Origin of the sequence: Peribacillus muralis (genome assembly GCF_001439925.1) — a bacterium.
GTDB classification, from domain to species: domain Bacteria; phylum Bacillota; class Bacilli; order Bacillales; family DSM-1321; genus Peribacillus; species Peribacillus muralis.
The window spans coordinates 1-57,671 of sequence record NZ_LMBV01000019.1 but is presented as its reverse complement, the minus strand read 5'-3'; the positions used below and the strand labels follow the sequence as shown (position 1 = coordinate 57,671).

The following is a 57,671-nucleotide window of genomic DNA, read 5'->3' as shown; positions in this document are numbered from 1 at the left end:
TGAATCAACGTAAAATAAAGGGAGGGGGGCGAAAATAAATCGATAGTAAATCATGTATTGGAGATATTTTAGAAAACAGCTTAAAGGAGTAAATTAATTATTGAAGGAGGTTTTTTATTACATATTATAGGATGAGCCAAATAGCAATTCGGACATGTCCGGAAAATTAATCCTAAGTTTGTGGATTGGAAAAGGTTGCTGACTTATTTGAATTCATGTAGATGGATGATCGGTCACAGTCAACTAATGGAAACTCATTCGATAGTGCGATAAAAGGTAATAAGAACAGGGAAGGGGTGCTATTAAAGCAAATAGCACCTCATGAAACAAAAGCTTCTGTTCGTAAAGCAACCTTTTCATAATATAAATGTTTTAATTGAAGAGTTTACCTAATAGATAACTGGTATTCTTACGATTGTTAATCTTCCTTTCCATAAAATAGTTTTGCTCTCGTAAAGTTGAAATCAATCGCTTCTTTTACCATTTTAATATTCCGGTCTTTTATGGCATGGATAAATCTTGTCCGCCATTCAATGCTGTTTTCCCAAGCGCCGGGCACATTAAGAATCTTCAACATTGAATCATGGCGAAGGTGAATGATTGTTTGCATAAGTTTACTGTATATTTTATTGTTGCTGCACAGTCCTACATGCAAATCAAATTCATCTATAAGCTCTTGGAATGCATAATTATTTTTTTCTATAACTGATAAATTATATAATTTTTGTAAAATCCCTTCGAGGTTATTTATATCATTATCTGATAAATGTTTAGAAGCCTCGAGTAATACTTCGGATTCAATTAATTTACGTGCTGCAAAGATATCGTCAAAGTTATCTATTTCTTTGTAATACATCCATACAATTGTTTCAGCTGGAATGGGTGCTTCGTGTTCACTTACATAACTTCCTTCTCCAGGCTTGATTGTGATGAGGCCAATTAATGCAAGCGCTCGTAATGACTCTCTTACCCTTCCTCTATTTACTCCAAATTCTTCAGCTAAAAGCCGCTCGTTTGGCAATTTATCTCCTGGTTTTAGCTCATTTGAAGTGATCCATGAGGCTATCTGTTCCATTACTTGTTCCGTAACTGTGATTTTTTTTATAGGAGTAATCTTTACCATAAATACCACCTTAAAGAGAATTCTTTTATATTTGATTGAAGAACTACCAATATACCATTAATATTTTGAAAATTAAATAATATGAGAGACGTTGTCTGAACAATAAAGTATACAGAAAATTAAAAATATATTGAATTTAAATCATCCTCGTGGTAGTATTTCAATTGTACCTGGTACCACCACGATATTTTTATCATATTTAAAATGAAAGCGTTTTATTTGGTTGGGAACATTGATTTTTAAGATGTTATGGGGAAAGGAGGTTTTGTGATTCTTTATTTATTTTTCCGGTACCACCACGCTACAAATGATTCAATAAATTAATGAGTCTATATGGATTTATAAAATATGAAATAAGAAAGGAAATATCATTTTGAGTGAACAAACGTTTCGAACTATAATGATGAAATCTATTGATAACGTTGCGGTTACTCTGCAGGATGTTCCTCCTAAAACGGTGGTGATCGTGAATTTTCCCAAAGATATTCCATTAAGAATTACAATAAAAGAGCAAATATCATTTGGGCATAAATTTGCGGTACGTCCCATTAAAAAAGGCGATGAGATACTAAAGTACGGAGAAATAATCGGTAAGGCAACGAGGGATATCGAAGAAGGAGAGCATGTTCATGTTCACAATCTTGAAGGAATAAGAGGAAGAGGTGACAAAGTTGAAAAATAATGAAGGTGAATTTTTAGGTTATCGTCGTCCTGATGGTAAAGTAGGTGTCCGTAATCATGTATTAATCTTGCCAACGATTACTTGTGCAACCCAAACAGCCCAGCGTATAACAGAACTTGTCCAGGGAACGGTTACTTTCATTCATCAGCATGGCTGTGCACAGGTTGGTGTGGATTATGAGCAAACCTTTCGAACTTATGTAGGATTAGGAAAAAATCCGAATGTCTTTGGTGTAATAGTTTTAGGGCTAGGATGTGAAGCTCACCAAGCTAGAAGCGTAGCTGCGGAGATTGCTAAGTGTGGGAAACCTGTACAGAGTATTTCGATCCAGGATCATGGAGGAACATTGTCAACCATTGCTGAAGGTGCTAAAGCTGCAGCAAAATTGGTTCAAGAAGCATCTACCCAAATGAAAGAGTGGTGCAATTTTAGTGAGTTAATAATTGGTACAGAATGCGGTGGTTCTGATGCTTGCTCGGGCTTATCAGCTAATCCTGCTGTTGGCTCAGTTAGCGATATGATCGTGGAATTAGGTGGAACTTCGATTTTAGCTGAAACAACAGAATTGATTGGAGCGGAACATTTACTTGCAAAAAGAGCGGCAAATGATCAAGTTGCCAAACGTGTATATGAAGTCATTCATGCTATGGAAAATCGTTCGATTCAAATGGGGGTCGACATTAGAACAGGTAACCCGAGTCCCGGCAATATTGCCGGTGGATTAAGTTCATTAGAAGAAAAGTCCTTGGGAGCAGCAAATAAATCGGGGAAGAGCATTTTAAATGAATTGATAAATTACGCAGAAGAACCGAAAGAGAAAGGCTTGGTGTGGATGGATACGCCAGGTCATGATATAGAGCAGCTAACGGGAATGGTTGCAGGAGGCGCCCAAGTCGTATTGTTTACGACGGGGAGGGGCACCCCAACAGGGTCGCCGATAGCCCCAGTTATAAAGATCTCTACAAATACCTCTATGTTCGAGAAGATGGGCGATAATATGGACTTGAATGCGGGGACGATAATAGAAGGAAAAGAGACGGTTGAAGAGGTCGGGAAAAGAATTTTACGTGAGATTGGTTTAGTAAGCTCAGGCAAGTTGACGAAGGCTGAAATACTAAAGCAACATGACTTTGGGATATGGAGGATAGGTCCCACTTTTTAATTCCACTGGTGTAATAAATTTGAAGGAAGTGGGGGCTTGAATGAAGCTAATGACAAAGTTGATGTTAGCTACTGTTTCAATATTCTTAGTTGCTGCTATGGCTGCATGTTCATCAACTACATCAGTTGAATCTGAAGAGAAGATGGTGATCAATGTTGCACATGGAAATCAACCTGGTGAACCTATCGATAAACTCGCGGAAAAATGGAAGGAGTTAGTAGAGGAACGAAGCGATGGGACAATTGAAATTAGACTTTTCCCGAGTTCGCAATTGGGCTCTGAAAAGGATGTGCTGGAACAGGCAACAATGGGGAGCAATGTAATTACAATGGTTGGTTATGACTTTTTGATGGACTATGTTCCGGATGCGGGGATTTTGAATGCGCCATATTTAGTTGAGAGTTTTGATGAATTATTATACTTAACTACTACAGACTGGTTTGATGAAATAAAAAGTGATTTAAATGAGAAAGAAATTAGTATCGTATCAACAAACACAGTATATGGTGAAAGGCATCTTATGAGTAATGAAAAGGTATCCTTACCAGAAGATTTAAAAGGCAGGAAGATTAGAGTACCTAATAACCCAATGTCCATTACGACATTTAAGGCATTAGGTGCTGCAGCAACTCCTACCCCATTAGGCGATTTATATACCTCATTGCAACAAGGATTAATTGATGGTGCAGAAAACCCGCTTCCTGTACTAGAAGGTGTAAAGGCGCATGAAGTATCAAAGCATCTTTCTTTAACAGGGCATCAAAAATTTATTTCTGCTTGGATAACCGGGACAAACTTCATTGACTCACTTCCAGACGAAGTTGTTCAAATGCTGAAGGAAACAGGTGATGAGGCAGGGGAATACGCATGGGGCGTTTTGGAGGAAGAGGATAAAAGAGTGTTGGCGGAATTTGAAAAACAGGGTGTAGAAGTACATGAAGTTGACCTTGCTCCTTTTAAAGAGAAAGTACAGGTTGTGTATGATAAGTTTCCTTCTTCTTTGCTCCTTTATCAAAAAATGAATACTTTCAGCTTAAAGAACATAGTAAGTTTTTATTTTCATGATGGCCGATTTGCCAGCAGCTCTTGTATTCTTTCATAGAGGCCCGGGGTCCAAGTATTGATGAACTACACAGGTATAACTTCAAGGATGCTTAAATTTGCAGAAGTCATTACTCGACCTTTGCCCGGTTCTTTGGCGCAAGTGAATGTAGTGCTCAGTACATTGATGGGCGGGCTTTCGGGATCAAATATTGCTGATGCTGCGATGCAATCTAAAATATTGGTTCCTGAGATGGTTAAAAAAGGATACGACAAATCTTATGCAACCGTTTTAACAGCTGCAACTTCTTTAATAACACCTATTATTCCTCCAGGAATAGCGTTAATTATGTATGGATATGTTGGAAATGTTTCTATCGGGAAACTTTTTCTGGCAGGGGTTTTGCCCGGGTTTGTTCTATGTTTAATATTTATGATATACGTACATTTTCATGCAAAAAAGTACAATCTTGAAACGGAAAACAAGAAGAAATTTTCGGCAAAAGAATTTTTCTTCTCTTTTAAGGATGCGTTACTTGCATTGCTCTTACCAATTATTATTATTGGAGGCATTCGTTTCGGTGCTTTCAGTGCAACGGAAGCGGGAGCTATTGCAGTCTTTTATGCATTATTTCTTGGTTTAGTTGTTTATCGTGAGATGAAATTGAAACAACTTATAAGTGCACTGGTGGAGACAGTACATACGGCTGCGTCTATATTAATTATCATTGCAGCCGGTTCAGCATTTGCCTGGGTTCTTACTTTAGAGCAAGTACCTCAGCAAATGACAGTATTTATGGCTGATTATATTTCTTCGCCAATGATGTTCTTCATTATCGTTCTTATTTTCCTATTAATAGTAGGAATGTTTGTTGAAGGAAATGTCTCTATCATTATCTTAACCCCGCTATTTATGCCAATGCTCCAGCAATATGGTATAGACCCCGTTCATTTTGGGATATTCTTTATTGTGTGTATAAGCATAGGGACTCTCACACCGCCGTTAGGGACAATCATGTTTGCTACTTGTTCCATAACTGGTACAAAAGTAGAAGACTTTATTAAACACAGCATCCCTTTCTTAATGATATTAATTATTGCTGCCATGCTAATTGCCTTTGTTCCTGGAATTTCATTATGGATCCCTACAATTTTTTCATAGATAAATAGACTAAACTCTTTTTATGAGGATCATTTAATTTTTTCTATTAATAAGATAGGAGGGGAATCAATGCGATTGAAAGATAAAATCGCCCTTATTACCGGGGCAGGATCAGGTATTGGAAAAGAAACTGCTTTATTATTTGCGAAAGAAGGCGCAAAGGTTATTGTTGCAGATATCAATGAATCTTGGGGTGAGCAAACGGTTAAAGAAATAGAACAAATTCATGGGGATTCCATTTTTATTAAAGTTGATGTAACGGATGAAAACAGTGTAAATCAAATGGTGAAAGAGATAAAAAATAAATATCAGACACTCGATATTCTTTTTAATAATGCAGGGATAAGCGGTGTAGGGAAATTGCATGAAATAGATTTAAAGTTATGGAAGCGAGTGTTCGAGGTTAATGTTACAGGCGTCTTCTTGGTTTCTCGGGCTGTCCTTCCTTTTATGATGGAAAATAAAGGAGGGTCTATCATCAATATGTCTTCCTGCATAGCAGAAATAGGTTTATCAAACAGAGCTTCCTATGCTGCAAGTAAAGGAGCCATACTATCATTAACCAAATCAATACAAGTAGATTATGCGCCATATAACATAAGAGTAAATGCTTTAATGCCTGGAACGATTTATACGCCATTTGTTGAAGATTATTTGTCAAAGGAATCCGATCCTGAAGCGGCAATAGCTAAAATTAAGGAAAGACAACTAAGCCGTGATTTAGGTAAACCTATTGATGTTGCTTATGGTGCCTTGTATTTGGCAAGTGATGAATCAAAATTTATGATGGGGACGCCATTTATGATTGATGGCGGAGTAGTGAATGGGAAAAATAATTAGCTGGTTTTTCAATCAGTTATTTTCATGGTTTACAAAATCTTATAAAGTGGGGGAACGTAATGAAATTATTAACATTTAAAGAAAATGGTCAATTAAAGGTAGGGATAAAAATAAATTATGGTGTGTTACATATTGAAAAAACAGCTGTTTTATTCAATGTAGAAATTCCAAATACAATAGAAGATATTATAATTGATAATGTAAGATTGATACCACTATTAGAATCTCTAATTAAACAAGCAATTGAAAATAATAAAGAGGGTTTATTTTTGGAAGAAAATGATTTAATTTACGGACCGGCTGTTCCAAGACCAGGGAAAATTATTTGTGTAGGGCTAAACTATAAAAAGCATGCAGAGGAATCCAATATGCCTTTGCCTGATTACCCTATCCTATTTAATAAGTATAATAATACGATTGCAGCTGATAATGAAGTTATTAACCTGCCATTGAACTCAAAAGAAAATGATTATGAAGCTGAACTTGCTATAGTAATCGGAAAGCAAGCAAAGAACGTTGGGCAAGACAAAGCATTAGACCATGTATTTGGATACTGTAATTGTAACGATTTATCCTCTCGAGATTTGCAATTTCGTACACACCAATGGCTGTTAGGGAAAAACTGTGATGGCTTTTGCCCTGTCGGCCCATATTTAGTAACGAGTACTGAAGTTGGAAATCCAAATCAGCTAAATATCAAGGCAACAGTAAATGGAGAAGTTCGCCAAAATTCAAATACATCAGATATGATATTTAAATGTGATGAAATTGTAAGTTATATATCAGAACATATGACACTAAATCCAGGGGATATTATTTTAACAGGAACACCTGAAGGAGTAATATTTGGTTATCTTGAAGATCAAAGAATTTATTTAAAAGATGGAGATCAAGTAACAATTGAAATTGAAAAGCTTGGTGCATTAACAAATAAATTCAAAAAAGAAGCACCCACAAAAAATGAGCGTGCACTAGACGGAAACGTTATAAACAACTAAAGTTATTATAATTCGAATTCTCCTAATTATAGAGCTGTTAAATAAAGTTTGCTACGTAGGGGTTTTAATATTATTCCTTTTGACTTATACAAAGGGTATTATCAAAGGTATGTATACTCTATAGAAAAACACACAAGTGTTTGAGGGAAAATGATAATGCTGAATAATTATTATAAATTTAACGGCCAAATATGTTAAGCCAATCTAATGTACAAGAAGTGTTAGCTGCCGTTTTATCTTTTGGTTGTGATTTTGCAGAAATATTTGTAGAGGATCGTTTTGTTATTAATAAGGTGCTGCAAAGCGGGCAATTTTTGTCATCTTAGAAACTTGAAATAACATTAAGATCATTAGTCGAAGGGGGGGTGCCTTTTTTTCTCCCTTTTCCTTAATGAAATTTTTCTATGTTAAATCCACCAATCTTGGCGATTTATTCCTAACTCTCGCAATTGAGCCTCATAAACAGGTGAATTTTTAGAGTTTGGTACTTGAATACTAGCTGTAAAGCTAATATATCATGTATTTACTTTAGAAGTGTTTTAAAGCACGTAAAGCGGTGTCTTAGCGGATTTGGCATAATGCATGGTCTATAAGACTTGAATTAACCGGAATAGCGGAAACTGGACTATGTGAGTTCGTCTAAGTATCATGATAGGCTTGTGATAAAAAAATTCAGAAAAAAAATAATCATTTATCTTATTAAACCCGTATGAACCATTCATTAAGAGAACTTGAAATCGGAAGAACCTAAAGATTCATCGGATTCAGCATTGAATAGTGATGCTGGCAATACAAGTCAAATTAGGCGCCAATTATATAAATCGAAGGGAAGTAGGAAGTTGTTAATTAGCTGATGTATATTTTTCTATTCTAGTTTACATAATATATATTATAGGAAGTTATAATAAATTCATTAAATTTGTCTCATATCATAAGTATACTTAAGTTATTGAGATGGAATTTGAATTTTTGATACTTCGGACAAGTATTTAATTCAATCTTCAAATTACATAAAATTTCATTGGATTTATTCATGTTCGTTCCAACTGAGCATTATACAAATTATTTTTTTTAATACATCTTTTATTGGTTAATTACCTTAACTGCCGTTAGCGCATAATTTTGAATTACAAAATCAATAAAATAAGTTCAAAAATGCTGATTCAATGTTTTCTTAAGTTCACTTTAAATTATCAGTTAATTCCACATATAAATTTCTTTTATGTTCAGATTTTCATTACACTACCTGGATTTTCAAATTCTTGGTTGTAGAAATTACATCGATCTTATGTATTCCCTTAGTATAAAAAAGGATACCCCCTTCTCTTCTTATCCCACTCTTTCTCGATAACGGTTCAATCATAGCCATTTGTATGACGTTGTCTTCGGAGGCTCTTAAACAATCAAATTTTCCCTTGGATCAGTTTCCTTTGCGAGCTCCGAATTGATTTATATAGTGATAAAGGATTCGCTTGCTACCTTTCAATCTATATTAAATTAGCACTATAAAGATCCCTTTTGCTGCAGAATTCATCACCCAAGGAATTATTGTTATATTAGAATATAATAATAATGCTGAAATGAGAAAAATCACGGGTTAACACTTCGATAAAATTATATAAATATAATAAAAATACCGTATGAATCATTTTTACCGATTAAAATTTCCGCTTTCCTGTTGAAAACATATACGATTATAAAAGGTGTTCCCAACAGTTTTTTGCCTACCTTTTCTGAAATTCCCTCTAACTGTTCGTGTATAATGCAATGTAAATGTAGCTTATCTTCTGTAGCATTGGGAGTTCTAAAAACTTGTCCATCAGAATTAGTAACGTATATTTGGGTATGATGATAAGATTCACCCTCGATTAGATTGGCGATTTTTCTTATTATCATTCATATATTCCTTAATCCGCTTTACGATTCAATTTTATGACGTACCAATGTTAGTATTAAACCTTGATTGAGATTACTTCCACATTCTACATATCGTTTCTTACAACAAAGATCATATTACACTTACTTTTTGCTATCGATTTCTTACATTTTTCTTAAAAAACATTATTAAAAATATTAGACACCAATTATTAGATTTAATTATCTCCACGCTGATAGAAAAGTAAATCTGAAGTGTTAAAAGATACATAGCTAAATCTATCTAAAAACAATCCATATAGTCAGTTTTTAACTACAGTCATGGCTGGTGGGAATCAATTAGAGCGAGATTTCATTTGAATGCGGCAGCGTCAAGGTATTGATTGGCGAAAAAAGAAGGTATATTCAAAGGGAGATTAAAGAAATATCTTAATAATCATGCAAGAATGAACTACGCAGTGAAGTTATTATAAAAAAGGGACTATGACTGTAAATCAGAATTGTGCAATCACCAACGTATCCAAGCTTCTTAATATATAGAAAGCTGTCTGAAGACAATGTTTAACTCTTCAAAATACAAACAGCCTAAATTCTTAGTATCAAACACTTAGAATTTAGGCTGTTTTATATAAATAATTGCTTAACGTTGTAATTCCACTTAAATATGACGCTACCCCTAAAAGAAATTCAATGGTTGCAGTAACTATGCTTTCTGTATTGTCTTTTGCAGAAACGAATATCGTTACCCATATACTTCCTTACCGGCTTTACCAATTGGTTGATTTTCCATTTCTGAAGAACCCTCCATTAGGTCCTTCAGGTCCAATGGTAGCTAACCATAGAATAGATTCAGCTGCTTGTTTTGGTGAAACTGAAGCGTACGGACCTCCCATATCTGAACTTACCCATCCAGGATCGACCGAATTAATTTTAATATCTCCTTTAATTTCTGTAGCCATCAATTGCGTCATTCCATTCAAGGCTAGCTTGGATAATTTATAGGCACCTGTTCCTTGAACGGACATATCACTCATTGCCCCAAGTTCCGAAGATATATTGATGATTCTCCCATAGCCGCGCTTTTCCATGAGTGGAATAAAGGAATGGATGACAAAGTAAGGACCGAAGAAATTAGTTCTCATCGTTTTCTCTAGAATGGAAGGGTCCATAGTTATTAACTTTTCATCCCCATCTACATAAATGCCGGCATTATTGATCAATACATCTAATCTTCCATATTTCTCATTAACTGTATGCGCAGATTGTCGGATACTGTCTTGTTCGTCTACATCCATCATCATATATGATATATCCAGATTTGGATCCTTCAGTTTTTCCAGAGCTTCGTATCCCTTTTTGGGATCGCGACTAGACAGTATGACCTTAAAACCCTTCACAGCCAATTGTTTAACCAGCTCAAATCCAATTCCACGATTCCCACCTGTGACGAAAGCAATTGGTTTATCCATTGACATCCCACATCTCCTTTCATTTCTCGCCCTCATAATTATCATACTCCATATCAGGTACCCGTACGATATGACTTGTAAATTTACAATGTGTTAATCAAATGCCACATTATACAACCTTTATGAAATTGTGGGGGTTCTACAAACAAAAAGCGTCCAAAAAAATTGTTGAAGTTCTTATTGATCAGCCTCGGTTAGTACAAATAAGTTTTTAAGAAATCAATTTTTTTTAAATCTTTATTATTATTTTTATCTGCTCTATAGCTATCTCTAGATGAAGACTCGTAAACACATAAATATTGTTCGGGATTAAGTAGATAAAACGTTTGTAACATAAGAGCTGCTGATTTGTCGTAAGTTAATAGTTCAATTAGCAATTCGGTTTTGTATCGCCTACAATGACTTATCTATTACTCTTGAGTCATTGATTCTCTGTAATGTACGGCGGAAAGCAAATTCAACCCTCTTAAGTGTTTTATCTGTTCATCCAACATCTCTATCGCCACATTTTTGTTTCCTTCAAGAACTAATTCCTCTGCCTTAAGCCAGGAGACGTATACGGGATCCTTAATCTGTTCTTTATAAAACTTATATGAGTCTTGGTTACCCTCGAGAAGGGAAATAACAGCACCTTAATAACATTTGAATTTGTTATCCTTCATTTCGGATAAGAGTACCTTTGCCTCTTTGTACCTTTTTTGCTTAGTAAAAAGCATGACGCTTGCTTGATTTTTAGCTGTTTTCTGTTTGATGCGCTTTAGTGTTTTTTCCGCCTCTGCTTCATTACTGTATAGTAGCTGGTAGGTGAATCGATAAAACGGTATTTTTGATTTTCTTAAGTAATTCTTAATTTTATCTACATTTTTTCCATAAAGAACTTGATAGTAATAAAACATAAAAAGGTAAACTAAAAAAAGGAAAATTAAGATAGAAAGCCCCCATGGTGGCGCACCAATGGCTCCGATTGCAACTGCCGCTAAAAATAATATGATAAAAGCCCAAATCATATGATCCCCCCCTAAAGGTATTCCATTAATGAACGCCTAGTTGTTAGATTCTAACCAATACGCTTAAAATCTCAAATTGATCATTTCATAACGAAACCCGATTTTAAAACTGATCGCAGGCATTGGAAAATAATCAGGTGTATGGTGTTTATAAGAATTATACATCAAAAAAAGGAACATGAAATCGTTTCTGATCTCATGTTCCATACCAATAGCACTATTTTTCAGGCACGGATCGATTCAAGCCTGATTTGAATGAATTCGAGCGAGTTTTTTGCTTCATGGGCGATTTGCTTTATCAGTTGATCGACCGTGCATACTTCCTTGATCAGACCTACTGATTGGCCACACGACCAGATACCTCCGTCCAAATCTCCCTCAACGTATACTTTTTTGCTTCTTTGCCCCGTAATGAGCGGAAGTAAGTCTTCTATCGTGGCTCCTTCATTTTCAAGCTTGTCCACTTCCTTACTGACAGCGTTCAAAGCTACGCGCGACGGACTTCCTATATTTCTTTGGATGACAACGGTATCCATTTCATCTGCTGCTACCATCCAGTCCTTTACGTTATTATGAATGGGCGCCTCTTTAGTGGCCATAAAGCGAGTTCCCATGACGATACCCTCAGCTCCCATGGACAATGCGCTAACGAGGCCTCTGCCATCTGAGAATCCTCCGCCAGCGATAACGGGTATCGAAACGGAGTCAACGACCCTAGGAAGCATGACAAGCGTTCCTACATCTCCCATGCCAGGATGGCCGCCTGTTTCATTTCCAACGATAATGACGGCATCGACTCCTACTTTTTCTGCCGATATTGCGTTTTTGACACTTGCTGCCTTATGTATCACGGTAAACCCATGCTCTTTAAGCTTTGACATTAACCCTTCTGGACTTCTGCCACTCGTTTCGACGATTTTTACATCTTCGTCCACTAAAATATCAATGAAATCAGCATTTGGTGTGGCCGTCTGACTGGGGAATAAATTTAGGTTCACGGCGAAGGGCTTCTTCGTCAAAGCTTTCACTTTACGTATTTCATCACGAAGCCGTTCAGGAGTCCCCTGTGTTTTCGAAGTAATGATGCCAAGCCCACCTGCTTCAGATACGGCAGCAGCAAGCGGGGCTCGGCCAACTTGAAACATACCTCCGCAGATAATCGGATATTGGATTCCTAACATTTCTGTCATTCGCGTTTTCAATTGACATTCCCCTCTCAATCAGAAAATTTTCTTCTCATTTAACTCACGAGCTAAATTCTTGAAAAATTGGAGCGATTCAGGGTTGCCCATGGAGTCTGCATTCACTACTTTATCAATCTCGAAACCTAACAACACTTTCCGGATCGGGACTTCCATTTTCTTTCCATTCAACGTTTTAGGGATTTGTTCAACAGCATGGATTTGGTCTGGGATGAAGCGCGGTGACAGCTGCCCCCTGATTTGTTGCTTGATTTTGGCTGTCAAGGTTAAATCAAGCTCGCTGCCAGGCTTAAGGACGACGAACAGCAGCAAAGAAGAATCACGGCCAAGCACCTCCCGATCGATAACGAGGCTTTCCATGACCTCGTCTATCGCTTCCACAACACGGTAAATATCACTGGTGCCCATACGGACTCCGGAGCGGTTAATGGTTGAATCGGATCGACCATATATGATGCAGCTGCCCTTGCCGTCGATTTTTATCCAATCACCATGTTTCCAGATGCCAGGATACGTATCGAAATAACTCTCGTAATATCTTGTGCCCTTATGATCATTCCAGAAATATAACGGCATGGATGGCATCGGCTTCGTAATCACCAATTCACCGACTTCATTCATCAAGGAATGACCTTTTTCATCAAAGGCTTCGACGCGTACACCTAATGCCCTGCCCTGTATCTCCCCGATTCTTACTGGTAATGTCGGAACGCCACCAACAAATCCGGCACAGACATCGGTCCCTCCACTGGATGAACTGAGCCAGATATCCTTTTTGACATGCTCATATACCCATTTGTATCCGTCACCTGACAAAGGTGCTCCAGTGGAAAAAAGAGCCTTCAATTTCGATAAATCATATTTTTCCATCGGCTTGACGCCTAATTTCATGGAATTAGTAAGGAAAGGAGCACTTGTTCCAAAGAAGGTCATGCCGGAATCTTCTGCCAGCTCCCAAAGAACCTCCGAATTCGGAAAGGAAGGACTGCCGTCATAAAGGACGATTGTGGCTTCATTAAGCAAACCACCCATCAGGAGATTCCACATCATCCAGCCTGTCGTCGTAAACCAAAATGCTGTATCCTCTGAATTCATGTTTTGATGCAGCTTTGTTGATTTTACATGCTCCAATACGATTCCGCCATGCCCTTGAACAATTGGCTTGGGCAATCCCGTTGTACCTGAAGAATAGAGAATCCAAAGCGGGTGATCGAATGGAACGCTCTCAAAAGATAATTCAGCATGTTCATTTAGGAGGTCATCCCATGGAATGATATCTGCGGGAATCATATCCACTGTCTTTTTTTCTATGTATGGAATCAACACCGTATGCTTGACTGTGACCAATTCTTTTTGAAGCTGTGACACAACGGATGTTTTATCATGAACCTTACCATTATACCGATACCCATCAACCGCCAGTAATACAACCGGTTCAATTTGCTTGAAGCGATCTATGACACTTCTTGCCCCAAAGTCAGGTGAACAGCTCGACCAAATGGCCCCAATGCTTGCTGTAGCCAGGAATGCGATGACGGCTTCAGGTATATTAGGTATATAGGCTACCACCCGATCACCGGCTTTCACCCCGAGCTTCCTTAATGAATGGGCGACAGAGGCTACTTTTTCTTTAAGTTCTTTCCAGCTAACCTCCTTCTGCTTGATATGCTCGGAGCGGAAAAAAATCGCCGTTTTCTCTTCTTGATCATTCAATAGAGCATTTTTTGCATAATTAAGCCGTGCCCCCTCGAACCACTTCGCACCAGGCATTGATTGCTCTGATAAAATCGCATCATAGTTCCTTTCGGCTTTTACATCGCAATAATCCCAAATTGAAGCCCAAAAATCCTCCAATTCATCAACCGACCATTTCCATAATTCATGATAAGCTTGAAATGATAAACCTTTCTTTTCTTTTAACCATTTCATATAGTGAGTCAATACCGTTTGTTCGATCTGTTCGTTAGTCGGTTCCCAAATGATTTGTCCATCCGTAAGCGATTTCATTCCATCATCTCCCTTAGGTATCTAGTGCTTTTCACAAAAATTGGTAGATTGAGTAAATTGTAATATATCCCCAGTAAACCGTCAATTTACAAGGATATTACATAGATTCATAGGCATGAATCGGAAGGTTAAGCGCGAAGCAGGTTCCTTTCCCCTGTGCACTTGAGACATATATCGTGCCCTCCATGCTTTTGATTACGCTGTATGAGACCATCATCCCCAATCCCGTTCCTGTATTTTTTGTCGTGAAGTATGGCTCACCTAAACGACCTATTTGTTCTTGGGACATTCCAATTCCCTCATCCTGAATCTTAATTTGGATGGTGGAGGCCGCATGATGTACGTGGATCGATAATTCTCCCTCAACTGACATGGATTCAATGCCATTTTTCACGATATTGAACAGGCATTGTTGAAATTTTTTGCTTTCTCCAACTATATAGTAGGACTTGTCGTCAAAAACGGATATCTTTAAATCAACCCTATTCTTGATTGCCAATGGCTTGATGCTGTTCACGACATGCTTGATTTCATCGGATACGCGCAATCGGTCAGTATTTTCCGGACTTATGGCGGCAAACGTCAAATAATCATTGATGACATCCGTTGCTCGATCTAATTCCTGCAGAGCAATACTCGCATACTTCACCTTTGTTTGTGGAGATACGTCTTCACTTAACATTTGGATAAATCCTCTTGTCACCGTAAGGGGGTTACGTACTTCATGGGAAATACTTGCAGCCAGGTGGCTTACGATTTGCAATTTTTCCGCTTTCACTAACTGTTCAAGAACCTGGAAATTCGCCATGATAACCTCCCATAGTATGATGACTATGATGATTCCTATCACTTGGATCGTAAAATATTGCTTCCAAAGACTTATACCGATAGTAAGATCAAATAGTTGAGTTGAAATAAATTGTGTAAGAATATGAACAAAAAAGATTAATGAGACACCGACGAAGATTTTTTTACTGACAGATATTTTGAGGTAGTATTTAGAGATGAAAAACAGGGAAATGCCTATTAGCGGAAAAGTGATGCAAGAAATATAAAACCCGTTTTCCCCTCCAGTTAAATAACGAATGAATAAAGTGATGATAATTAATATGATTCCTAATCTATAGCCCCCATACAATCCTCCTAAAAGAAAAGGAATCCAGCGAAGATCCCAAACAAAATCCTTCTCAATGACGACTGGAAACAGCATGCATAGGACTAGAGAAAGAATCGGGAAAATGGATAGGAACCATCCTTTTAATGAATCTAAACGATACACGAACTTCACTAGATAGCTCATTTGCAATATAAAGAGCGGAAAAAGGATAATTAAAAAATTAATAAGTAAATCTTTTGTCATAAGATTCATTTTCACACCGAACTCTCAATATTTTTCGAATATTTAGACAGGCGTTTTAATCATAACAAGTTAAAGAATGATAAGCTAGTAAAATATCAGAAAGGGCATTGAATTTGGGGGTATATAGCACCGAGGAATCTTGAGCCCTAATGATACAGGATGGGTAAAAGAACAAGAAAAACACTGAAATGATCAAATCATTCCAGTGCAATCCATCATGCCATTTACTTAATAAAGAGCTGATTTTGCGAGCAAGGTGATTGTCGCATCATCCATCGGGGGATTATGAAGTCCTGCACGTACATCCCTATAGTAGCGTTGCAAGGGATTTTGCCGTTGTAGGCTTTTGGCACCAACGACTCTCATCGCTTTGTCGACAATCGAAATCGCTTTATTGACGACTGATAATTTAACTGCACCCAATTGTTTCGCTAATTCTTCACGATCATCAGGCTGCCGTTCCCATTTTTCTGCGACAGAGTATAGAAAATGGCGGGCTTCACATAGCTCCAGTTCCATTTCCCCGATTGTCCTCTGAACATTCGGAAGATCCCTTATTGGTCCTGGTAAGCTATTGGGGGAATATGTTTTTGCGAATTCCACCGCATAATTTCTCGCAGCTGCTGCAATCCCCAAATAGCAGGCTGGTATATGTAGGAGCCATGCATCAGGTTTCCGTTTTTCCAAAGGGTTGCTTTTTTGCACATAATACTTTTCAGGCAAACTGACGTCCTTTAACACCAGGTCATGACTTCCTGTTCCCTGCATCGAAATCATATCCCACGTTTCTTCAATCTCTACACCAGTTCGATCATGATGAACTAAAAACGTGCCGAGCAGCTCATCATCAGGTACCCATGCAGTCACTAGAAATATATCCAGGACTGGAGAAAGAGTCGTAAACGTCTTTCTGCCATTCAAAATCCATTGTTCCCCTCTTTTGATGGCGATCGTCTCAGGACGGCCTCCGCGCGTCGGGCTTCCAGTTCCAGCCTCTGATGCTGCTGTATTGATGAGAGCGCCTGCTGATATTTCTTTAAGCAATTCTTTCATGATTCCTTTTTCCCATGATTTCTTTTCCATAAGGGATAGGACCGTTCCGACATGCCAGCCTATTCCTAATGCCGTGGGACCGCAATACTCAGCTATTTTTTCCTGACATAGAAGAAAATCATATAGTGTTCCCCCATATCCTCCATCCTCTTTTGCCAGCGTTAGCTTTGGATATCCGAAGTCCTTTAAGTCTTTCATGTTTTCAAAAGGGAACCCATTTGTCGCATCGAGTGCTTCTGCTCGATCGGCAAAGCACTGTATCGCTTTCTCTAATTTTTGAATATATTCTCTTTGCTTCTGTGACTGAAAAAAAAGCATGAAGAACACCCCTTCTATAATAAGCAATGTACTGAACCACCCAGCAGCAATGACCCTTCACCACTAGAACTCCCTTTTATCATATCACTTTAGTGGAGTTTATGATTTCAATCTGCTTATTAAGATTCAATGTCTTCATTTTTATAATTTTTGTTCGCATGCTTATAAGCGTTCTTTGCCTCCGCGATATCTTTGTTTTCAATCAAGTATGCAATTGCAGCTTGACCGATGCCATAGGTGACTCCGCCGGCGACCGCGCCGGATACGGCTAGACCAGCTACTGGAACGAAGCGGACCGCTGCCCTGACTCCTTCCCTGACAAGGAGACCGATGCCTACATTAATTCCTAATGCTGCAATGAACTCACTCGCCGATTTTGTATTGATGTCTTTATCGGCAATGAAACCAATGACCACGATCATCAAGCCTTGAATTCCTGTCAAGATCGGAAAATCGGCAAATGGAATCGGTTCTGCACCGATAATGCCGGCGATGGCCGTGAATGTCCCAACGATCGTCCGTGCAAATTTTTTCTTGACGTATTGGCTCTGCATCGCCTTGGCTGTCTTCAGTTTCGCTTCACTGGGTAAGGCCTCGATTAAATAATCAGAAAGTAAATCGATGTTCCAACGCATATCATATTCGATATTCCCTTTGTCATCAAAATCAATGTAAGAACATATGGGAATGACAGTCAAGAGCGGAATGTCACTTTCATTGAATCGCTTCGACATCAGCGCCATGGCTTCTTCAATATTTTGTTTTTTCTTAGGGTTGGCATCAAAAGGGGCTTGCTTATAATGTGGCGGATCCAATTCATCCACTTGGGTGACCACACAGATGACGGGTACATCATAATGGTGTTTCTCTTTGACGATCATGCGCAGCTTGTTCAGCTCCTGTAAATCCTCTTCAACCCGAGAGTCCGCCTCCTTTGCTTTAATCAAGAAAAGAAACACGTCCGGCTGTTCTTCCGTGACCGCTTTCACCAATTCCTCCATAGGTGTTTCTTCTTCGAAATCCTCTGTCGGTGCTTCACTTTCCCCCAAGCCACGCGAGTCCAAAAGACGAATCTTCGGATTATCATCACTCGGATACCACAGCCATTTTCCTTTACCCGTTCCTGATTTGACAGAACTGACATATTGCCTTTCCTGACCAAACATCGCATTGATCAATGATGATTTTCCCGAACCGCGCCTGCCGACAAGCGCAATTCGCGGTTCCCTGGCATCGACTGTCATCGTTTTAAGCTTCAGGAGCTGGTCAAGCATTTTGTTCTTTTTAGAATTGGAAATGGGCAGTTTATCGACCTGACCTTTTATGAAACTGAATATGCTGCCCATTTCATCGTGTTTTTCTGCCATTATGCATTCCCCCATTGATAAGAAGTGTTTTTAATGACGTTTACCCTTGAATGTTTCAAGCTAATCATGTAATTCGAATCTTTCTTAGATCTTAAGGGGTACGCTGTCCGTTCTTCATGTCTTTTCTTTTAGGAACATAATGACACTTGCCATGTATTTTTGGATTTCCTGCACTTGAAAAGCAGCCGAGTCGGCAATCTGTTTATAATGATGCTGACCCTCATCAGTAATTCGTAAATAACGTTTCGTCCGCTTTTCACTTTCCCACCTGCCGACAAGAAGGCCGTTCTCTTCCATTTCATGAGATAAATCGTATAAATAGCCGTTAGAAGCAATCCAGCCGAACTGATTTTTGAGCAATTCGCCGATTTCCCCCATATAAATGGGCTTCTTTGTGAAAGCCGCTTTTAAGGTGACGTACCGGACAAGGTCCTTCACGGATATTATTTTCGAGAAATACGATCGATAATCTTCAGGAAGTTCGTTAATTACAGGGGGATTTTCACCGGACCTGCGCAAATCGAACATGAACCGGTCAATCACCTTTTTCACCTCGGAAAACCGTTCGAGGAAATTCTCTTGGTACCAGGTATAAAGCTCTTTTCCTTTTTCAGTAATCTGATAATAATTCCTGCCCTTATTCGTGTATAAGGATAAATGATGGGATTCTACAAGCATATTGGAAATTTTACATAAATAGTCATAGCTATGGACTTTTCCGGTAAACGTATTTTTAAGATCCTGATGAATCGCCCGTGGATAATTCGCTTTTTCTTTCAAGGAATGGAGTAAAAAAATCGTTAAAAATTCTCGCTGGCTCAATCCGACCGATTCTACCGTTGTAGACGGCTTTTCCCCTTTTTTCACTGCCAAAACCCCCTTTGTATCGTTTAATGTACATGCTTTAAATATTTCTTCCTTCTCCCTTATTATCCTGTGCTGCCACATAATAGTAAAGTTTTTAATGCCGAACTACTTAGTACTACTTTTCACATATTCCTTCTATTGAGAGATAATAGTGTTTTGAATATTCTGACGAGGTTATTTATGGGATAATGTGTAAATTCCAAGTGCTAGGCTCCTAAAATCGATTCTTTGACTGGGATTTTGTTGCAATTAAATCACAAAAAAGGCATCGAATAATATCAATGTCTGTTTACATGAGGTCTTCCAATGTTTTTTTCGAAAGCTAATTCATTCAATTATCTGCTCTTTGGAAAAACAGCAGCTTCTTTTTTTGGTTTCACCAGTATCTCCAATAGTAGAACCCCATTACTATATCATTTAATAAATCATATCATTTTTCCGAGAAAAATGGTTATATATTCCTAGTCTACGGACGTCATATCCATTCCCCTCCAATTGCTTTTAAACAAAAAAAAGACAGACCCCTTCGTTTCTGTTCGGGTCCGCCTTTTTTGAGCTTATTGTTCTGTTAAGATGATTGGTGCCTCTTTTGTGATGACAAGCGTATGTTCGAATTGGGCCGATAGCTTTCCATCAGCGGTTCTCGCCGTCCAGCCGTCTTGATCCATTTTCATATGCCATGTTCCTGCATTCAACATAGGTTCGATCGTGATGACCATACCTTCTTTTAGTCGGGCACCTTTACCAGGTTTGCCATAGTGTAGGACGGTTGGGTCTTCGTGCATCGTTTTACCGATTCCATGGCCCGTGAAATCTCGGACAACGGAGAACTTTTCTCCTTCGGCATATGATTGGATTGCATGCCCGATGTCTCCGAGACGATTTCCAGCCCGAGCCACTTCGATGCCTCTATATAGAGCATTTTTAGTTACATCCATCAAACGCTGGGTTTCTTCGGAAATCTGACCCACTGCATATGTCCAAGCGGAATCCGCCAGGCCGCCATTAAGATTCACGACCATATCGATCGTTACGATGTCTCCCTCTTTCAACGGTTTCTTTTGCGGGAATCCGTGGCAAATTACGTCATTCACAGATGCGCAAGTGGCGTATTTATAACCGTTATATCCCTTTTGCTCCGGCGTTGCGCCATGTTCTGCCAGGTATTTGTCGACAAACTCCTCGATTTCCCAAGTCGTGATGCCTGGTTTGATCATTTTAGCTATTTCTTTATGCGTTGCAGCAAGAAGTTTGCCCGCTTCATGCATCAAATGTATTTCTCGTTCACTCTTAATCGTTATCATGTAAAAATCCTCTTTCGTTTTATATCTTTTCTGATTGAATCTCCGTATTTATCATATGCCTTTGTTTATATAAAAAGCAACTAAAAAACCGGGTTGATATGACCGAATCAACAATTTCATGGCATTCCTCTCACCTGGAATCGGCCCTTCTTAGAGTTTTACATGACGACTGAATGAAGAACCCATGCGTTTGTTCTAATGTAACCCTTGATTGTTGATCGGGTACAGATTTCCATTTAACGCAAATGATATCCTGCCTGTTTCTTCGGATACAACCAACACAAGGGCATCACTTCGTTCTGTTAAGCCTAAAGCAGCCCTGTGGCGTGTTCCCAGCTTTTTGCCTCCCGTTGATCTTACTGAGAGTGGCAGTACATTTGCTGCGGAAGATATTTGATTTTGACTGACCAGCACTGCACCGTCATGAAGTGGATTTCCAGGATAAAAAATCGACTCCAATAAAGAGTGAGTTAGCTCTGCTCCTATGGAAATACCCGGCTGAATAATCGTTTCCAGAGATTCTTGTCTTTGAATCACAATTAACCCACCATGTTTTCGGTTAGACAAATTTTGGATGCTGATTGTTAATTCAGGATATTTGTCCGTAAAGGGAGATAAATAGCAGTTTAAATAAAAAGTGGCAGCTTTCATGTCTATGGAAACAAATTGTTCTTTAATTTTTTCAAAACTCCCCAGCAGACAATCGTTTTCATTACTCATAGCTTCTAGGTTAAGCTCCAATGCCGCAATTACTTGGCGTATATCCTCTTTTAAAATTTGTTTCATAGGTGAAAAATCACAATTTCCATCCTTCACAACTACCCGCCTCCCTAAATGGTATGTGTCTCTCTTTTCCGTTGGATCAATCCCTGTCCCGTACATGAAACGGTTAAAAAGTATGTAGTTAATGTTTGTCTGCACGCTACCTATTTATACATCAGATGATTCGATGCCAAACACGGGGGTTTACAATCTTCCGTATGCACAATTGCCCACATTTTTTTATGGTAATATGGGAAAGGTATGTAAATGAATATAGCAATGACCTTTTGGTGCAAATCTTTTAATGGGTGGGATGAGAATGCCTTATGTAACGGTTTATGAACGAGGAACTTTTGAAGTTGAACAGGGTAAGAAGTTGGTCTTGGCATTGGAAGATAACGGGGTGAATATTCTCCATCGATGTGGCGGAAAGGCAAAGTGCACGACATGCAGGGTAGAGATATTGGCAGGTGATTTTTCTGAAGTCACGAATGATGAAAAAAAATCCTTTGAGGAAAAGGGCATCGAAGATCAGCTTCGGTTATCTTGTCAAATATACGTGAATGGAGACATAGCCATCCGTCCTATCATGACGGTCGAAAGCTCGGGACTTGCCGCTGGACCAAGGCCTGCTGATTGAAAAACGAACGTCTAAAAATCAAAACGACTAAAAATCGACTTTCTAGTCGTTTTGATCATTCATTTTTTCTTCACTTTTTTTCCATGACAGCAAAGTAATTATCTTCATTATCGGCAAAGTTGAATACTTTTCCGGAAGGCATCGTCACCATTTCCCCGACTTTGATATTCTTATCCGAAAATTCTTTATATAATGAGTCAAGATCTTCCGCGAAAAACATTAGCGAAGGTGTTTTAAGATTCAATTCAGGCTGCATCTTAGCGATCAATTCCTTGTTGTGTAGGATAATGCTCGTTTGCGCTTCTTGTGTCGGTGCCATTTCAATCCATCTTAGATGTCCGTTATCCTCATCGGATACGACGGTAAAACCCACTTTTTCCGTCCAAAACTTCATGCACTCATCCTGGTTATTTACATATAGCATAATTTGACCTACTTTATTGATCATTGCTTCGCCCCATTCCCTTCGGTTTTTGTAAGAATTGATCCTTGAATGTTACTTTGTGATTATACCAAATTTTAGGTTGGAAATATGCTGGTTTTTACTAGTTAGCAAAACTATTTTTTCTAAGGTAGAACTTGCAGGGATTTTTGATTGTACACAGAACATCTATACAGACAGAATAACTAGGGAGTGAGAATCGATGGTTCTTTCGAAAGACGGTTTACTCGAGATATTGGAAGGAAACAGGAGATTGACGATGCGGGTTGTGGAAGCTTTTCCTGAAGATGAACTATTTCACTATACACCGGCCGATAAACTTCGTCCCTTCGCTGAAATGATTAAAGAAATTATGAACATCGAGAGTGCCTATATCCAGGGAATTGCACTTAATGTTTGGAACTTCCAAGATTCATTTGCAACGATTTCTACAAAAGAGGCACTACTATCTACCTGTGATGCCGTTAGGGTAGAAACGCGGAGGCTGTGGCAGGAGGTTACGGAGGAAACACTTGAGGTTATGGAAAAGGATCCCTTTTTTGGACCTTCACAAAGCCACTTTTCGAGGCTTCAATATGGCCTAGAGAATGAGATCCATCATAGAGGACAAGGTTTTATCTATCTTAGGACACTAGGGATTGAACCTCCTGAATTTTTTGTCAGAGACTAAGAAGCTGTAACGCCTCCCTGATTACACCATCCATATGAATGAAAAACCAAAAGGAGTGAAACGGATGTCAGTAGATGCATATCTTAATTTTAATGGAAATTGTCGTGAAGCGGTAAAATATTATGCCCAGGTTTTTGGAACGGAAGCAACGGACTTCATGACCTTTGGTGATACACCGCCGAATCCTGAATTTGAATTTCCGGAAGCAGCGAAAAATCTAGTCATGCATGCACGACTGAATATTGCTGGCAGCAACATCATGTTTTCCGATGTTTTTCCTGGTATGCCCTTTATTGAAGGAAACAATATCAGCTTAGCATTTGTTTCGGATAATTTGGAAGAAATAAAATCAATCTTTCATAACCTAAAAGAAGGCGGCACTGTCCGCATGGAGCTTCAAGAGACCTTTTGGAGTAAATTATACGGTCAAGTGACGGACAAGTTCGGGATCAATTGGCAATTTAACACGGGCAACTAATACCTGCATTTGTGATTTTGTTGGGGCATTCCCCTTTGGATATGAGGCTTTTCCTATCATGGAAAGTACCTTCATATCCTCTTTGTGCGGACTTCTTCTGTCCGGAAGATACCATTTTCGATCAAATTATCCATGAAACCGAAGGGAGAAAATGATGAAAAACAAACTTCAAAAAATCACGACAAATCTATGGTTCGATACCCAGGCTGAGGAGGCGACAAGGTTTTACACGTCCATCTTCGAAAATTCGAAGGTGGGCCGCATCACTTACTATGGAAACGTAGGTAAGGAAATCCACGGAATGTCAGAGGGTAAAGTAATGACGATTGAGTTCGAACTAGAAGGGCAGTCATTCGTCGCATTGAATGGCGGGCCGCAATTCAAATTCACAGAGGCGATATCCTTCATCATCCATTGCGAATCTCAAGATGATGTCGATTATTATTGGGAAAAACTCTCCCAAGGCGGAGATGAAAATGCGCAGGCTTGTGGCTGGCTGAAAGATCAATTTGGCGTATCTTGGCAGATAATTCCTGGTAATATATCCGAAATGATCAACACCTCTGATCCCGAAACTTCGGCCAGAGTAATGAAAGCACTCTACAAAATGAAGAAAATTGATATACAAACATTAAATCAAGCGTATAGCGGGTAAAACCTATTGAAATAAAATGCCTAATTTCTCTCTGGGCGTTGTGAGAAATTAGGTTTCTCATGTTATTAAGCATGTTCAAGAGTATACTGATAAACATAATCAAAATCATGAACAGGAGAAGGTTAAACGATGGTCCATATAAATGCATCTGCACTCCGTGATGAAATAATAGAAAGAAAAATCCGCTATGACTCGTTAGTAGTGGAGCATCGTTGCTTCATGTTAGCCGCGAATGAAGAGGAAGCCGTGCTTTTTCACGAAGTCACCGATTCTTTTACGATAAACACTCCGAAAACCAAACTGACCATCTCTAAAGGGTGTTATACGATTGCCTATTATTGGCGGGACCGCCCGTATAATTTGTACATATGGAGAAACAAACATGGGAAATATGTGGGTGCGTATTTCAATATTGTTAAAAATACGTCCCTCTTTAATAACTTGGTTACTTTTGAAGATCTAATTCTTGATATAGTGGTTTTTCCAGATGGCAACTACTATATCTTGGATGAAGAAGAGCTTCCTGTCCCATTGGATTTGTTCGAAAATGGGTCAGTCCAGCAAGCTTTGAGCACCTTATTGGATTCGCTGGATGATCTGCTGGCTCAAAACGTTTTGCAATCAGAGCAAGACTATAAACATGAGTCCCTTCTTTCATTGTTGGGAGAGTAATAAAAGACTTGCCTGCCATAAATTTGGCAGGCAAGTCTTTTGATAGACAGATGCATTAATTGTGATGTCCACTTACTCACTATCCGCTTGAGCCGATATACTGTCCGCCAGCTCTTCAATGTTTTTGGCCACTTTTTCGCTGTATGTATAATCACCATAGCAATATGGGTAGCGAAAATTGTCCTTATCCCCGCCACAATCATAAAGAGCAGGGTCTTTTTCCACTTGGATCTTCGAAAATTGCTTGGCAAGCTCTTCGGTATGCTTGCCTCCTTTTTTTGCTATGTAATCAATATAACCAATTCCCATGTTATAAGCTTGAATGATCGTCGCGAAATCCACGTTCTTTTCTTTGCCATATTCATGAATCCTTCTGAAATGCTTTACGCCATACTTTATGCTTTCGTTTGGATCTGTAATGGAATTGGGGTCCATTCCCGCCGATTCAGATGCCTGCATGGGGTCACCACCTCGCCCGCGGCTTTCCTGCTGCATCAAGGCAATTAAAGTCGAAGTATGCTCTTCAAGCCCGTATCTCGCCAACTCATCATGAATGGTCGGGCTATACCTTTTCACATTCGCAAAAGAATCCAGGGGATTTATTGATGTGGGTATATTGCCGTTAACTGGGTTTTGGATGATCTGCTTCATGACCAAAAATGCAAAAATCAAGCTTAATATAACAAAAATCTTCTTTGATTTCTTCCGTTTTTTCTTCTTCACATTCTCTCTCCGTCATCTCTAGGTTATATACTTATAGTGTAACAAATAGTTAGAGTAATAACTATTTAGAATAGCAATTAAATTGCTTGAAATGAGATGACAGTCTACCTGAAAAAAGCCCAATCATGAACGTATATTTATGTGGCCATCGAGAGACACTAGTAATTGGAGGTGATATGTTTGGACAAGAAAAATGAGCAAACAGAAAAGATTGATGATAAAAAGAAAAAAATCACGAACGACTTTGGGGCAGACCCAGATGAACAAGAGATGAATGGTCTGTATGGGATGCTGGAAACCGAATATGAAGATCGTCTTCATGACAAAGAAAAGTAACACTGCTTTTCTTCAGCATGTATGTTGAACTTCTTGATCGATCTTCTTTAGGTCCGTTACGGATTCACGACATAGAAAACAATCCAGAAAACCTTCGATATCCATATTTGATTACAAGTGGTCACTAACTATAGTGCCTTGTGAAAATGGGGTTGTCCCCAAAAGTCATGTTGTGACTTTTGCGACAGCCCCATTTTGATTTTACATATCTTCCTCAATCGTTTGAACAAGTGTAAAAAGAAACTGATGTATCAAATTAAAAGCTGCTTCCAATGACAAATCTTCTCGAAAGCCTTGGACATTGTTCAAAGCAAAATTGACATCCCAAAGTCCGTCGCCCTGGTTGAACATTAAACTGAATGATCCAATGTCTTCTTGAAGTTCCTTTTTTAAATACGTTTTTAAGGCTTCCCCCATTTTTTTCTGGAATTTTAATCCAAACATCGCGTTATAAGTACCGAATACATCATCACATTCCACAGAAAGTGCTTCAACACCGATCAAGTCGAACCATTCGGATTCAAAGTAAAGGAATTCTTCTTTATTTCTTTTCAAATATTCAATCGGTTGGGATAAAAAGGAGAAATTCTCTACAGCAATTAATTCCTCGCTTTCTTTATTGCTGCGTTCGATATAGGCATCTTTAAAACGGGATGTATTTTCTTTATCAATGATCGTGATATCCTCAGAAACCATTTCATGCTTTTCCACATAATCTCTTTCTTCTTTAAACAACTCAACCTCGTTTTCAAGGATGGATTTCGATATGTATGATTCCATTTGTTTTTTTAACATGGTATTACCTCCTAGTATCTTTTAAAGCTTGTGCAATTTCAATCATAGCATATTCACTACAAATAAAATAAGTTTGTGAAAGAAATTACAATATCGATTGTGGCAATCGTTTCATGTCTTCGATATAGTAGGGATAAGGGTTTATACATATGAGAGAAATGAGATGTTATAGATGCAAAAAATCATTGTCGTAGGAGCAGGGATTTTGGGAGCGTCCACTGCCTATCAATTAGCTAAAAAGGGAGCCGAAGTGATCATAATCGACCGCCAAGATGATGGACAGGCAACTTCTGCTGCAGCTGGAATCGTATGCCCTTGGATATCGCAAAGGCGGAATAAGGCTTGGTATCACCTTGCTAAAAATGGCGCGGCTTATTATCCTGGTCTGATTGAAGAACTTAAACGGGATGGGGAAACCGAGACAGGGTATGCCCAAGTCGGGGCCATTAGTTTACATACGGAAGAAGAAAAACTGAAAGCCATGAAGGACCGAGCGGAAAAACGGAAAGAAGACGCACCGGAGATGGGCACGATCACGTTACTTTCCCCTTTGGAAACAAAGGAATTATTCCCACCTCTCGCCCATGAATTTGCAGCGGTTCACGTTAGCGGGGCCGCTCGGGTAGATGGACGCGCGCTTCGAGACTCTTTACTGCGTGCATCGCAAAAAAACGGCGCTAAGTTCATGTATGGTGAGGCAATCCTTACATATGAAGATTCACAGGTGACAGGTGTAACAGTCCAAGATGAATTCATAGCTGCCGATAAAGTGATTGTCTGCGCCGGTGCATGGGCCTCAGAATTACTAAAGCCTCTTGGGGTGAATTTCAAAGTAAGCTTTCAGAAAGCTCAAATCATTCATCTTCAATTGCCAAATACGAGTACGAATGACTGGCCTGTTGTCATGCCTCCAAGTGATCAATATCTCCTTGCATTCGATCATAATAAAATCGTTGCAGGAGCTACTCATGAAAACATGGAAGTGTTCGATAACCGAATGACCGCAGGAGGTCTGCAGGAGGTTTTCAACAAAGCCTTGCATACTGCTCCAGGTTTGCTGGAAAGTACGTTTGTTGAAGCGAGGGTCGGCTTTCGTCCATTCACACCTGGATTCCTCCCAGTTATTGGTCCTTTGCCAGGTTGGGAAAACATAATCGTTGCAAATGGCCTTGGAGCATCAGGATTAACGATGGGTCCCTACATTGGCTCCCAATTGGCAAACCTTGCACTTGATGAAAAACTTGATATCGATTTAGAAAAGTATGATGTAAAAGGTGCTTTGGAAAAATAGATGTTCAGCTGCTACTTCGGTTTCTGCTGATAGGTGTCAAAAAAAAGATAAATGCTTCGTGAGAGCATTTATCTTTAACTAACTGGGGACGGAAAATTCCGGCTTGCAAAATGAGATTACTGATTGAACCTTAATTAATTGATTTCCATTTTGTACTGAGATTTCAATACCCAGGTTCCATGAACAGCATCATATTTCAATAAATGAGTGACTGTTCTGCAGACCAACATACGCCCTATTCTTCCAGTACCACTAATACCTAATTTCCTTTCCATCTGCCCCCTCTTTTTTTTAATCTTTTTTTCTAACAAGAAAATAAATTCTTGATCTAACCCTAATCTAAAAGCCTTTTTATCCACTATTGCCAGTAAATCATTAGTAATTCTCTGCATTTCAATTACCTCTTTTATATCCTAATTACCTTGTTTTTTTACAACTCCCATTAATCCATGCAGTGTTCTTACAAATTCATTCCCGGTTAAATGCCCTAATCCCCCATGGGCGCAAACCAGTTCACTATATTGCATGATACGATCTCTCCGAATTCCAGGGCCATGAATGAGGACCGGAACGGGCTCACCTGTATGCTCTCCGATTTCACAAGGCGTAGAATGGTCAGCAGCCAAAGCCAAATACACATTTTCAGGTAACTGCTGAACAATAAGCCCGACCATCTGATCGAACAGTTCAATTGCTTTTGCTTTTTCAAATGGTTCATTATCATGGCCCTTAACATCAGGCGCCTTTATATGGACGTAGACCATATCTTTTTCCGCAATCTCTTCTAGGGCCAGTCGAGCTTTTAATTCTAGATTTGTGTCTATATTTCCTGTCATACTGCTATCTGTAATCGTCTTAAAGCCGGCTAGTTGGGCAACACCTAATACCGTACTTTCTCCTGCAATACAGCTCCCACTAATTTTTAATTGTTGAACAATCGGATCCAGCTTGACCATTTGTCCAGCTCCCCTTGTCAGAATAAAGTTAGCGGGTAACTTCCCCTCAGCATTGCGCTCGATATTAACTGGGTGGGATGATAATATTGCATGGGACTTCTTAAGAAACATATTTAAAGTGGAAGCTGTTCTTTCAGCTTCCTTAGAAGCGTCCAAAGGTTCTACCTGATGATAAGGTTTACCGTCGTTCGGGGCTTTAGGATCGGAGTCACTAATTTTATCGCTTAACCCGTTTCCACGCAGGATTAACACAGCTCGATGTTCCGTAGCTGGTTTAAAAAAGACCTCTATAGTATCCTCAATCTCCATTCCATTAATAGCTTGAGCAATTTCGTCGGTTTTCTCGCGAATTCTTCCTGCACGTCGATCGACAACAATTCCGTTCTCATCCACCGTGGCAAAATTACACCGAAATACAATATCTCCAGGCTCGACTTCCATACCGATGCCTAAAGCCTCAATAGGTCCTCGCCCCGGATAATGATGAGGCTGATAACCGAATAAAATTAAATGTCCCATATCCGTTCCTACGGGAATGCCGGAACTAATTGGATTCATCATACCCGTTATCCCTTCAGAAGCTAGGCGATCTAGATTCGGTGTTTGAGCGTATTCCAATGGAGTTTTATATTCTAATAAGGGATGGGGGCGATCCCCTAATCCATCAGCAATTGCCATGATAACTTTTCTTTTCAACATGATGCTTTCCTCCTAATGTTATAACCCCAGTACGTTAAACCAAGTAAAATATAATAGACTGATAACGGAAGCGCCGATAAAGCAAGTAACAACCGCATACTTCATTTGATCCAAGACAGAAAAGTATCCTGTTGAAAAATAAATCGTATTAACTTTCGAATGTGGCGGAAGCGTAATTGTATAGGTCATAGTCATAGCAGCAGCTAGTGCGAGCGATACAGGATCCATACCCAATGTTTTAGCCAAAGCGATGAAAGCTGGGATCAAAATCGTGACTCTCACAGTTTTACTCGTAAAGATGAGATGGCTGTACATACTTAGGAAAATGACAACTACAGCAACCATCGTATGACTCATTTGGTCTATCCCTAAACCGTCAACTAACCTGCTGATTAGCCATACTGCTCCTCCAGATTCGTCCAATGCATTTCCTGCAGCATAGGCACCTGCAGCGAATATCATGAGTTCCCATTTGATGTTCGCATCTTTCCATTCAAGTATTCCCACTTTTGGAAGCAAGCAGAGGAGTGCTGCAATAACCGCAGTCTGTGCGGTGCTGATTTCAAAACCCAACCAACCTTCTTGATAGTCTCCCGTAGCCCACAAGAATACAGTAAGGAGGAATATGATCGTTGCTTTCTTCTCAGCTAAGGAGAAAGAACCTAATTTCTTCAGTTCGTCCTTGAGCGTACCCATTACATTTTCAAAGTTACCTTCTTCTTTTATTGAGAATAACTTTAACCCTATCGTAAAGGTGATTGCCATCGTGATGATAGACGCAGGCATCGAGGCAAAAAGCCAATCCATATAACCGATGTCACCGCCCGCTTGCTCGTTAATGAAACCGACTGCAATGATGTTACCAGCAGTAGCCGTCATGACGCCCGAAGTAGCAAGAGCATCCGCTTGGAGACCTTGAAGCATCATTATTTTCCCAAGTGGACTTTTCCCTGGGATTGCTCGATATACTTCCAGCAAAATCAAGCAAATTGGCATCATTAGTGTAGCTCGTGCTGTCGTGGACGGAACGAAAAACGCCAACACAAAATTGATAACGACTAAAACAATCAGAGTTCTTTTCGGTGTTTTACCAAATCTCGTGACCATCCATAAAGAAAATCTTCTTCCTAAATTAGACTTCATCATTGCAGAAGTAAGGACAAACGCGGAAACCATTAACCAAATAACGTCAAACCCTAATGTTCCAAAAGCAACTTTTTGATCTTCAACGGCTCCGATTAATGGAAGCATCAAAATCGCAATGAGCGATGTCAGGTATATCGGGATTGGAGTTGTTACCCAAAGGACCAAAGCAGCAACGAATACGGCTATTGATTTTTGTGCTGCAGGTTCCATCCCTTCTGGCGTAGGCATGAATATCAATAATAAAAAAGCAATAATAGCGATGGGAATTCCCCATTTTTTCATTCCTAAATCCCGCCTTTCTTCTTAAATGGTGAGTAAGTGCCATCCCTTTCATCTTTTTTCTCAGCCATCTTGGATTCTCCTTGTATCAGTCATGTATTCGCTTTCATTATATTGAATCTAAAACTATGAAACAATTTGATTTTTTTTTAAGAATCATAAAGAAATGTTATAGTTAACAGTCTTAAAAAATCTCATCCTTTTTATTTGTCCTTTCTTTTATTTTCACGTAAAACGATTAAACAATTTGGTATAATTTTATAAATAATAAGAAAACGTTATAGTTGAGGGGAAGGATCATGAAATATGAACTTAACGAAGCTGCAAACCTTTATCACACTATCTGATTGTTTAAACTTTACCCTGGCGGCGGAGAAACTTTATTGTTCACAACCGGCTGTAAGTATGCAAATTCAAAGTCTTGAGAGGGATTTAGGGTTTCCCCTTTTTGACCGTATCGGAAAAAAGCTTTACTTAACTAAACAAGGTGAGCATTTCAAACCATATGCGGAACAAATGATTAATCTATATCATTCATCCAAAGAGCATATTAAGCAGCTAGACAACTTAGCTTATGGAACGTTATCCTTCGGAGCGAGTAATTTTGTTGGAGTGTACCTTCTTCCCACTATCCTCAGTGACTTTAACAATAAATACCCAGGCATCAAGATTATCATGGATATTACATCTTCAAGTCAATTGATTCATAAGTTGGAGTCCAAGAAATTAGAGGTTTTGGTTCTCTCTGATCGAATACCAATTGATGAAAACCGTTTTCAATTCAAAAAATTTCATCAAGATGAGCTTGTTCTAATCGTCAATAACCAACATCGGCTTGCTCAAAAAGATGAGTGTACCTTAGAGGATTTGATCGATGAAACGTTGATTTTGAAACCTAATAAATCTGCTACCCGAAATTATTTGGATGGGGAATTTAAAGAATATGGATTCAGTTTTCCAAAGTATATGGAGATAAGTAACCTGGAAGCAATCAAACAAAGCGTAATTCATGGTCTTGGCGTATCAATCGTCTCTGGTTTTTCCATTAAACAAGAAATTAAAAACGGATTATTAGTTGAGGTTCCAATAAAGGGAGTAAAATTTCTAAGGGGAATTAGGTATATTTATCATCGAGGCTCACATCTTTCACCGGCTACAAGGGAATTTCTCTCTCTGCTGGATCAAAAGTCCATTTAAATCATCTCTTGTTGTTCGGTCACCATGACGTCATTTAGGGTGTAAATCCAGAATGTCGGATATTATCCGCTTATGGTAGATTTCTTCAATATCCTCCCTAGTGATGGGTGTCATGATTGCTCCTTTATGCGGAACCATCTCGACCAACCCCTCTCCCTACCCTCAATATTTAAACACCGCTTACACCATGCTTCACCAAAATTCCCTACAAGCTAATGTACTCACAGCCTAAAAAAGATTACATGAAAAAGTCCAATTTCTCACCAAAAATAGAGAAATTGGACTTTTTCGTTACTTTAGAAAAACATCCTGTAGTTTAAGAGAGTCCCGCAGCGTGAATGCTGTGTTATCACACTGCTTTTCTGTTTCAATTTAAACTTCAGTAAAATATATTTCAGTAAAGGCTTTTATAAAACGTCACTTAGTTATTTGTTACCGAGTTGTTCCGCCAAACCGATTAGAAGTCCTTCGGCTCCACGTATGTAGCAGAGCCGATACGAATCCTCGTACTGAACCACTTCGCCAACGAGCTGAGCACCATGCTTAGTGAGCCTGGATACCATTTCGTCAATGTCTTCAACGGTGAACATGACGCGTAGATAACCGAGGGCGTTTACAGGAGCAGTCCGGTGATCTGATATAGTAGGTGGGGTGAGAAATCGCGAAAGTTCAATTCGGCTGTGGCCATCTGGGGTAACCATCATAGCAATCTCTACACACTGAGAACCCAATCCGGTTACGCAACCAGCCCATTCACCTTCGACAGTGGTCCGCCCTTCGAGGTTCAAGCCAATCTCCTCGAAGAAAGAGATTGCGTCATCAAGGGATTCTACAACGATGCCGACATTGTCCATTCTTAGTAATTTGTTTTTTGTCATAGTTTTATCTCCTTGTTTGTAAAAAATTTTATCTATCATCTTCTTGAGTATTCTATTAAAAAGTTACAAAATCCTTCCAAACAAGTCTCCATTAGGATAATTGGGTATGGTGCAAAAACACTCGGTAGAAACATAGATATAGGTGTAACGACATATTCTCATCAAGCTAACCCAAAGAATACTTAATCTCGACTTTTAACAATGACAACCTTGTTCCCTATAAACAAATAATATCTTTCGTTTCCTGAGAGTCATTTGCTGCCAGAGTAACCCTTAACGTTTCAAGTCCATTTTTGTAATCAGAAAGGATTAAACTTTTATCTTTGGAGCGAACCGCCTCAATAAAGGCATTATCCTGTTCTTCATAAAAATCGACTTTTGAATGATACGTTATGGTACGATCTTCTTCTACAATCGTTAAATCAGTTCCATCAATGGACAAACGGAAATTATTACCTAGTAGTTCTACACCCATCCGATGATCTGGTTGAATAAAGGAACTATCAATATGCCCAACTGCTCCTGATTCCAGTAAAAAGTAAACAGAAGATACATCTGGAATATCAATATTTCTGAAATAGTTGAATTTTATATAGGTATTTGCACAACATACTTTAAATGTGTGTTCTCTTTAATGTTCTATGGTGACACTAAAGATGCGGATTTAGGAAATACTAAAGGTTTTTAATTACCATAATAATATTATGTAAACTAAAAAATGATAAATAAACAATCAATTTTTGTTAACAAAGAAAGACTGTTTTCTTTTTCACCTCCATCCCCCAAAAATTATATGTTTTCCAGCTTTCCATCCTCCATATCCGATATATGCCCTATTTGGTGAATTTCTCGGGCATTGACATGGCGCATGAACTTTACAGCCTCATTATATTAAATACAAACTCCCTCACAGGAAAGCGTTGTCCAGCACACTCTTCAACTTTTTGAAAGAGAGTATGCAAAATACTTAACACTCCACCAGTCCTGTTTAAACCTTCACTCCAATGAGACCATTATTCTCTTGCAATCCAATTATATCGAAATAATGTTTGCAAGCGGTACCATCGTATGAAAAGATCGCGAAAACACGCAAACCTTCTTTAAAAATAAAAATCCATCAACGTTTCGTCCATTAAATCCTGAGTGAGTCCTATGTAAATCATCGTATCCTTTGGATTGGAGTGATTCAAGATTTGCTGCAGTAATGCAATGTCCTTGAATTTTTGATAATGCAAATACCCGAAGGTTTTTCGAAGTGTATGTGTACCGACATCAGGAATATCTGCCATTTCGGCAGCTTTGTTTAATACCCTGTAGGCTTGTACCCTGGTGATTGGACCATTTCCTTTTCGACTTGGAAACAAAAAATGTTCATTTTTTAGATTCATCTTCCGGACATATTTCTTAACTTCCTTTCGAAGTTGAGGATTGACAAGAAACCGTTTGATTTTTTCGGTCTTTTGCTCGACGATGACGATATGCGTACCTTCAAGAATATCCTTCACTCGCAACTTCAAAAGATCCCCTATACGTAACCCGATGTTAATTCCAATTGAAAACATTATATAGTCCCTATAGCTACAATATTTTAATAGAGACTTTTTCATCTTTTCTATATGATCCAGACGGCGTATCGGCTGGACATTCTTGATTTTTTGAGAGGCTGCTTGCATAACTGTTCATTCCCCTTTCCCCTTCTTTCATTGTACGTGAAGAGCGGAAAAAAAGGCAAGTTTTTTAAATTATAATACCCTTCAGAACGCTGATTTAAAGGGATTCCGAATGTATCAAAAGGAGTCCTTTGTTACATTCGGAATATTCTTATAAAAATGAACGTAAATACTCTCTTTTCTAGCAATTATCTTCAACGGCATTTACAGGCTCACTGTGCGTTTTTATATCATTCTTGACCAATGACTCTAGCTTTTTAAAACTACACCTTTACTCGCTAAATATGGAGGTCGTTTTTTTTAGTTCTTTCTACTATTTTATATGGAATAATCTAAAATCTTCCATATTTCCCGTTATTCAAACTGCCATATAAATTAAAGGTATTAATCACTGTGTGCCGACCGGGAATCTCCTTTACAATTCACTCCTGCTGAAAACGGAGAGAGTACTTCTAATGCCCGTGCAATGATTCCTAAATTATGGAATGAAAATTTTAATTCAGTCCTAGATCGAAATACGATCTTTAGAATCAAATTAAAAATTGGAACCTGAACAAGAATTTACAAAAATTCCCCAATCACGTTTGCCCCCTTTTTGTAAGTGTTTATCGAGGTTGATTCATGATTGGTCAGCTTACTCCTCATTCAAAAAAGTTAAAATCATTTGGGATGCAAGGGCGACACCATATTTCAAAGAAAGCAAATTAACGCGGAACTTCGGATGATGCCATGGAAACTTCTCTTGATCATCCATTCCTGTTCCCCAATAGATAAACACAGAAGGAATAGATTGAGCGAAGTAGACAAAATCGTCTCCGCTCATATAAGGGTTTTCCAATTCAACCATGCTGTTTTTGCCAATGCAAGTTTCTGCAGCTTTCTTTGCTAACTGGGTCATTCGCGCGTCATTCCAAGTGGCAGGATATCCCCGTTCATATTCGTACGTGTATGTTCCTCCCCAAAAATTCGTAATTGACTGTAACAGTGCTTCAATTTTTGCATCAATGGCGTCTTGTGTTTCCTTTTTAATCGTTCGCACCGTACCGGCCAAATCTACCCGATCCGAAATAGCATTTGATGTGTATCCTCCCTCTATCCGCCCAATGGTTATAACAGCATTATCAAGTGGTGATACCTGCCTTGCAACAATGTTTTGTATACTTGATATGAATTGTCCAGCCATCGCTACAGCATCAACGCTTTGGTGCGGTGCTGCCGCATGGCCGCCTTCTCCAATTAAAGAAATATATATTCGATCACTACTTGCAAGCATATAACCGTCTTTCACTTCGAATTGACCTGGTGATAAATAAGGGTTTGTATGAATGCCAATTGCCGCATCTACCTTTGGATTTTCTAAAACCCCTTCTTCGATCATACGTATAGCTCCTCCAGGATGAACTTCCTCCGATGGTTGAAATACGAGTTTCAGCGTTCCTTTTAATTTTGTTTTCTTTTCTTGCAGCAAAGCACCTACCCCTAAGCCAACCGTAATATGTGCATCATGTCCGCAAGCATGCATCGCCCCCTCTTTCTTGGATGAGTAATCCAATTTTGTCTGTTCTGTAATGGGTAAAGCGTCAATGTCCGAACGCAGGAGAATGGTCTTTCCTGGTTGGTCTCCGTGAATTTCGGCACAGATTCCCGTGTTTGCCATTTTCCTGTATGGAATATTGAGCTTCACCAATTCAGTTTCAATGAATTTCTGTGTTTCAAATTCGTGGGCACTTAATTCGGGATATTGATGAAGATGTTTATAAACGCTTTGAAGATAAGTTTCGAGTTTTTCTTCTATATAGTTCAATCTAATTTCTTTTTCCACAAAATCACCGCTTTCTAAGTTATTAGCTGACAAGACTCTTACTTGCCCTGAAATTGGAAAATTTACGAATTGTACTTTGTGCATCTGGAATTAATGCCATGTTAACCGGTTGGTCCCTCCAAGTCTCCGAAAAAACCTATGATGGTCAATCACTTTAGCAACTGTATCGACCCATAGCAATCCATACTAATATATTTGAAACATGCGTTGAATTTCCGTTGTTTGATTTGTTTTGGTTAAGGCAAGCTGGAGTAGAACCCTGGCCTTTTGTGGGTTTAAATTGTCAGATGCAAGAAAATGACTTTTCATGTCAATCGGTTTTGTGGTTACCATTCCATTTCCGATCCGGGAAGTACTTACAATCACCACTCCCTGTTTGCTAGCATCTTGCAGCCCTTGTCGAGTTAGAGGGAAAATTCCGCCGTTACCTGTGCCTGCATGCACAACTCCAGCTGTACCTGCATTAACCGCAGCATCAATCAGATCTCGTGTGTCCTGACTATGCGCATACAAAATATCAACCCGCGGCAGTTGAGATATTCCCGTTACATCAAATTCGGAATCTACTGTATGCCGCCTTAAGCTTTTATAATAAAAATGCGGCTTATTATCTAGCATGTAGCCTAATAATCCAGCTTCAGGCGAAGCGAATGCATCAGTAGCGGTAGTATGAAGCTTACTTGTATCTCTCGCTGAACCAATCCTGCCATTTAATGAGATTAATACACCATGTCCTCGGGCGATATTACTTGCAGCCAGTGCCACGCCATTGTATAAATTGAGCGGCCCATCTGCGCTGAGGGATGTGGCCGGCCTCAACGCTCCTACCATTACGACGGGCTTTTCACTTTTTACGGTGAGATGAAGAAAATAAGCGGTCTCTTCCAATGTATCGGTTCCGTGTGTAATTACTACTCCATCGCAATGGGGCTGCCAAAGCAATTCATTTACCTTCCGGGCTAACTGCAGCCATACCTCATCCGTGATAGCGAAACTAGGGATGTTTGCAATTTGATATCCATTTACCTCTGCCAGGCTATAAACATCCGGTACTGCGTCTATCAAGGACTCTATCGTAAGAACGCCTGCCTCATATTGAGTCGTTTGCGTGATATTGGCTCCTTTTCCGGCAATAGTCCCCCCTACTGCGAGGATTGTAATCCGGGGCAGTTTTTCTTTTTTCATAGGTATATTCCTCCTTTCACTTTTTGTCCCACACTATGTAACATCGCAAGAAATAAAGCTTTTCATCTCGGATTGTACAGACTGCAAGCTGATTAAACTCACTTTAGCATTTTTATCTTTCTTCTCTGCCCAGATGGTTATTGGCTTAGTTCCCCCTAATAGTCCTAGCATGGATAGGTCAATTGGTTAGATAATCAATGGAACGATTTCACTTTCATTCACTTTTACCAAGCCTAAATCTGTAATTTTTAATTCTGGACTAACCGGAAGGGAATGGGTGCTAAACGACATGATCGGATTGTAATGCTTGTACCCTAAACTCTCAATCGCTTTGCGTAACTCTTTCATTTCACGAGCAACTTGGTCGAGTGGTGCTTCTGATAGAATTCCTCCCACGGGAAGTTTCAGGAATGAGAGGACTTTCCCATCTTCCGCTACGCAGAACCCACCTTGATTCTCGATGATGGTATTTGCCGCAAGCTGGGCATCCTTTTTGTTTTTAGCAACAACGAGGAGATTGTGATTATCGTGTGAATAAGTGGAAGCGATTGCTCCTTTTTTGATTGTATCTCCTCTAACTAATCCAAGTGCCTTGTTTCCATTGATTCCGTATCGTTCAAATACACCAACCAGACAATGCTTGCTCTCTTCCCACTGCAATTGCTTATCTTTCACTTGCAAGAGGTCCACGACCTCCTTGGTAAATGTCGTACCATCTGAGACTACCATCACCCGGCACGCCACTTTCCCTCGTTCAGCATGTGTATGAATAGTAAAATCCTCTAACGTTAAGGATGGTATTTTGATACTTTGGTAGAACTCGTCAGGAAAAGTCGTCATTGGTTTTTCCTTTTTGTACGTTTGTGTTTGATCGAATACCTTTTGACCATTTTTATATACTTGTTAAATATCAAACGTTTCAAGATTTTCAATCAGAAGAAAGTCTGCGATTTTATTAGGTGCAATCAGTCCGCGATCATACATCCGCATTCTTTTTGCAGGTGTTACCGTACTGGCATAAATCGCATCCTCCGGTCGCAGTCCAAGCAAAATGGCTTTTTTTACGAGGTGGTTCAAGTGACCTTTTTCCACAAACGAATCAGGCATCACATCATCCGTAACAAAACAAAAGTATTCTCCTCGATTTTGTTCAGCCAGATACTGAATGATTTCCTTTGTCATCGATTTTTCCTGAAGCTCGATGAACATGTTCAGCCTCATTCGTTCATCCATACCGGCGATTGTCTGCTGGGTGTGATCAGAATCAATACCGGCAAAAATGAAAGAGGTAAGCTCCACATCCATCAGCTTGGGACAATGACCTTCTATAGGAAGATGAGGATAGTTCTTTTTAACGTGACGGACGATCTGGTTTATTTTACTATTGGGCTCAGAAATCACTTTAGCATAGTCCATGACCTCCCCAAGACAGATTACCTGTTTTTCCTTTACCAACTCGTCGATTTCTGAGATGCCGATAACTCCGCCTGTTGTCTCCAACGTCGTAGCAGGTACCGAGCTAGGAATTCCGTAAAAGATGTCTGCCACACAATCCTTACTCATGCGAATCATTTCCTGAATCCCCTTCAGACCAAATACATTAGCCATTTCGTGAGGATCGGCAACAATTGTCGTTACCCCATTTGGTATCAGCCCATGTGAAAATGTAGGGGGCGTTACCATTGTGCTCTCAATGTGCAAGTGAATATCAATCAAACCAGGAATCATATAGCGATCCTTTCCAGCAACCACTTCGGTTGCTGGAAAGCTTTCTTCTCCTTTTCCCCCAATATACAAGAACTTTCCGTTCAAAACCGCTACGTTTCCGTGAACAAAGCTTTTTAATGTATGGCTGTACACATGGACATCGGTGATTAGCAAGTCTGTTTGCATGTTGATCCTCCTATCTTATTATCTCTAGTCTCCGAAACTAATTGGATAGTTGAGAATCTACCATTGTCGCTTCTTTATGAGTTATGAAGCTCACGACGACCAGAACTAAGGCATTCAATATCAGTGCAATAAATCCAATGTTAATGTCTGTAATGAGCGAGGGCCAATCTGGAAAAAGCGTGACAAGCTGTGTTTTGGTGATAGTGAAATAAGCAAGGAAAATGGTGCCAGCTATAATTCCCCCAAAAGCTCCCTGTTTGGTTACGAAAGGTTTTTTCATTAAGCTAAATATGAATGCTGGGAACAACTGGGTCAAAATTGAGGAAGCAAAAATGCTCAGTTCCACGATGAAATTACCGCCTTGGAAAACGAAGTAAAGTGACAGCAGTGCAAAGATAGGAACCAAAGCTCTCGCGACGAACATAACACGAGCATCAGTGGCTGTAGGTGCAGCAACTTGGTATATATTTTTAGCAAATAACGTAGAAGCGTTCAATAAAATCATGGAGCCGGGTACTAAAGCTGTCAGTAATCCTGTACCACCGACGATTCCAACAAACCAAGGATTGAACGTTTCTTTAACGACACGAAGCAAAGCAAGATCTGCGTCCGTTCCTTCCAAGTCAGGAACTTGCAAGATTGCCGCAAAACCTACAAAGAAAATCAAAACAATCAAAATTTGATACAACGGCATGATTATCGCGTTTTTACGCAATGATTTGGCGCTTTTAGCGGAATAAGTTGCTTGGAAAGAATGAGGGTACATCCAATAACCAAGACCTACTACCAGAATGGTGGACAAATACCAGGAAATGCTTTGTCCTTTAGAAGGGAGAGTAAGAAATTCCGGTTTTGCTGCATCAATCGCTTGGAACATGGAATCAAAACCGCCATAATAGTGAAGAGGCAGGTAAATCCCCAAAAAGAGTGCAATCCCTAAAATAATAACGTCTTTAAATGCGGCAATGCTGGCAGAACCGTGAATACCGGATATGGTTACATATACGATCATCGTAAGGACCCCAATCCACATAGCCATGCTAGGTGAAATCAAACCATAAGAAGTTTCAGAAACGATGATCCCCAAACCTTTCAGTTGAATCATCAACAAGGAGTTCAAACCCAAGACAGCTACGATGGAAACTACAATACCAAGTGCAGGACTTTTGTACTTACTTGAAAAGAAATCCGGGAATGAAAGCAGCTTGTGTGCTTTGGCGTATTTCCAAACTGCCGGTAACATCCAATAAGACATGATGAATGCGAGGCAGCCATAGCCTAAAATGTAAAAGGCAGGTGCACCTTTGCCGTAGGTATAACCACTTGCACCTAAAAACGTAAATGTCGTATAGTTTTCCCCAGCCATTAACAGAAAAACGAAAAGCGTACCAAAGCCCCTGCCACCCACTGTCCACTGCTCAAGACTCATTTTTTTTCCTTTTTTCGCACGAATCCCCACAAACAGAGCAAACAGCAAGAAGAAAGTAATAATCAAGAGTGCGCTATTCATTCATTTTCCTCCTTATTGATAGGATCCAATTTGTAGATAATCAGCATAATTCCTGAAGAGATAACCAGCCAAAGAGTATGCCAAAACAGTAAGAAGGGCATTCCGAGTACAATCACATTCACTTTGCTCGCAAAAACGCTACCTACAAGTATTCCGATAAATGGAATACATCCAAGAAGATAAACTGGTTTCAAAAAAAACTCCTCCTTTTCCTTTGAAATTCCTTATTAAAGCTGGGTAATATAAAAAAATAAAGAGCGCTTGTATAGAAAGTCAAATCCTTTCTAACAAGCGCTCCTTACTTCGTAAACAAAGTAAATGGCTACTCATCTTTTCCATATACGTCCCTTCTCTTAAGAATTGATCAAAAGAGTCGTGACAAATTAGATATCCTTTTATTAATTCTCCGCGAGAATGACTTCCGTAACAGACCATTGGGTAGCATAATCGTAATCGCGCAGTATTACTTCAATCTTTAGATCAAATTCCTGCTCCAAAAATTCCTTGATTCGTTTCTTGAATATCTGACACATCTGAAAGTCTACTTCTCGTTTTAGTGCCGGAACCTCACATTCTAACGCAAGTGATTGCGGAGTCCGTCTATGCTTCGTACGAAAAGTGATAAATTGATCGGCAATTTCTATCTTTAACAAAGTTGTACCGGCCCCAAACAGTCCTTTGCACACCTCGTTGTATATAATGGTCAGCTTCTTCTTCATTTCATTAGAATCAGTAAGGTACATGCTATCACCCGAAAGAGATTTTTTGTAAGCGCTTCCTCGGGGTAATTATACCTATATCACACGATTAACGCAACCGCTTTTGTGCTAATTTACCTGCTTCCGTTCTTTATAGACTCTAAAATAGAACGTCTATTCGTTTCTAATACTGCGTTAAAGAAGCAAAAAAATGCCACTTACATGACAGAAAGATGGTATATTAGTGTGAATTTTACGGTTGTTATTATGCGACTAAAAATACTTGAAAATTTTTATAAGGATGGTACTTTTCTGTGTAATTGAACAGTCTCATTCACGTAATTAGCTAGTGAAATCCCCTTTCTTTGAATATATCTCCTTTCTTCCTGCGTTTTTTGTTTTAATGCCGTTTTATAATTTACAATAATAACGTTATGTAAACTTAATGAGTGCGATAAAGAGAAACTAAGCCTTCTCCTCTTTACCTACTATTACAGAGCTGGTTAATGAATATAAAAGCTGGCTTCATCAATGATTTCTATATCTTTGTATGCTTTAAGCTGATTCATCAAGTGGAAAAGTGCTTCATCCTTTTGTTTAGCTTCAATCATGCAATCCAGCTGAGGAACCGTTCCTTTTATCTGTTGCAAAAAATCCATGAACATCGCTGCATCCACATACTCAGCGTGTGCCCTATATTCTTTCTCCGACCTTGGGCTTGAAATATGCATCTTGGGGGGCAGTTTTGAATTTCTCCAGCTAGTAATAATTCGATCCCAATGCTCTGTCCAGTTTTCATCGGGTAAATGATGAGCAAGGTAGTGGTGATAATCAAAAACCATGGGAATCCCCAGTTTTTCACATAAGTAAAGGGTTTCCGACAATGTATAGGTTGTATCATCGTTCTCGAGAATGATCATTCTTTGAATCGCTTCAGGTATCAAGCCCCAATTATGGATGAATTGTTCCAAAGCCTGTTCGTGTTCACCGTAACCGCCGCCAACATGCAAAACACAGCGATGCTCAGGGTCCAACCCCATATTCCGCAATAAAATATGATGAATTTTCAAGGTTTTTAAGGATGTTTTCAGAATATCAACATTGGAGCTATTCAAGACGATAAAATGATCTGGGTGGAAATCTATTCTCATCTTTGGATGTTTGGCGAGGAAGCTTTTTATTTTGGCAAGCTCATCTGAGATTGGCTCAATGTAATCCCATTCTTGGATTTCTGGATGATTGGCTAGTGGAATCAGCTTAGATGAAAGTCTAAAAAACTGTATCCGGTTCGTTTCGTTATGAATCAGCAAACGCCAACAATTATGAAGGTTGGAAATGGAAATGCGCTCGAGTTTCCTTATGGCTGCATCTCTGTCCTTAATTTTTGAAAACTGAGCAAAGGTCATCGTCTGGGATGGTGAACAGTTTGGGACATGAGTACTCATGGCTACATAACCAAGGCGGATTAGTGTCAATTGAATATCTCCCTTACTTTTAATTATATACTGGAAGTATTCCCTATCACGCTCAGGATATATTACTTATGTCCAAGAAATCCGTTTTTTAGGAAAAATAAACACCGGCCTTTATCCGAATGTAACCAGAAAAAGACCATTGCTCAACACTTCGTTACACTTGTGGAGTGGGAGTCGGTTTTGCATATCCACTTTTATATTTTTCGTCCACTTTTTTCCTGATTTTTTTAATGTTCATGCCGTCATTCCAGTCCAATATCGATTGTGCTGCAATTTCCAAGCAAACGCCGCACTTCGTTCCATGGTCGTCCCAAACCACTTCACCATTTTGTTTATTCTCATGGATAAAGCAATCATAGTTGTTTTTATGATTTGCTGATTCCCCGCAACCGCAGTAGCAAGGGATTTTTTCTAATAGATCTTTATTTTGGGCGACCGCTAAATAGATGGTCTTCATGTCTTCCGGTTTTCCTGATAAGAAATTTGGCGGGATTTCCTTACTTGCGGTTCCTTCCTGGACATCAGCTGATGCTTCATGCTCAGAATGTCCTTCATGGCTGGTTTCTTTTTTTTCCACAACACTTTTTTCTTCAGTTGCACAAGCAGAAAGCAATAAAGAAGAACACATTCCAAAGGTCACCGTCATTATTTTAAGATTCATTTTTACACTCCTTAATGGTTTGTATACTACCATTTTATGGGGAGTATGGTATTTCTACAACCATAAGATTTCTAAATATAAGGATCTAAAATGACTTTTTGGTACGTGTTCATACATAATTTTAACGTATTAACCACAATGTAAGAAAAAAGAATGAGGTGATATATTAGTGAGAGCGCTACCATCGTTGTCTATCTTGTTTAGCACATATTTACTTATTATTCTTATTGATAAGTTACAAGGCTTGAGTATATTGCACTCTTTCTATAGTATCAAACAATATTTGATAGTAGCCCGTGGAGAAGATCACTTCCTGCTCTTTTTATTTACGGCAATCTTTCTATATTTGGTCATATTCTCAGCCTTCAAAAACCGGCAGCCTCCTTCTTCATGAAACTGCTGGTTTTAATTTTTGTTTAATGGAGGCGGTAAGCAATAATAGAATGGGAATACCAATGAGCAATGGTAAATGTAAAAGGTAAGGGACAATTTTTAACCCTTCATTTATATGTGCCTGATAGCTAGGAGCAATCATTATCGAAGAGATGAAAATAACTCCGCCAACCAGATAAATGAAGATAGGAGATGGTTTCATTTGAAATAAGTCCGCTGCGCCAATAATGGCACAAAAGAAAAAGATCGAAATCTTGATGAAGCCTAAAATGATCATTAAAATAAGAATCAGTGAATCCAGTCTTTCAATAAAATCAGCGATATTAATATAACTCACAGCTGTAAGAGAAGGGAAATTAGACCTAAGGACCGCCTCTGGACCTAATACAGACAAAAGCATGATTGAATTAAGAGTTAAAGAAACTCCACCAAGAATTATTGCAAAGAAGCCCACTTTAACGGCAGAACCACTTTTATTCAAATACGGAAGAATCATCGTAAACGTAATCAACTCTCCAAAAGGTACTGTGATACCTGTAGGAATCATCTCTTTCCAAACCATTCCCCATCCGTTGCCTAATACAGGCTGCAGGTTTTCCAATTTTGTATATCCTCCTAGTACAAACATTATGTTCAGAATAAAAAGCGCCATGATAATAATGACAAAGCATAAACAAGCCACACGGGCAAATGCTTCCAAACCTAAATGAACACCATAAATTATAACAAGTATCATGCATATGCCCAGCGTTATGATCGAGGTGCGTCTATACGTAGAACTAATTAATAATTCTTCAAAATCGCGTAATACTCTCGAAGCCAGATATACAAAATAGATGATATAGAGAAAACTCAATGCACTGCCGATATATTTACCCCAAATTTTTCGTATATAACCGGTCATCGGTAAGTCAGGGTACTTTTTAAATAAAGAAATATACACAAAATACAGTAAACAACCAAAAAGGGTTGATAAGAGATTCACAATCCAAACATCCTGCTTGGCGCCCTTTCCTATAGTAAGCAATAAATTGCTGCCAAACATAAAAATGAGCATCATACAAAACAATTGGAAACCATCAATTTTTATTTTAGGCAATGCATCCTCACATCCTCCATCTTTTATTTCGTCCCATAAGGTTCCATTAGCAGTCCGGAATTGATGATTTCTACATTAACCTTCAATGCTATTGGCGCATCTGAATAAAGGTTGTCCCAATTCTTTTTGTTTTCGCGCCAATAAGCGGGGTTTGTTCGGGACAAGGCATCACCAAAACCAAAAATATCTGCCTTCTCTTTTTGAGTGATACGGATTGTCCTTTTAATTTGTTGTTCTATTTCTTTTACCATTTTTTTTTCGAATTCTTTTAACACGTTGGGATCGCTAAAATTAAGCTGACATGTTGTTTCCAACAGTTCTCCCATCACGTTAATTTTAGAATGAATGACTGGTTTTTCATGATGTATTTCGGTTACCATTTTACTTTTTACACCGATTGTGGTGATTGTCACATTGCCTTTTTTACAAGGTAACACAACGGGCGTATTTTTCACCTTCGATGTAACGAATTGAGCGGCTCGGGCCGTTTCTCCATCCAACCATCTCACCATTTTTCCTTTTCTGAAAACGGCTAATCCGCTCACCTTGATAGTAGTCGGATCCGTCGTCTCTAAATTTTTTGTTTGCTTCCCGATCTGGGAAGCATTGCGAATGCTGATTCCGGGAAGTGATACATCCTTGCCATCACTCAACAGCGAAGCAATGACTTCATAAGCTAATACCTCACTAGATGATCCATACAACTTCTGATTATTTTGTGTAGTACTAATGATATTCTTACCTGGAGTTATCTCAAGAGGCTCAATTACCCCAAGTACATCTTTAGCAGTCTGCCCGCGCGCAATAAAGATTGGAATACTTACCCTAGAGTATTTACCCCGATCTAGACCATCGAATAATAAATCCAGATCATTTCGAGCTAACTTCTCACCAATTATGATGAGGGAAAGATGTGTTGTGTTATTTTCCCTCGGAATAACCGAAGCTGACTTACCTAAAGTCTCCAAAAGAGTTTTTCCTGTTACCGTATAGTTTATGACAGCGAGACCTTGACCTCCCGCTTTGTTGGTTTGGGATAGTCCGCTCGGATTTATGACTTGATATGTTACTCGGTACGGTTGCTTTGGATCTTCATTATGGTCAACTCCCATGGCTATTATGACACCTAGGTCGTTTAATTCCCTGTAATTCGAACAACCTGAAATCAGTAAGCAAATGGCTGCCGACAATAACAATGAAATATTCATTTTCATTTTTCTTCCCCCGCTTTAAGCCAGTTTTATTTTCTTGATGATTTTTTAAAAAGTGATGGTAGCGGGAAACGAAATAAAACATCTTTTTGCTCCTTGAAACGAAATGGAGCAATTGGAGCAAAATATGGTACACCAAAAGACCTTAGGCTGCTCATGTGAAGCAAGATACATAAACTGAAAAGCAATACGCCATATAAGCCTATAAATGCTGAAACGAAAAGCAACATAAATCGAATTCCACGCGTCACATTAACTAGACTGGTATTCGGAAGCGTAAAACTGCTGATTGCCGATATGGCTACAATAATAACCACCGCTGCTCCCACAAATCCCGCTTCAACTGCCGCCTGGCCTAAAATGAGTGCTCCTACTATCGATACGGCTGGCCCAATCGCTCTTGGCATTCGAATCCCAGCCTCCCGTAAAATCTCGAAGGCTATTTCCATCACAAATATTTCAACGATCGCTGGAAATGGGACATTTTCTCTTTGAGCCATCAAACTGACGATTAAAGTTGTAGGAATAAGCCCCTGGTGATGAGTAATTAGTGCCAAATAAATAGAGGATGCATACATCGATAGAAAAAAGGCCCCGAATCTTAATAACCTTAAAGAGGAGCTGATATATTGATTTTGGTAATAGTCTTCAGGAGATTGAAAAAATTGAGAAAACACTGCAGGAACGATTAATACAAAGGGAGTTCCGTGAATAATGATGGCAATTCGACCTTCTAATAGGTTACCGACAACCGCATCAGGACGTTCAGTATTCAAAAGCAGAGGAAAAATGGTCATTGAGTCATCCCGGATCATTTCCTCAATATAATTCGATTCAAGAACCCCATCGATATCAATACCTTTTACACGTTCTTTAACTTCCTTCACAATGCTTTCATCCGCGATTCCCTGTATGTACATGATCGCTATATCCGTTTGAGTGACACTTCCGACCTTCATGCTGACTAAACGCACATCAGGATTTTGGATCCTGGCACGTATTAATGACGTATTGGTTCTTAAATTCTCAGTAAAACTGTCTTTTGGACCTCTAATGACGGTTTGGCTTGTCGGTTCGGTTATTGCACGGGATGGCTGACTTTTCGTACTGGCGATGATTGCTTTTGTATTGCCATTCACCAATACAACCGTATCACCAGTCAAAACAGAAGATATGAGTTCCTGCCAACTTTCTTTTACGGTTAATTGGGAAACAGTTAATATGCGGCCAGCCCGTTCCTCCATCTCGGTCAATATTTGATCATTTTCTTTAAACCACTCTATTAACGGGTTCACTATGTTTTCATTGATCATATTAGCGTCAGCCATACCGTCAAGGTGGATTACAGCAGCATGTACTACCGATTTATGGTGTGGAGATTCAATCAGTCGAACAGACAAATCTGCGCTGTGCCCGAGTTCGTTCTTTACTCTCATTACATTTTCATTCATATCGTCGGATAAGGTACCGTCGTTTATACGATTTGTTGTAGGTTTTTCTTCAGACTTCTTATGAAAACGTCCAATTCGCACTTTCCTGCTCCTCTTTGATAAGTGTTGTTCGTTCCATTAATGTTTATGTTTATTTTAGGCTGTTTTCGCATATTTTGTTGCTAATCACCAAGTAATACCTTGTGGTTGATTTCCTCTCCAATGCTCGCTTTCCGCTCAAATCAACCATAAATAGTTGAGTATTAAAAACAACAATCTTTACGAAAAGAGCTTTATTTTATTATTAGTAATTATGTTAAATATATGTAATGAAAGGTTCATGAGAGATATATTGATATTATCCCCCTAGCATAAATTCGTCATTGTTATACCATCTAGCTAGATCGTAAATTCAGGAAAAAACCGATTTTTCCTAATATAGGAAACATCGGCTTTTATAAAGTGTGCTTTTTTACAGTTTCAATTACGAAACGGTCAAGGTTCCTTTCTTTTCGATAAGGTAAGCGGAATGATTACAAAGTACTTCGGCTCCAATCCAAATCGAACTGGTATTACGCACGGGATTTTCCCAGTAAATTTCTTATTCTGTGATAGACTAGTAAAATTATATATAAAGTCACAAAATTTTTTTCTACTCCTGAATATTAAACTCTCCATTTCTCTGCCGAAATGCAATTAAATCTTTAATAGTAATTAACTTTAAATTCAATTGTTTAGCAATTGTCATTAGGTCTGGTACACGTGCCATAGTACCGTCTTCTTTCATGATTTCACAGATTACAGCGACAGGCTTTCCACCTGCCAATAAGGCTAAATCAACAGCTGCTTCTGTATGACCAACACGGCTAAGAACTCCGCTCTCTTTCGAAATTAATGGAAAAACATGCCCTGGACGACGAAAATCGCTCACTTTTACATCTTCTTGTATTAGTGCTTGTATGGTATCGGAACGTTCAAATGCACTAATACCTGTTTTAGTTGTTTTATGATCGATACTAACTGTAAATGCTGTGTGGTGAACATCTGTATTATCTGAAACCATAGGAGGTAAATTAATTTTTTCGGCTAACTGTTCAGATATTGGTGTGCAAATTAAGCCTCGACCGTGAATAGCCATAAAATTAATCACCTCAGGTGTTGAGTGTTCAGCAAGTGCAATAAAGTCACCTTCGTTTTCACGATTTTCATCATCACACACGATAATAACTTTACCTACCTTTAAATCCTGTAATGCGTCTTCAACTGTATGAAACATATTTATCACCTTACCTTTAGTTTGTAGAGTTATTTTCGTGTAATAATTAATTTGGTTATAGATTATTTCCTGTGATTAGAACACTTTACACATATTGGATTACACTTTCGCTATTGGAAAAAAATTTTTAAACTATAATACTTTTAGATAGTGTTTCATATCCCCTGATTTTACAAACCTTGCTCTTCATGTCTTCCTCATTCAAAAGAAGTCAGTAACCATACTTTTGCAATATTTAGAATTAGACCAATATCAATCACTCTTTCCCCTTATGGCTAATAGGTTGGTATTATTATGCTTCTTGTTGCTTTAGTGCTAGTCATATCGGGTACCAAAGATCATTATCTGATGCAATGGCTACTTTCATTTCTCATTTTCCTTTTCTGTGTCAGCCTACTCCTATATGGATATAAACCTTAATTATTTACAACTAGCTTTAGATAAAAATGATATTAAATAAATGATAAAGTGAGCAGTCAAGTTTAAAAAATCGGATGACTGCTCTAAAAATTTGCCTTTATGTTTTAATAAAAAAACCATAAGTTAATTTATCTTCTTTCTAGCCGATTAAAGTCTCTTGTTTTTCTGCTTGTTTTTCACTTGGTGACTTTACCCAAATCATTAAAATTGAACTAGTAAAATAAAGGACAGCAAAAATCCACAACACACCAACTGCGCCTATGCTGCCAATAAATAGGCCAACAATTCCTGGGCCTACAAATGCAGCAAGACCTGCACCAAGGTTAAGGATAGACATAGTAGACCCACGTTTGTCAGGTTCTAAAGATGGTAATAATGCAGAGATTGGGCAAAATGCTGCTAAGATTGCACCATAAAGACATCCCACGAGTAATATGGCTACATAGTTGTCTCCAAAAATCACTGGCGCATAGGCCATGATTATCATCACAATTCCACAACCAATTCCTCCAAACCACATGATTGTTTTTCCCCAGCCTATTTTGTCCCCAACTATTCCGAAAATTAAGTTGAAGGCAATATTTACGATAAACGCAGTTGCCCAAATGCTAAGCCATTTTTCCGTACTAAAACCATAACTGGCCAAGTATGTTGGAAAAAATACTGGTAATCCGAATTGGGAAATAGAGTTGATCATACGAACTATTCCTCCCAATCCTACTCTCGGGTTCTCTTTGACGATTGTTATCCCACTTATAAGAATTTTTAATTGTTCTTTCATATCAACCGATTCACGCATACGTCCTTTAACAGAAATAATAACAATAGCAGTCCCGGCAACTACCCATAACATAGCACTCCAAAGAAGTCCCACATGCCCAATTACAGGTATCATAAATGAAGCATAATAGTTTGCTACGATATAAAGACCGCCAGTAAAAGCAAGATAAAACCAACCGACAGCTGCCCCTAAAGTCTTCTGTGGATTTGTATACGTTACCCAAACCAAGAAAGAATAACAAAATAATGGATAGCCTAGTCCTCGAATCGCATACGTAGGGATCATTATAGCTAAATTCATAGTTGGAAGAGCAATAGTTAAGAATAATAATTGTCCTATTAGCCAAAATGTTGCACCTGTTAACATTGTTTTTCTTGGACCCCAGGCTTCTGCAAGAACTCCAGAAAACCATGCACCAATTGTCACGGCTATACCATAAATCGTAATTAATAATGCAGTATGTTGGATAGACATTCCCTCATCAACCAAATAAGGAGAAATCCATGCGTGTTCTAATCCATCGCCAACAATAAAAAGCAGGACCCCTATTAATCCTAAGATTAATTCTTTACGTAAACCTAAAAATGTACTCTTTTCAGAAGAAAGCGTATTCATTTCTAGCACCCCCAACTATGGATTTCAATACTCAAAAGAGGGCCTCATTTTTTGAAGCCTCCTGTATTTTCATGTTGAATTAGAATGTATTTTCGTTTAATTCGATCTATGCTTTATTGGTTTTTGATAGCAGATACTTTATTCTTGTTTAAGAAATCGATGTCGTTTCTTGTTTTAAACTTTTATTATCCAATGAATCTTCAGGTTTTAAGACTACTTTAATAGATTCTTGACCTTTAGCAGAAACACTAAATGCCTCTTGAAACTCTTTTAAACTATAACTGTGTGTAACTATGTCTTGTGCATCTACTAACCCACGTTCTAATAAATCAATGGCTATTGGATACGTGTATGGACTGATGTGAGCACCCAGAACATCAAGTTCTTTTCGGTCTCCAATCACACTCCAGTCTGCTGTAGTAGGTTCCCCAAAAACGCTGAATTCTACGAACCTACCAAGTTTACGAATCATTTTTAAACCTTGTATAACAGATGAAGGATGACCAGATGTTTCGATGTAAACATCCGTACCATATCCTCCAGTTAATTCTAGTACTTGTCCGACTGCATCCACTTCACTTGGATTGATAACAATATCTGCACCATACTTTTTAGCTAATTCAAGACGGTCATTTTTCATATCTAATACAATAAGTTTTTTAGGCGTCTTTAAGTGAGCGATTTGAATCATAAATAAACCTAATGGACCTGCTCCTGAAATAACGACTGTGTCGTCAAGTTCAATGCTTCCTCTTTGTACTGTATGAATAGCACAAGCTAATGGCTCAATCATGGCCGCTGATTCCACTGATAACGTTTTCGGGATTTTATGAACAATCGCATTTTTAGGATACTTCATATATTCAGCCATACCACCATCTGCAATATCCTTTTGAAAACCAAACATATCATGCACTTCACACATCCAATATTGACCCCGCTTACAATAACGACATTTTTCACATGGCAAAATTTGTTCAGCAATTACCCAATCTCCTAATTTAATACCATGCTTTTCTCCAGCACCTTCACCTAATTCGGTAACTTCTCCAAAAAATTCGTGACCTGGAATAACTGGTGCCTGTACCCATTGGGGATTAAACTCATCTCCCCAATACATTCCTGCTCCTTTAAAGCATTTAATATCACTTGCGCATACACCACAAGCCTTTACCTTTACAATAACTTCCTCCTTACCCGCAACTGGAATAGTTTTATTTTCTAATCTATAATCATGTGGTGCATGTGCTACAATAGCCTTCATCATATTTTTACTCATATCGTTTCCCTCCACTTATCGTTTTTTTGCTATTGAACTACTTTATTAATCTCTTTATTTAATGAGATTGAATTTTCTTCTGTATTCATTTGAACTTCATTCATTAGTAATGCAATTGTTGACTTCCATTCTTGATAGTATTTTGTACTATCAGATTGACTCATCTCGCAAGAATAACGATATTTAGGATAATTAAGTGATTTTATTTCATCCATGCTTTTCCACAATCCCTGACTAACTCCAGCTAAATATGCAGCCCCCATTGAAGAAAGTTCTGGAACATTGGTTTTGATCACACTTATACCTAAAATATCTGCTTGAAATTGCATTAAAAACTTATTAGTTGTTGGGCCACCATCTACTCTTAATTCTTTCAATTCAATTCCAGACTCTTGATTCATAAGTTCTATTACATCTCTTATCTGATATGCAATACTCTCCATACCGGCTCTAACAATATGGTTTTTATTTACTCGCCGATTCATACCCATGATTGCTGCTTTGGAATAAGGATTCCAATAAGGAGCCCCTAGACCAACAAATGAAGGAATAATGTAAACGCCATCATTACTTTCTATTGAAGTAGCCATTTTTTCGGCTTCTTCAAACGAATCAAATAATCCTAAATTATCTTTTATCCACTTTAAGGTATCACCGGTACTATGAATAATACCTTCCAAAGCATAACTAACTTCCCCATCATAAGCGTACGCAATTGTAGTCATTAAGCCTTTTCCAGATTTAATTGCTTCTTTGCCTGTATTCATCATGAGAGAAGATCCTGTACCAAAAGTAGACTTTACCATGCCTTTTTCGAAACACATTTGTCCGACCAATGCCCCCTGAGAATCACCTATGATTCCCGAAATAGGTAATTGCAAGTTTGAAAGATCACTTATGCTTCCATAATGATCATTTGAAAATTTCACCTCCGGCAACATACTTGTTGGAATGGTAAAAATGTCAAGAAGTTCATCATCCCACGACAAATCATAAATATTAAAAAGCATGGTACGGCTAGCGTTCGTATAATCAGTAGCATGAACTTTTCCGTTTGTTAACTTCCAGATTAACCAACTATCAATGGTACCAAGCAATAATTGCCCTTTATTAGCTTTCTTCCTTGCTCCATCAACATGATCTAGTATCCACTTCACTTTAGTTGCTGAAAAATAAGGGTCTAGGGTTAAACCCGTTTTGAGCTTAACAACTTTTTCAAGTCCTTTATTTTTTAATTCTTTACATAAGTCTGCAGTTCGTCGACACTGCCACACAATCGCATTATAAACTGGTAATCCAGTTTCTTTATCCCAAACGACAATAGTTTCTCTTTGATTTGTTATAGATAAAACTTCAATATTTGTTGTATCAACTGTTGTAGTTCTTACCATATCATTCAATAAATCTCTTACATTTGAATAAATTTCTATTGGATCATGTTCACTCCAACCAGAATTAGGATAATACTGTTGATGCTCCAAGGATTTCTTTGTAAGAATTTCACCTTTTTTATTAATTACTTTTACTTTTGTTCCTGATGTACTTTGATCAATTGCGAGGATGTATTTTTCTTGTACCATATGAACACCTCATCAATTATTAACCATATGAATGGCAATCTCCGTTACATTCTTTACACTTAATCCATAGTGTTCGAATACTTCAGCCGTTTTCCCTGCGATAGCAGGTTCATCTGGTATTCCAAGAATTTTTACAGGAGCAGGCTGATGTTGTGAAACCACTTCCACTACTGCTGACCCTAAACCACCATAAATGCTATGTTCTTCCATTGTAATGATCCTTCCTGTCTCCTGAGCTGCCCTAATGATTGCTTCCTCATCTAACGGTTTGATGGTATGCATATTGATCACTCTGCAATTGATCCCTTTTTGTTGAAGAGCATCGGCAGAATCTAATGCCACTCTGACTGTTTCTCCTATGGCAAAAATCGTAAGATCATTTCCTTCCTTCATGGTAACGGATTTTCCAATTTCGAAATGATAATCTGAAGATGTGTAAGAATCTTGAACAGGATTACGTCCAATACGAACATATACGGGTCTGTCATAATCAATTAATGCTTCGATCATCTTTTTCGCTTCATGACGATCTGCAGGCATCATGACATCCAAACCAGGAATAGCACGAGTAACTGCAAGATCTTGTAAAGAGTGGTGAGACATACCTAAGGCACCATAGCTAACTCCGCCACTAATTCCAATTAATTTAACATTTGTATTGGAATACGCTACATCAACTTTAATTTGTTCAATGCTTCTCATGCTTAAAAAACAAGCGGGTGATGCAATAAATGGTTTTTTTCCAGAGTGTGCCAATCCAGAAGCGATTCCAACAATATTTTGTTCAGCTATCCCTACTTCAATGATCTGTTGTGGTAGTTCTTCTCCGAATTTAACCATTGAAGCTGACCCTCTGGAATCACTGGTAAGAACTATAATTTCTTTATCGTTTTTTCCTATTTCTAACAATGCATCACTGATAACTTGTCGATTAGCAATTTTGTTAACACTACTATGCTTTAAAGCAACGTTACTCATTGTAGCACCTCCAACTGTTTTGAAAGTTCTGTCATGGCTAACTCATATTCTTCTTTTGATGGCACGTGATGGTGCCATTTCGTTACATTTTCAGCAAATGAAACTCCTTTTCCCTTAACGGTATGGGCAATCACCATCGTTGGTTTTCCGTTAGAGTGCGGAGTATTGGTAAGGACCTTTACTAACTGTTCAATATCGTTCCCGTCTACATCAATAACTTCCCAACCAAAGGATCTCCATTTATCTCCTAAGGGTTCAATTGACATCACATCTTCTGTACTTCCAGTGATTTGGAGTTTATTGCGATCAATAATCGCAACTAAATTGTCTAACTTAAACTGAGCAGCAGCCATTGCTCCTTCCCAAACGGACCCTTCTGCCTGTTCACCATCTCCCATCAACGTATAAACTTTATAAGATTTCCCATCCATTTTAGCTGCCAATGCCATGCCGACTGAGATTGGTAAGCCATGTCCTAATGCTCCTGTATTCATTTCTACCCCCGGTACTTTATTGTTGGGGTGCCCTATTAGTCTTGTATTAAATTGAGAGAATGTTTTTAATTCTTCTTTCGGAAAGAAGCCCTTGTCTGCTAGAATCGCCCAATAGGATTCAACTGCATGTCCCTTACTTTGAACGTAACGATCACGGTCTTCCCAAGTGGGGTTTTGAGGATCAATATTCATTACTTTGTAATAAAGAGCTGTTAAAATATCAGTATTAGAAAGAGAACCCCCTGTATGACCAGTCCCTGCTTCATAAATAAGTTTTAGCAGGTCCATTCTAATTTCTGTCGCTTTTACTTTTAAAGATTGAATGTCTTGCATAACCATCCTCCTCTTAGCTGCTGTAAAGAGCAGCCATAAAATTGAATTAAATTTTAGATTTTACTTAAAAATAACTAAAATAAACTAAAATTAATTTAAATATTAATACTATTTTTTTCAGTTGTCAACGTTTACAACTGAAAATTTTCAGTATAATCACTAAAAAAACACAATTTAACTTAAAAAAACACTAAAAAAAGCAAACTTCATTATTAAATGAAGTTTGCTAAAATTAATATATATTCAATCTCTTGTGTCTTCTTTTATTTTTTTACACACGAATTCCTTGAAATTAATTCTGTATCTACAACAAATTTAATCTTTTCATGTGGAGAAATTTCCATTAGTTCAATAATTCTATCTACTGCAAGAGATGCCATTTTTCGTTTTTGAACATGAATAGTTGTAAGTTCCGGATTCATTACATTGCATTCAGGAATATCATCAAAACCTATTACAGAAATATCATCTGGAACTTTAATTCCTATTTCAGTTAAACTTTTAACTAAACTAATAGCAATATAATCTGATTCACAGAATAATGCAGTTGGTAGATCACCACCACGCTTTAGGATATTTTGTTTTAGTTGTTCTTGTGAAGAAAGAGTAGTTGGCACCACCGAAAAATAATCTTTTTCTGAAATACTTAAATTATATTCTTTTAAAGCCATTAAAAAGCCTTCTTTTCGCAAGTCAAAATTACGTATTCTAACATTCGATTGAACGTAACCGATTCTTCGATGTCCTAAGTCAATTAAATGCGTACCAGCTTGATATGCGCCAAGAGTGCTATTCATATTTACAAAATCAATGTTTAGTGTTTCAAAACACGTGTCTAGTACAACTACATTAGGTTGATGTTCAGCTATAAAAGTAATTTGTTTTTTTGTTAAATCCGTACCTAATAATAGAATGCCATTACAGGCATTATCTTCAGTGAGTTGGTTAATTTCGTTCTCTAAGTTCTCTGAATTAATAGTCGATATCATTAGAGAATATCCCTTTAAAGATAAATACTCTCCAATATATTTAATTAACTCTGTAAAAAAAGGCAAGGTTTCATACTGTTTTATTACAATCCCTGGACTTGTGCAAGCTACAAATCTGACCACTTTATTTTTAGCAGGGATAGAAGGTTTATTAGTATAACCTTGCTGTTGAGCAATCTTTAAGATTTTTTCTCTTGTTTCAAACGAAATTCCAGGTTTATTATTTAAAGCTAGCGATACTGAAGCAATTGAGACGTTTGCTAACTTAGCTATATCTTTAATTTTTAATTTCATTCTTAATACCTCTCTTTTTAAAACTATTTCCTATAAAACAGTTTTGCACTAAAATTGCGTATGGATTTGAGTCAATATTTTGGACACTAAAAGGTTAAATCTTAAGCTGTATTCCTAATTCGATCTTCA

Annotated in this window: 51 protein-coding genes and 3 pseudogenes; 15 read left to right on the top strand and 39 right to left on the bottom strand. The window is 38.5% G+C overall.

Annotated elements, in window-relative coordinates:
* Positions 1-418: 418 nt before the first annotated feature.
* The gene (locus tag ASU00_RS18565) at positions 419-1,123 is read right to left on the bottom strand and encodes a FadR/GntR family transcriptional regulator (protein WP_057914963.1); all 705 of its coding nucleotides are present in this window, start codon (positions 1,121-1,123) and stop codon (positions 419-421) included.
* A 373-nt stretch (positions 1,124-1,496) separates the two neighbouring features.
* On the opposite strand from ASU00_RS18565, the gene ASU00_RS18560 reads away from it, so the two are divergent.
* The 6 genes from ASU00_RS18560 (at position 1,497) to ASU00_RS18535 (ending at position 7,008) form a co-directional block, all read left to right on the top strand.
* Positions 1,497-1,805, top strand: coding sequence for a UxaA family hydrolase (locus ASU00_RS18560; protein ID WP_236712776.1), 309 nt, complete (start codon positions 1,497-1,499; stop codon positions 1,803-1,805).
* Positions 1,795-2,967, top strand: a complete 1,173-nt coding sequence (locus ASU00_RS18555; RefSeq protein ID WP_057914962.1) for a UxaA family hydrolase — start codon at positions 1,795-1,797, stop codon at positions 2,965-2,967. The genes ASU00_RS18560 and ASU00_RS18555 overlap by 11 nt, the downstream gene beginning before the upstream one ends.
* 40 nt (positions 2,968-3,007) lie before the next feature.
* The gene (locus tag ASU00_RS18550; protein ID WP_082630453.1) at positions 3,008-4,069 is read left to right on the top strand and encodes a C4-dicarboxylate TRAP transporter substrate-binding protein; all 1,062 of its coding nucleotides are present in this window, start codon (positions 3,008-3,010) and stop codon (positions 4,067-4,069) included.
* Between the two features lie 18 nt (positions 4,070-4,087).
* On the top strand, positions 4,088-5,170 hold the full coding sequence (locus ASU00_RS18545) for a TRAP transporter large permease (protein WP_330219552.1): 1,083 nt from the start codon (positions 4,088-4,090) through the stop codon (positions 5,168-5,170).
* Between the two features lie 69 nt (positions 5,171-5,239).
* Positions 5,240-6,010 (top strand): SDR family NAD(P)-dependent oxidoreductase, encoded by a 771-nt coding sequence (locus tag ASU00_RS18540; RefSeq protein WP_057914961.1) that lies wholly within the window; start codon positions 5,240-5,242, stop codon positions 6,008-6,010.
* Between the two features lie 59 nt (positions 6,011-6,069).
* A complete protein-coding gene (locus tag ASU00_RS18535; RefSeq protein WP_057914960.1) occupies positions 6,070-7,008 on the top strand; it encodes a fumarylacetoacetate hydrolase family protein in 939 nt (312 codons plus the stop codon).
* A gap of 1,614 nt (positions 7,009-8,622) precedes the next feature.
* Here ASU00_RS18535 and ASU00_RS18530 read toward each other — a convergent pair.
* Positions 8,623-8,904 carry a hypothetical protein gene (locus ASU00_RS18530; RefSeq protein ID WP_057914959.1) on the bottom strand — a complete coding sequence of 94 codons (282 nt, stop codon included), beginning with the start codon at positions 8,902-8,904 and terminating at the stop codon, positions 8,623-8,625.
* Positions 8,905-9,156: 252 nt separating this feature from the next.
* Here ASU00_RS18530 and ASU00_RS26385 point away from each other — a divergent pair.
* Positions 9,157-9,448 (top strand): annotated as a pseudogene (locus ASU00_RS26385) (helix-turn-helix domain-containing protein); the annotation flags it as partial.
* Between the two features lie 202 nt (positions 9,449-9,650).
* Here ASU00_RS26385 and ASU00_RS18525 read toward each other — a convergent pair.
* The 10 genes from ASU00_RS18525 to cdaS all read right to left on the bottom strand — a co-directional run bounded on the left by ASU00_RS18525 (position 9,651) and on the right by cdaS (position 21,653).
* On the bottom strand, positions 9,651-10,358 hold the full coding sequence (locus tag ASU00_RS18525; RefSeq protein ID WP_057914958.1) for an SDR family oxidoreductase: 708 nt from the start codon (positions 10,356-10,358) through the stop codon (positions 9,651-9,653).
* A 626-nt stretch (positions 10,359-10,984) separates the two neighbouring features.
* Entirely contained in the window at positions 10,985-11,359 is a 375-nt protein-coding gene (locus tag ASU00_RS18520) for a hypothetical protein (RefSeq protein WP_057914957.1), read from the bottom strand.
* A gap of 224 nt (positions 11,360-11,583) precedes the next feature.
* Positions 11,584-12,561, bottom strand: a complete 978-nt coding sequence (locus tag ASU00_RS18515) for an NAD(P)H-dependent flavin oxidoreductase (RefSeq protein ID WP_082630449.1) — start codon at positions 12,559-12,561, stop codon at positions 11,584-11,586.
* An 18-nt stretch (positions 12,562-12,579) separates the two neighbouring features.
* Positions 12,580-14,568 (bottom strand): acetoacetate--CoA ligase, encoded by a 1,989-nt coding sequence (locus ASU00_RS18510; RefSeq protein ID WP_057914956.1) that lies wholly within the window; start codon positions 14,566-14,568, stop codon positions 12,580-12,582.
* Positions 14,569-14,665: 97 nt separating this feature from the next.
* On the bottom strand, positions 14,666-15,937 hold the full coding sequence (locus ASU00_RS18505; RefSeq protein WP_057914955.1) for a sensor histidine kinase: 1,272 nt from the start codon (positions 15,935-15,937) through the stop codon (positions 14,666-14,668).
* A 219-nt stretch (positions 15,938-16,156) separates the two neighbouring features.
* A complete protein-coding gene (locus ASU00_RS18500) occupies positions 16,157-17,299 on the bottom strand; it encodes an acyl-CoA dehydrogenase family protein (protein ID WP_057914954.1) in 1,143 nt (380 codons plus the stop codon).
* A 119-nt stretch (positions 17,300-17,418) separates the two neighbouring features.
* The gene (locus tag ASU00_RS18495) at positions 17,419-18,666 is read right to left on the bottom strand and encodes a GTPase (protein ID WP_057914953.1); all 1,248 of its coding nucleotides are present in this window, start codon (positions 18,664-18,666) and stop codon (positions 17,419-17,421) included.
* A 114-nt stretch (positions 18,667-18,780) separates the two neighbouring features.
* Positions 18,781-19,533: a helix-turn-helix transcriptional regulator gene (locus tag ASU00_RS18490; protein ID WP_057914952.1), complete on the bottom strand. Its 753-nt coding sequence runs from the start codon at positions 19,531-19,533 to the stop codon at positions 18,781-18,783.
* Positions 19,534-20,090: 557 nt separating this feature from the next.
* Positions 20,091-20,837 carry a type I methionyl aminopeptidase gene (gene map, locus ASU00_RS18485; protein WP_057914951.1) on the bottom strand — a complete coding sequence of 249 codons (747 nt, stop codon included), beginning with the start codon at positions 20,835-20,837 and terminating at the stop codon, positions 20,091-20,093.
* 195 nt (positions 20,838-21,032) lie between these two features.
* Positions 21,033-21,653 (bottom strand): sporulation-specific diadenylate cyclase CdaS, encoded by a 621-nt coding sequence (gene cdaS / locus ASU00_RS18480; protein WP_152983793.1) that lies wholly within the window; start codon positions 21,651-21,653, stop codon positions 21,033-21,035.
* A 265-nt stretch (positions 21,654-21,918) separates the two neighbouring features.
* Between cdaS and ASU00_RS18475 the strand changes: the two genes are divergently transcribed.
* Complete coding sequence (locus tag ASU00_RS18475) at positions 21,919-22,239, top strand: 2Fe-2S iron-sulfur cluster-binding protein (protein WP_057914950.1); 321 nt, start codon at positions 21,919-21,921, stop codon at positions 22,237-22,239.
* 70 nt (positions 22,240-22,309) lie between these two features.
* Here the strand turns inward: ASU00_RS18475 and ASU00_RS18470 are convergent, their stop codons facing one another.
* Complete coding sequence (locus ASU00_RS18470; RefSeq protein WP_057914949.1) at positions 22,310-22,687, bottom strand: VOC family protein; 378 nt, start codon at positions 22,685-22,687, stop codon at positions 22,310-22,312.
* A 196-nt stretch (positions 22,688-22,883) separates the two neighbouring features.
* On the opposite strand from ASU00_RS18470, the gene ASU00_RS18465 reads away from it, so the two are divergent.
* The 4 genes from ASU00_RS18465 (at position 22,884) to ASU00_RS18450 (ending at position 25,156) form a co-directional block, all read left to right on the top strand.
* The gene (locus tag ASU00_RS18465) at positions 22,884-23,351 is read left to right on the top strand and encodes a DinB family protein (protein WP_057914948.1); all 468 of its coding nucleotides are present in this window, start codon (positions 22,884-22,886) and stop codon (positions 23,349-23,351) included.
* A gap of 64 nt (positions 23,352-23,415) precedes the next feature.
* A complete protein-coding gene (locus ASU00_RS18460; protein ID WP_057914947.1) occupies positions 23,416-23,829 on the top strand; it encodes a VOC family protein in 414 nt (137 codons plus the stop codon).
* 154 nt (positions 23,830-23,983) lie between these two features.
* Positions 23,984-24,484 (top strand): VOC family protein, encoded by a 501-nt coding sequence (locus tag ASU00_RS18455; RefSeq protein ID WP_057914946.1) that lies wholly within the window; start codon positions 23,984-23,986, stop codon positions 24,482-24,484.
* Positions 24,485-24,613: 129 nt separating this feature from the next.
* A complete protein-coding gene (locus ASU00_RS18450) occupies positions 24,614-25,156 on the top strand; it encodes a ribonuclease FAU-1 family protein (protein WP_057914945.1) in 543 nt (180 codons plus the stop codon).
* Between the two features lie 72 nt (positions 25,157-25,228).
* On the opposite strand, the gene ASU00_RS18445 is transcribed toward ASU00_RS18450, so the two are convergent.
* The gene (locus ASU00_RS18445) at positions 25,229-25,879 is read right to left on the bottom strand and encodes a lysozyme family protein (RefSeq protein WP_057914944.1); all 651 of its coding nucleotides are present in this window, start codon (positions 25,877-25,879) and stop codon (positions 25,229-25,231) included.
* A gap of 180 nt (positions 25,880-26,059) precedes the next feature.
* Here ASU00_RS18445 and ASU00_RS24670 point away from each other — a divergent pair, with 180 nt between their 5' ends.
* Positions 26,060-26,215 (top strand): DUF4021 domain-containing protein, encoded by a 156-nt coding sequence (locus tag ASU00_RS24670; protein WP_236712775.1) that lies wholly within the window; start codon positions 26,060-26,062, stop codon positions 26,213-26,215.
* Between the two features lie 201 nt (positions 26,216-26,416).
* On the opposite strand, the gene ASU00_RS18440 is transcribed toward ASU00_RS24670, so the two are convergent.
* Positions 26,417-27,010, bottom strand: coding sequence for a hypothetical protein (locus ASU00_RS18440; RefSeq protein ID WP_057914943.1), 594 nt, complete (start codon positions 27,008-27,010; stop codon positions 26,417-26,419).
* A 172-nt stretch (positions 27,011-27,182) separates the two neighbouring features.
* Here ASU00_RS18440 and ASU00_RS18435 point away from each other — a divergent pair, with 172 nt between their 5' ends.
* Positions 27,183-28,301 carry an NAD(P)/FAD-dependent oxidoreductase gene (locus ASU00_RS18435; protein ID WP_057914942.1) on the top strand — a complete coding sequence of 373 codons (1,119 nt, stop codon included), beginning with the start codon at positions 27,183-27,185 and terminating at the stop codon, positions 28,299-28,301.
* A 134-nt stretch (positions 28,302-28,435) separates the two neighbouring features.
* Here the strand turns inward: ASU00_RS18435 and ASU00_RS18430 are convergent, their stop codons facing one another.
* The 3 genes from ASU00_RS18430 to ASU00_RS18420 are packed head-to-tail and all read right to left on the bottom strand — an operon-like array spanning position 28,436 to position 31,384.
* Entirely contained in the window at positions 28,436-28,693 is a 258-nt protein-coding gene (locus ASU00_RS18430) for a sporulation inhibitor A family protein (protein WP_057914941.1), read from the bottom strand.
* 21 nt (positions 28,694-28,714) lie between these two features.
* A complete protein-coding gene (locus ASU00_RS18425; protein WP_057914940.1) occupies positions 28,715-29,956 on the bottom strand; it encodes a 2,3-bisphosphoglycerate-independent phosphoglycerate mutase in 1,242 nt (413 codons plus the stop codon).
* 18 nt (positions 29,957-29,974) lie between these two features.
* Entirely contained in the window at positions 29,975-31,384 is a 1,410-nt protein-coding gene (locus ASU00_RS18420; RefSeq protein ID WP_057914939.1) for an SLC13 family permease, read from the bottom strand.
* A gap of 303 nt (positions 31,385-31,687) precedes the next feature.
* On the opposite strand from ASU00_RS18420, the gene ASU00_RS18415 reads away from it, so the two are divergent.
* Positions 31,688-32,578 (top strand): LysR family transcriptional regulator, encoded by an 891-nt coding sequence (locus tag ASU00_RS18415; RefSeq protein WP_057914938.1) that lies wholly within the window; start codon positions 31,688-31,690, stop codon positions 32,576-32,578.
* A 425-nt stretch (positions 32,579-33,003) separates the two neighbouring features.
* On the opposite strand, the gene ASU00_RS18410 is transcribed toward ASU00_RS18415, so the two are convergent.
* The 21 genes and pseudogenes from ASU00_RS18410 to ASU00_RS18310 form a co-directional block, all read right to left on the bottom strand.
* Positions 33,004-33,456 carry a VOC family protein gene (locus ASU00_RS18410; protein WP_057914937.1) on the bottom strand — a complete coding sequence of 151 codons (453 nt, stop codon included), beginning with the start codon at positions 33,454-33,456 and terminating at the stop codon, positions 33,004-33,006.
* A 217-nt stretch (positions 33,457-33,673) separates the two neighbouring features.
* Complete coding sequence (locus tag ASU00_RS18405) at positions 33,674-33,931, bottom strand: hypothetical protein (RefSeq protein ID WP_152983792.1); 258 nt, start codon at positions 33,929-33,931, stop codon at positions 33,674-33,676.
* A 625-nt stretch (positions 33,932-34,556) separates the two neighbouring features.
* Positions 34,557-35,129, bottom strand: a complete 573-nt coding sequence (locus tag ASU00_RS18400; RefSeq protein WP_236712774.1) for a tyrosine-type recombinase/integrase — start codon at positions 35,127-35,129, stop codon at positions 34,557-34,559.
* A 631-nt stretch (positions 35,130-35,760) separates the two neighbouring features.
* On the bottom strand, positions 35,761-36,948 hold the full coding sequence (locus ASU00_RS18395; protein ID WP_236712773.1) for a M20 metallopeptidase family protein: 1,188 nt from the start codon (positions 36,946-36,948) through the stop codon (positions 35,761-35,763).
* Positions 36,949-37,134: 186 nt separating this feature from the next.
* Entirely contained in the window at positions 37,135-38,133 is a 999-nt protein-coding gene (locus ASU00_RS18390) for an asparaginase (RefSeq protein ID WP_057914934.1), read from the bottom strand.
* Between the two features lie 186 nt (positions 38,134-38,319).
* A pseudogene (locus ASU00_RS18385) lies at positions 38,320-40,026 on the bottom strand (adenine deaminase C-terminal domain-containing protein).
* A gap of 37 nt (positions 40,027-40,063) precedes the next feature.
* Positions 40,064-41,536: a sodium:solute symporter family protein gene (locus tag ASU00_RS18380; RefSeq protein WP_057914933.1), complete on the bottom strand. Its 1,473-nt coding sequence runs from the start codon at positions 41,534-41,536 to the stop codon at positions 40,064-40,066.
* Positions 41,533-41,730 carry a DUF3311 domain-containing protein gene (locus tag ASU00_RS18375; protein ID WP_057914932.1) on the bottom strand — a complete coding sequence of 66 codons (198 nt, stop codon included), beginning with the start codon at positions 41,728-41,730 and terminating at the stop codon, positions 41,533-41,535. The genes ASU00_RS18380 and ASU00_RS18375 overlap by 4 nt, the downstream gene beginning before the upstream one ends.
* Before the next feature lie 204 nt (positions 41,731-41,934).
* Positions 41,935-42,279, bottom strand: coding sequence for a hypothetical protein (locus ASU00_RS18370; protein WP_057914931.1), 345 nt, complete (start codon positions 42,277-42,279; stop codon positions 41,935-41,937).
* A gap of 458 nt (positions 42,280-42,737) precedes the next feature.
* On the bottom strand, positions 42,738-43,709 hold the full coding sequence (uvsE, locus tag ASU00_RS18365; protein ID WP_057914930.1) for a UV DNA damage repair endonuclease UvsE: 972 nt from the start codon (positions 43,707-43,709) through the stop codon (positions 42,738-42,740).
* Between the two features lie 154 nt (positions 43,710-43,863).
* Positions 43,864-44,370 carry a PCYCGC motif-containing (lipo)protein gene (locus ASU00_RS18360; protein ID WP_057914929.1) on the bottom strand — a complete coding sequence of 169 codons (507 nt, stop codon included), beginning with the start codon at positions 44,368-44,370 and terminating at the stop codon, positions 43,864-43,866.
* 388 nt (positions 44,371-44,758) lie between these two features.
* Positions 44,759-45,862, bottom strand: coding sequence for a GerAB/ArcD/ProY family transporter (locus tag ASU00_RS18355; RefSeq protein WP_057914928.1), 1,104 nt, complete (start codon positions 45,860-45,862; stop codon positions 44,759-44,761).
* A 23-nt stretch (positions 45,863-45,885) separates the two neighbouring features.
* On the bottom strand, positions 45,886-47,076 hold the full coding sequence (locus ASU00_RS18350) for a Ger(x)C family spore germination protein (protein WP_057914927.1): 1,191 nt from the start codon (positions 47,074-47,076) through the stop codon (positions 45,886-45,888).
* 26 nt (positions 47,077-47,102) lie between these two features.
* Entirely contained in the window at positions 47,103-48,605 is a 1,503-nt protein-coding gene (locus ASU00_RS18345; RefSeq protein ID WP_236712772.1) for a spore germination protein, read from the bottom strand.
* Positions 48,606-49,182: 577 nt separating this feature from the next.
* Positions 49,183-49,779, bottom strand: a pseudogene (gene ribB, locus ASU00_RS18340) (3,4-dihydroxy-2-butanone-4-phosphate synthase); the annotation flags it as partial.
* Between the two features lie 559 nt (positions 49,780-50,338).
* Positions 50,339-51,595 (bottom strand): MFS transporter, encoded by a 1,257-nt coding sequence (locus tag ASU00_RS18335; protein ID WP_057914926.1) that lies wholly within the window; start codon positions 51,593-51,595, stop codon positions 50,339-50,341.
* Between the two features lie 148 nt (positions 51,596-51,743).
* A complete protein-coding gene (locus ASU00_RS18330) occupies positions 51,744-52,874 on the bottom strand; it encodes an alcohol dehydrogenase catalytic domain-containing protein (RefSeq protein ID WP_057914925.1) in 1,131 nt (376 codons plus the stop codon).
* A 29-nt stretch (positions 52,875-52,903) separates the two neighbouring features.
* On the bottom strand, positions 52,904-54,454 hold the full coding sequence (gene glpK / locus ASU00_RS18325; RefSeq protein WP_082630439.1) for a glycerol kinase GlpK: 1,551 nt from the start codon (positions 54,452-54,454) through the stop codon (positions 52,904-52,906).
* Between the two features lie 12 nt (positions 54,455-54,466).
* A complete protein-coding gene (locus ASU00_RS18320; protein WP_057914924.1) occupies positions 54,467-55,432 on the bottom strand; it encodes a transketolase family protein in 966 nt (321 codons plus the stop codon).
* Positions 55,429-56,259: a transketolase gene (locus ASU00_RS18315; RefSeq protein ID WP_057914923.1), complete on the bottom strand. Its 831-nt coding sequence runs from the start codon at positions 56,257-56,259 to the stop codon at positions 55,429-55,431. Before ASU00_RS18315 ends, ASU00_RS18320 begins: the two co-directional genes overlap by 4 nt.
* A 263-nt stretch (positions 56,260-56,522) precedes the next feature.
* Positions 56,523-57,542: a LacI family DNA-binding transcriptional regulator gene (locus ASU00_RS18310; protein WP_057914922.1), complete on the bottom strand. Its 1,020-nt coding sequence runs from the start codon at positions 57,540-57,542 to the stop codon at positions 56,523-56,525.
* Positions 57,543-57,671: the final 129 nt, after the last annotated feature.

Coding starts and splice junctions, on each gene's coding strand:
- ASU00_RS18565 (WP_057914963.1), bottom strand. CDS start 1,123: ATGGTAAAGATTACTCCTATAAAAAAAATCACAGTTACGGAACAAGTA.
- ASU00_RS18550 (WP_082630453.1), top strand. CDS start 3,008: ATGAAGCTAATGACAAAGTTGATGTTAGCTACTGTTTCAATATTCTTA.
- ASU00_RS18540 (WP_057914961.1), top strand. CDS start 5,240: ATGCGATTGAAAGATAAAATCGCCCTTATTACCGGGGCAGGATCAGGT.
- ASU00_RS18535 (WP_057914960.1), top strand. CDS start 6,070: ATGAAATTATTAACATTTAAAGAAAATGGTCAATTAAAGGTAGGGATA.
- ASU00_RS18530 (WP_057914959.1), bottom strand. CDS start 8,904: ATGATAATAAGAAAAATCGCCAATCTAATCGAGGGTGAATCTTATCAT.
- ASU00_RS18525 (WP_057914958.1), bottom strand. CDS start 10,358: ATGTCAATGGATAAACCAATTGCTTTCGTCACAGGTGGGAATCGTGGA.
- ASU00_RS18520 (WP_057914957.1), bottom strand. CDS start 11,359: ATGATTTGGGCTTTTATCATATTATTTTTAGCGGCAGTTGCAATCGGA.
- ASU00_RS18510 (WP_057914956.1), bottom strand. CDS start 14,568: ATGAAATCGCTTACGGATGGACAAATCATTTGGGAACCGACTAACGAA.
- ASU00_RS18505 (WP_057914955.1), bottom strand. CDS start 15,937: ATGAATCTTATGACAAAAGATTTACTTATTAATTTTTTAATTATCCTT.
- ASU00_RS18500 (WP_057914954.1), bottom strand. CDS start 17,299: ATGCTTTTTTTTCAGTCACAGAAGCAAAGAGAATATATTCAAAAATTA.
- ASU00_RS18495 (WP_057914953.1), bottom strand. CDS start 18,666: ATGGCAGAAAAACACGATGAAATGGGCAGCATATTCAGTTTCATAAAA.
- map (WP_057914951.1), bottom strand. CDS start 20,837: ATGATAACGATTAAGAGTGAACGAGAAATACATTTGATGCATGAAGCG.
- ASU00_RS18475 (WP_057914950.1), top strand. CDS start 21,919: ATGCCTTATGTAACGGTTTATGAACGAGGAACTTTTGAAGTTGAACAG.
- ASU00_RS18470 (WP_057914949.1), bottom strand. CDS start 22,687: ATGATCAATAAAGTAGGTCAAATTATGCTATATGTAAATAACCAGGAT.
- ASU00_RS18465 (WP_057914948.1), top strand. CDS start 22,884: ATGGTTCTTTCGAAAGACGGTTTACTCGAGATATTGGAAGGAAACAGG.
- ASU00_RS18460 (WP_057914947.1), top strand. CDS start 23,416: ATGTCAGTAGATGCATATCTTAATTTTAATGGAAATTGTCGTGAAGCG.
- ASU00_RS18455 (WP_057914946.1), top strand. CDS start 23,984: ATGAAAAACAAACTTCAAAAAATCACGACAAATCTATGGTTCGATACC.
- ASU00_RS18450 (WP_057914945.1), top strand. CDS start 24,614: ATGGTCCATATAAATGCATCTGCACTCCGTGATGAAATAATAGAAAGA.
- ASU00_RS18440 (WP_057914943.1), bottom strand. CDS start 27,010: ATGTTAAAAAAACAAATGGAATCATACATATCGAAATCCATCCTTGAA.
- ASU00_RS18435 (WP_057914942.1), top strand. CDS start 27,183: ATGCAAAAAATCATTGTCGTAGGAGCAGGGATTTTGGGAGCGTCCACT.
- ASU00_RS18430 (WP_057914941.1), bottom strand. CDS start 28,693: ATGCAGAGAATTACTAATGATTTACTGGCAATAGTGGATAAAAAGGCT.
- ASU00_RS18425 (WP_057914940.1), bottom strand. CDS start 29,956: ATGTTGAAAAGAAAAGTTATCATGGCAATTGCTGATGGATTAGGGGAT.
- ASU00_RS18420 (WP_057914939.1), bottom strand. CDS start 31,384: ATGAAAAAATGGGGAATTCCCATCGCTATTATTGCTTTTTTATTATTG.
- ASU00_RS18415 (WP_057914938.1), top strand. CDS start 31,688: ATGAACTTAACGAAGCTGCAAACCTTTATCACACTATCTGATTGTTTA.
- ASU00_RS18410 (WP_057914937.1), bottom strand. CDS start 33,456: ATGACAAAAAACAAATTACTAAGAATGGACAATGTCGGCATCGTTGTA.
- ASU00_RS18405 (WP_152983792.1), bottom strand. CDS start 33,931: ATGGGTGTAGAACTACTAGGTAATAATTTCCGTTTGTCCATTGATGGA.
- ASU00_RS18400 (WP_236712774.1), bottom strand. CDS start 35,129: ATGCAAGCAGCCTCTCAAAAAATCAAGAATGTCCAGCCGATACGCCGT.
- ASU00_RS18390 (WP_057914934.1), bottom strand. CDS start 38,133: ATGAAAAAAGAAAAACTGCCCCGGATTACAATCCTCGCAGTAGGGGGG.
- ASU00_RS18380 (WP_057914933.1), bottom strand. CDS start 41,536: ATGAATAGCGCACTCTTGATTATTACTTTCTTCTTGCTGTTTGCTCTG.
- ASU00_RS18370 (WP_057914931.1), bottom strand. CDS start 42,279: ATGTACCTTACTGATTCTAATGAAATGAAGAAGAAGCTGACCATTATA.
- ASU00_RS18360 (WP_057914929.1), bottom strand. CDS start 44,370: ATGAATCTTAAAATAATGACGGTGACCTTTGGAATGTGTTCTTCTTTA.
- ASU00_RS18350 (WP_057914927.1), bottom strand. CDS start 47,076: ATGAAAATGAATATTTCATTGTTATTGTCGGCAGCCATTTGCTTACTG.
- ASU00_RS18335 (WP_057914926.1), bottom strand. CDS start 51,595: ATGAATACGCTTTCTTCTGAAAAGAGTACATTTTTAGGTTTACGTAAA.
- ASU00_RS18330 (WP_057914925.1), bottom strand. CDS start 52,874: ATGAGTAAAAATATGATGAAGGCTATTGTAGCACATGCACCACATGAT.
- glpK (WP_082630439.1), bottom strand. CDS start 54,454: ATGGTACAAGAAAAATACATCCTCGCAATTGATCAAAGTACATCAGGA.
- ASU00_RS18320 (WP_057914924.1), bottom strand. CDS start 55,432: ATGAGTAACGTTGCTTTAAAGCATAGTAGTGTTAACAAAATTGCTAAT.
- ASU00_RS18315 (WP_057914923.1), bottom strand. CDS start 56,259: ATGCAAGACATTCAATCTTTAAAAGTAAAAGCGACAGAAATTAGAATG.
- ASU00_RS18310 (WP_057914922.1), bottom strand. CDS start 57,542: ATGAAATTAAAAATTAAAGATATAGCTAAGTTAGCAAACGTCTCAATT.